The organism is Pantoea latae (genome assembly GCF_002077695.1).
In the GTDB taxonomy this organism is placed as follows: domain Bacteria; phylum Pseudomonadota; class Gammaproteobacteria; order Enterobacterales; family Enterobacteriaceae; genus Pantoea; species Pantoea latae.
This window is the reverse complement of sequence record NZ_MWUE01000025.1, coordinates 1-57,098: the sequence shown is the minus strand read 5'-3', so window position 1 is coordinate 57,098 and position 57,098 is coordinate 1. Positions and strand designations below refer to the sequence as shown.

Genomic DNA, 57,098 nt, shown 5'->3' with positions numbered 1-57,098 from the left:
CCGGCTTGCGGTTACTGTAGATGATAAACCAGAGTCGAAACCAGAGTGTGTTTTTTTCAGCCGAACGGTGATGTGAACGCGCGAAGGGATGAGAAGCGGAGAAAAAGAGGCCGGAGCGTCTCCGGCCTGTGCAGGATTATGCGTCGAACGGATCGCGCAGAATCATGGTTTCGCTACGGTCTGGACCGGTAGAGATAATATCAACCGGCACGCCGGTGACTTCTTCAACGCGCTTAATGTAGTCGCGCGCGGTCTGCGGCAGCCCTTCCAGCGTTTTCACGCCGAAGGTGGTTTCGCTCCAGCCTGGCAGGGTTTCGTAGATCGGCTCGATGCCTTCCCAGTTTTCCGCCGCCAGCGGCGTGGTGGTCACTTCGCGGCCGTCCGGCAGGCGATAGCCCACGCAGATTTTCACTTCTTTCAGGCCGTCCAGCACGTCCAGCTTGGTCATGCAGAAGCCCGACAGGGAGTTGATCTGCACCGCGCGACGCACCGCGACCGCATCCAGCCAGCCGGTGCGACGACGACGCCCGGTGGTGGCGCCAAATTCATTGCCTTTCGCGCACAGGAACTCGCCGATGTCGTCAAACAGTTCGGTCGGGAACGGACCCGCGCCAACGCGCGTCGAGTAGGCTTTGACGATGCCCAGCACGTAATCAACGCAGCGCGGACCAATGCCCGAACCGGTCGCCACGCCGCCGGCGGTGGTGTTAGACGAGGTCACATAGGGATAGGTGCCGTGGTCGATGTCCAGCAGCGTGCCCTGCGCGCCTTCGAACATGATCAGGTCGCCGCGCTTCTGCGCTTTGTCCAGCAGATCGGAAACGTCGACCACCATGCTGGTCAGCACGTCGGCTACCGCCATGACGTCGCTCAGCACTTTATCGTAGTCGACCGCGTCTTCTTTGTAGTAGTTGACCAGCTGGAAGTTGTAGTAATCGACAATCTCTTTCAGCTTGATGGCGAAGGTCTCTTTATTAAAGAGATCGCCGACGCGCAGGCCGCGACGCGCCACTTTATCTTCATAGGCGGGACCGATGCCGCGACCGGTGGTGCCGATGGCTTTGGCGCCGCGCGCTTTCTCGCGCGCCAGATCCATCGCCACATGGTATTGCAGGATCAGCGGACAGGCTTCGGAAATCAGCAGACGTTCGCGTACCGGTATGCCGCGTTCTTCCAGGCCTTTCATCTCTTTCATCAGAGCTTCAGGCGACAGCACCACGCCGTTACCGATAATGCTGGTGACGTTTTCGCGCAGGATGCCAGATGGAATTAAATGGAGGACGGTTTTTTCACCGTTGATGACAAGCGTATGGCCTGCATTGTGGCCACCCTGGTAGCGCACGACATAATTCGCGCGTTCAGTCAGAAGGTCTACAATCTTACCTTTGCCTTCGTCACCCCATTGGGTGCCCAGTACGACGACGTTCTTACCCATTTTCAAAATCACCGATTGCTTAAAAATGGATTCTACCATCTGATCTTGCGGCTTTCAGCACTTTTAGCATACGTTTGCGCGCATTTTTCGCCTGGCTTTTGCACACTACAACATCCTGGGGAACGCGCGCGCAAAAGACACAATTTAGCTGCTGTGCGCGGCAATCATGTAGTAGATCACCACGCCCGCCACCACCAGGCCGCCGCCGAAACGGTGCAGCAGACGATCCGGCAGCTGCGCCATACTGAGGATCATACGTCGCCAGACGCGCGGCAGAAACATCGGTCCCAGCCCCTCCAGCACTAACACCAGCGCCAGCGCCATCCATATGGTTGTGTTCATGGATCATCCCAAAAAAAAGGCCGACATCATTGTCGGCCCGTAGGTTATAGCAGTTCTTATCGCGTCGCGTTAGAGGGCGCTTTCATATATCGGAAGAAATCGCTGTCCGGACTCAGCACCATCACATCCTGATTGTCGCTGAAGCTATTTTCATAGGCGCGCAGGCTGCGGATAAAGGCGTAGAAATCAGGATCCTGGCTGAAAGCGTCAGCAAAGAGCTTCGCCGCTTCGGCATCGCCGTCACCGCGTGTAATCAATGCGGTGCGCTGCGCTTCCGCCAGCGTGCGGGTTACCTGATAGTCCGCCTGAGCGCGCAGTTTTTCCGCTTCTTCCTGACCCTGCGAGCGCTGGCTACGCGCTACCGCTTCACGCTCGGCGCGCATACGGTTGTAGATCGCGTCCGACACTTCGGTCGGCAGGTTGATCTGCTTGATGCGCACATCCACCACCTGAATGCCCAGCGCCGCCATGCTGTTTGGATTGATCGCCGGCTCTTTGCTGTTGGTTTCACGCTCGACGCGCGCCGCGGCGCTGGCGATGGCGTCATCCGCCGCCGGCGTCTGCACCTCGTCGTCGCTGCCGGCGCTGCCGGTGTTCAGCGCATCGCGCACGTCGGTGGTCAGACGCCCGCGCGAATCCGTCACAATATCCTTCACGTCAAGACGACCCATCTCGGAACGCAGGCGGTCGCTGAACTTACGTTTCAGCAGCACTTCCGCCTGAGAGACATCGCCGCCGCCCGTCGCCAGGTAGTAGCGGCTGAAGTCGCTGATGCGCCACTTGATGTAGGAGTCGACGATCAGATCTTTCTTCTCTTTGGTGACGAAGCGATCCGCCTGGTTGTCCATGGTCTGAATGCGCGCATCGAGGGTTTTCACCGTCTCGATAAACGGCACTTTCATGTGCAGACCCGGCGCGAATACCTGCGGTTTGTTTTCGTCGTCGCGCAGCACTTTACCAAAGCGCAGCACGATGCCGCGCTCGCCTTCCTGAACCACGAACAGTGAAGCGTAGAGCGCCACCAGTACAACAATAATGACTACAATTATGGGCTTACGCATCGATTACTCTCTCCCTTCGCGCTGGGTATCGTTGCGCAGAGCGTTGGCCCGACGCTGATCCATGATGCTGTCTGGATTATAGGCTGAGGTGTCGCTGCGGCTGGCGGTGCTGCCAGGCGAAGCGGGCAGCGTGGACAGACTGGCACCTTTCTGGCCACTCTGCGCCGCGCCGCTGGCGCCACGCATCAGCTGATCGAGCGGCAGCACCATCAGGTTGTTGCCGCGATCGTTAACCAGCACCTTGCGGGTATGGCTCAGCACACGTTCCATGGTTTCGATATAGAGACGCTCTTTGGTGATATCCGGCGCCGCTTTATATTCCGGCAGCAGTTTGGCGAAGCGCGCCACTTCACCCTGCGCTTCCAGCACGGTGCGCTCTTTATAGGCGCGCGCCTCTTCGAGAATGCGCTGCGCCTGACCGTTGGCGCGCGGCTGCACTTCGTTGGCGTAGGCTTCCGCCTCGCGGACGTATTGCTCGCGGTTTTCACGCGCGGCAATGGCGTCGTCGAACGCGGCTTTCACCTCTTCCGGCGGACGCGCCGCCTGGAAGTTGACGTCCAGCAGCGTGATGCCCATGTTGTAAGGACGAATGGTTTCGTCGATTTCGCGCTGGGTATCGCTACGCACCACGGTACGGCCTTCGGTCAGGATGCGATCCATGGTCGAGCGGCCGATAACGCCGCGCAGCGCGCTGTCGGTTGCCTGGCGCAGGCTGTCGTCCGCGCTGGTAACGGCGAACAGGTAGCGTTCAGGATCGGTCACGCGGTACTGCACGTTCATTTCCACGCGCACCACGTTCTCGTCCGAGGTCAGCATCACGCCTGAGGCGGCAAGCTCGCGCACCGCTTCGACGTTGACCGCGCGCACCTGATCGATAAAGGTGGGTTTCCAGTTCAGGCCTGGCTCAACCAGATGACTGAATTTGCCGAAGCGCGTCACGACGCCGCGCTCCGCTTCTTTGATGGTGTAGAATCCGCTGGCGGCCCAGATAACCACCGCCGCAACCGCGACGATACCGACCAGTTTGCCTCCGCTGCCGCCGCTGCGCTGGCCATTTTCACTCTGTTTGCCACCGCCCAGTCCGCCAAGCTTTTTGCTTAACTTACGGAAGATATCATCCAGATCCGGAGGTCCCTGCTCACGACCGCCTTTGTTTCCCCCAGAGTTGCCGCCTTTATTATTGCTGCTTCCCCACGGGTCGCGGTCCTGTCCGTTATTACCGGGCTGATTCCACGCCATGTTCTACTCCATTTATTGTAAGTGCGCTGTTTACCCTGCAGCTTTCAGGCTGTAGCGGTGTTGGCTGCCTTCGTTCGCCCTAAGGAGAAAACATCCCAGAAAAGCGGCAGCCGCCTGCTACACCATATCAGCTATTGCGTAAGGACGTTTGGGCAACGTGTCAAACTATGTAATCGAGCAGCGCCGGCTCCTGCTTGCACAGGCGTCGCCAGTCGACCATCGGCAGGCGCACGCGCAGCCCAACGCCGCCATCTTCTTCATTCCATTCATCTTCAATGGCCTGCAGCTGGTAGAAGTGGCTGCGTAAACGCCCCGCTTCCGGCGGCAGACGCAGCGCGAACTGCGCGATTTCGCCCGCCAGCCGCTCAGAGAGCGCCTGCCATAACAGCGGAATGCCTTCGCCGCTCTGCGCGGAAAGCCAGACGCGGATCGGCAGGTTTTCTTCATTGCGGTCGATACGCGGCGCGAACCCGTCCAGCATATCGATTTTATTCATCACCAGCAGCGTCGGGATCTCATCCGCTTCGATCTCTTCCAGCACCGTGTCGACCGCTTCAATGTTCTCATTGACGCGCACGTCGGCGGCATCGATGACGTGCAGCAGCAGCGTCGCCTGGCGCGTTTCCTGCAGCGTCGCTTTAAATGCGGCCACCAGGTCATGGGGCAGATGGCGGATAAAGCCGACGGTGTCCGCCAGCACCACGTCACCGACGTCGGCGACGCTCAGACGACGCAGCGTGGGATCGAGCGTGGCGAACAGCTGATCCGCCGCATAGACGTTAGCGGAGGTAATGGTGTTAAACAGGGTGGATTTGCCGGCGTTGGTGTAGCCCACCAGCGACACGGTCGGCACGTCCGCTTTCGCGCGCGCCTGACGTCCCTGCTCGCGCTGTTTTTCCACGCGTTCGAGCCGGGATAAAATTTGGCTAATTCGGTTGCGCAGCAGGCGACGGTCGGTTTCCAACTGGGTTTCACCCGGGCCGCGTAGGCCGATACCGCCTTTCTGACGCTCAAGGTGCGTCCAGCCGCGAACCAGTCGCGTGGCAAGATGGCGCAGCTGGGCCAGCTCGACCTGAAGCTTACCTTCATGGGTACGGGCGCGTTGGGCAAAAATATCCAGGATCAGACCGGTGCGGTCGATGACTCGGCATTCGCACAGGCGCTCCAGATTGCGTTCCTGCGCTGGGGTTAAGGCATGATCGAATAATACGACCGATGCTCCACTTGATTTTACCGCATCGGCAATTTCAGCTGCCTTTCCTTCACCGACAAAATATTTGGGATGTGGCGCTTTACGACTGCCGGTAATAACCTGCAGCGCGTCGACGCCCGCAGAAGAAACCAGGGTTTCGAATTCCTGGAGATCTTCCATCTCTTTGTCTTGGGAGAACCAGATGTGTACCAGTACGGCCTGCTCACCGGCATCATAACGGTCAAACAAGCTATAACCTCGCTTAGAAAATAGAAGACCAGGACGGAAAACGGCCTGCGTTCTCCCGCCCTGGCTTGTACGGGTAGCGCGTTATTCCGCGTTATCGCCGTCTTGTTGTGGCTGCGACTGTGCAGAAGCGTTGCTACCGCCGTGGTGGTAGTTATTGCTGCCGCCACCAGCATTGTTGCTGTGGTGAGAAACCGGGCGTGATGGAACCACGGTAGAAATGGCGTGTTTGTAAACCATCTGGCTTACCGTGTTCTTCAACAAAATCACGAATTGATCGAAAGACTCAATTTGTCCCTGCAGCTTGATACCGTTGACCAAATAAATCGAAACCGGAACACGTTCACGACGCAGTGCGTTCAAAAACGGGTCTTGTAATGATTGCCCCTTAGCCATTCTATCTTTTCCTTATATGCTTGTTGTTTATTACTTGTAGAACCGAAGTCCTGAAAAAAACTGCGTAAAAATTTGCGCACGATAACCAGCCAATTGTACACAATCACCCATGCTTCGCACTAAGAACCTGAAGCACCTCATTACGCGCGGATTCTGGGCTGTCGCTGTCAAGCCAGCGGACATTTTCCCAGCCGCGTAACCAGGTCATCTGGCGTTTAGCGAGCTGCCGGGTTGCGCAAATTCCCCGATAAACCATCTCGTCATAATCGATCTCGCCAGCCAGGTAAGACCACATCTGGCGATAACCGACACAGCGAATGGAAGGCATATCCGTATGCAAATCACCTCGTGCAAACAGGGCCCGAGCCTCCGCTTCAAATCCTGACGCCAGCATCTGTTCGAAGCGCAATGCGATACGCTGATGCAGCAGTTCACGGCTCGCGGGGGCGATTGCGAACTGATACACATCGTAGGGTAACGCTTCGCCGGATGTTTTTGTCAGTTCCGTTAAAGTTTTACCCGAAATAAAAAAAACTTCCAGTGCTCGCGAAAGTCTCTGCGGATCATTCGGATGAATACGACTCCCGGCGACCGGATCGATGGCGCACAGCTGACGATGCAGTTCGTCCCATCCTTTCTCGCGCGCCATTTCCTCTATCCGCTGACGCACCTCGGGATCGGCCGAGGGCAGCGGCGACAATCCTTCCAGCAACGCTTTGAAATAGAGCATGGTTCCGCCGACCAGCAGCGGGATCCGGCCAGCCTGAACGATCTCCGCCATCGCCGCCAGCGCATCGCGGCGAAAGTCGGCGGCCGAATAGGCCTGCGACGGATCGCGGATGTCCAGCAGGCGATGCGGCGCCTGCGCTAACTCGTCGGCGGATGGCTTCGCCGTGCCGATATCCATCCCGCGATAGATTAAGGCAGAATCAACGCTAATAAGTTCCACCGGCAGCTGCTTTCTTAACGCAATCGCCAGCGCGGTTTTGCCCGAGGCGGTCGGCCCCATCAAAAAAATAGCCTTAGGTCGGCCAGACTGGTTTTGTTCACTCATGCTTTAGTGCGGTCAGCGCGCTCTCAATCTCAATGGCCTGAATCAGGCCTGAAGGCGGCGATTTCAGCAGCTGCGGACAGAGCCGCTCCAGCTCCGCCAGCAGCGCAATCGCCTGGGTGTGATTCCAGTGGGACGCCTCGCTATCGCAGCGTCGCGCCAGCCACTGCGCCAGCTGAGAAGCGTCGCACGCCGGCTGCTGGGCGAGATAGCCTAACAGCTCTGGAATCAAGATTTGTAAATTTTGCGTGCGCAAGGGTAAAGGCACCGCGCGCAGCGTCACGTGGTCGCCCTCCGGCTGCAGATCGATGCCCATTTCGCTCAGCAGGCTCTGCCTGTCGGCGGCGATCTGGCGCTCCGGTCGGGCGATCTTCATCCGCACCGGGATCAGCAGCGGCTGCGATTTCAGCCCGGTTTCGCCCGGCTGCAGCTGCGCGTGACGCACCCAACGCGCGGCCACCGGCAGCGACAGCAGCAGCAAACGCTGCTCCTGCTCCAGCAGCGCATAGCATTCGCGCACCACCGTCAGCACGCGACCGAAGCTTTGCGCATGGGAAGTCAGCGGCGCCTCGGCGGGCCGCGCGCGCGGCGGCGTCACGGGCGCGGCGACCGGCTCGGCCGGCGTCGCCCGATCCGCCGTCGGCGTTTTCAGCAGCTGCTGATAGACCGCGCCTTCGCGCTTGCTGTAGCCGTTCTCTTTATTCTGCCAGGCCGGCTGCGCCGACGCGGCGGCGGCGCCTTCGCTGCGGCGCGGCGCGGAAGGCTGGGAAAAGTGGTTGCCGCCCGCCGCCTGGCGGTTCTCCGGCTGCCAGCGCGGCGCCGGCTCTTCCGCCGGGCCGACAGGCAGAGCCGGCGCGCGACTCTCCTGCAGCACGCTCATCACGCCCTGGAAAATAAAGTCGTGCACCAGCCGCGACTGATGAAAGCGCACCTCGTGCTTGGCAGGATGGACGTTGACGTCCACCTGATGCGGATCGATCTCCAGATAGAGCACGTAGGCCGGCTGCTGTTCCGCCTGCAGCTGCGTCTGAAACGCCTGGCGTATCGCATGGTTAATCAGCTTGTCGCGCATCATGCGGCCGTTGACGTAGCAGTACTGGATGTCGGTCAGCTGGCGCGAGCCAGCCGGATCGGCCACCCAGCCGCGCAGCAGCAGATCGTCATGCTGCCAGTCGATGCGCAGCGCATGCTGCATAAAGGTGGCGCCGCAAATCGCGCCCAGCCGCCGCTCGCGCTGCGCCTCATCGCTGACCGCGCGATACTGGCGCATCAGCTTGCCGTTGTGGCTGAGCGAGATGGCGACATCGAAACGCGCCAGCGCGATGCGGCGGATCACCTCGTCGATATGGCCGAACTCGGTTTTCTCGGTGCGCATAAATTTACGGCGCGCGGGCGTGTTGTAAAAGAGGTCGAGCACCTCCAGCGTGGTGCCGCACGGGTGCGCCGCTGGCTTCACCGTCACCTCCATATCGCGCCCTTCGGCGTACGCCTGCCAGGCTTCGCTCTGCGCCTGGGTGCGTGAGGTTAAGGTGAGGCGCGACACCGAACTGATGCTGGCGAGCGCTTCGCCGCGAAAGCCCAGGCTCATAATGGCTTCGAGATCGTCGAGCGAGGCGATTTTGCTGGTGGCGTGCCGCGCCAGCGCCATCGCCAGCTCCTCTTTGCTGATGCCACAGCCGTTATCGCGGATGCGGATCAGCTTCGCGCCGCCCTTCTCGATATCGATATCGATGCGCGTCGCGCCGGCGTCAAGGCTGTTTTCCACCAGCTCTTTCACCACCGACGCGGGGCGCTCGACGACCTCGCCCGCCGCAATCTGGTTGGCCAGCTGCGGCGGTAAAATTTGAATGGGCATGGTTTATCCTTTTAGAGCCTGGCCCGGCGCCTGGCCGGGCAGTCCGTCAGGAAGCGGGAATTTTCAGGGTTTGCCCCAACATTACGTTTGAGGACTTCATGTTGTTCGCCTGGATGATCGCCTGCGGGCTGACGCCGTAATGGGCGGCGATCGCCGTCAGCGAGTCGCCGCGCACCACTTTATGACGCGCCGGCGCGCGCGCGGCCACCGTACTGCCGGCCGGCACCTTCAGACGCTGCCCGACCCAGACAACGTCGCGCTTGAGCCGGTTCAGCTCGCGCAGCGTTCCCATGCTGACGCCATATTTCGCCGCAATGCCGGAGAGCGTTTCGCCGCGCGTTACCGTATGGCGCTGCACCGCGCCGGTATACTGCGTGACGCCGGTCGCCGGATTACTGGCGACGCTCACCGTCGGCGATGAGCCGAGCGGACGATTTTCCTCCTTTGGGAGCGATTGTAGCGGGTGCGCCAGGAAATAGTTGCGCAGGCCTTTGTAGATGGCCATCGCAATCTTATCCTGGTAAGCGCTACTGCCGAGCAGTCGCTCCTCCGAGGTATTACTGATAAAGCCGGTTTCCACTAACAGCGAGGGAATATCCGGCGAACGCAGCACGCCCAGGCTGGCGTGCTCTGGCAAACGCTTATGCAGCGGCGACACGCCGCGCAGCTGTTGCAGCACCTTCACCGCCACATCGTAACCAACGCGCTGCGAATGGCCGAACTGCAGATCCAGCACCGCCTGGCTCAGGTAGGGGTCAGCCTGGCTGTTCGCCAGCAGATCCCCTGCGCCGCCCAGCAGTTCGGACTGTTTCTCGCGCTGTTCCAGCCAGTTCGCCATTTCGCTGTTGGCACGGCGGTTTGACAGCACCCATACCGAAGCGCCGGTGGCGCTGTGGCTCGGCGCCGAGTCGGCGTGAATCGAAACCAGCAGGTTGGCGTTCTCTTTACGCGCCACCTCGGAGCGGCCCATCACTGAGATAAAGTAGTCGCCGTCGCGCGTCAGCACCCCTTTGAACATCGGGTCTTTGTTGAGCAGCACCTTCAGCTTGCGCGCGATAGCGATAGTTACGTTCTTTTCATGCAGGCCGCGCTGGCCGGTAGCGCCCGGATCCTGGCCGCCGTGACCGGCGTCGATCGCCACAATCACCGTGTCGTTGCTGGTGGGCACCGCATTGCCCGGACGCGTTGTGGTGTTGGTGTTACTGACCGCCGTCACCTGATTAGCGTTAAACGGGTTAGCCGCCGGGCGGCTCGGCGCGGCCGACGCCGTCGACACAGGCGCAGCATGCGCGGCGGGCTGCCGGCCCTGAATAGTGAACACCACGTTATAGCTGCTGCCGTTACGCTGCGTCACCGCGCGGGTTTTGGCCGACTGCGTCAGCTCCAGCACCAGACGAATGCTCTGTTTATCTTTCGGCGTGCTGGTGCGGATGCGCCTGACGATATTTTCGCCGCTGAAGTTAAGCGGCAGCCCCTGAATGACGCCGCTCTGCCGGATATCCAGCACCACGCGATCCGGATTGCGCAGCGGGAAAAAGCCATATACCGGCTGACCGGCGAAGCTCAGCGTTACCGTCGCCTGGCTGTCGCCGTTTTCTACTTTGATATCGGAAAGGCTGGCCGCCAGCGCCGGGGCCGTTATCAGGCAGAGCGCCAGCAGCAGCGCGCTTTTCATCCTTGCGATCATGCCTGCGCCACCTGCTCTGTCAGGGTTTCGCCCAGCGCGGAGCGCGCCTCGAGCCGCGCCTCGCGCGCGGTGCCGACGTAGCTCAGCGTCAGCGCCAGATCGGGCGGCGGCAGCACGCCAGCGCCCTGCTGCGGCCATTCCACCAGGCAGATGGCGTCGCCGGTGAAGTAGTCGCGGATGCCCATAAACTCCAGCTCTTCCGGATCGGCCAGGCGATAGAGATCGAAGTGATAGAGCGCGCGCTCGCCAAGCTGGTAAGGCTCGACCAGCGTGTAGGTCGGGCTTTTTACGTTGCCCTGATGGCCAAGCGCCTGCAAAAATCCGCGGCTGAAGGTGGTTTTACCCGCGCCCAGATCGCCATAGAGATAGATTACCGCCGCGCCGGTACAGGCGCGGGCCAGCTGAGCGCCCAGATCGAGGGTCGCCGCCTCATCGGGCAAGGAAATAACACAGGTCTTCATGCTTTATTATTGGGTCATCTCTGGATTAACAAACTGCCACAGCAGCTCGAATAAATCTGTTGCCAACATGCCGCGCGTGCCGCGCCGCGCCGCCACTGCGTCCGCCGCTGCGCCGTGTGCCACGCAGCCTGCGCAGGCCGCGTCAAACAGCGCCAGCTGCTGCCCCATCATCGAGGCGATAATACCACTTAATACGTCGCCCATGCCGCCGGACGCCATACCGGCGTTGCCGACGTCGGCAAAGGCCATCGCGCCCTGCTCGCTGGCGATCAGCGTGCCGGCGCCTTTCAACACCGCCACGCCGCCGTAGCGCGCCGCTAGCTTCTGCGCGGCGAGCAGGCGATCGCTCTCGACCTCGCTGGTCTTAATACCCAGCAGTCGCGCCGCCTCGCCGGGATGCGGCGTAATGATGCGATTCTGACGTTTCTGCGCATTGATTGCCAGCAGGTTAAGCGCATCCGCGTCCCAAAGCATCGGCTTTTCGCTGGTGGCAACCGCTTTCAGTGCATTCTGTCCCCACTCGCGCTGGCCCAGGCCAGGGCCAATGGCGATCACATCCGCCCACGCCAGACCGCTCTGCAGCGCGTCGTCCGTCAGCTCGTCCACCATAATTTCCGGGCGCGCCGTCAGAACTGGCGCGATATTATCGCGATGCGTCAGGACGCGCACCAGCCCCGACCCGCTGCGCAGCGCTGCCTCCGCCGTCATGCGTATCGCGCCCGCGGTGCCGGTATCGCCGCCTACCACCAGCAGACGGCCGTGATTGCCTTTGTGCGAGGTCGGCTTGCGCGGCTTCAGCCAGTGCGACAGAAAGGTAGCGTCGAAGCGCGCCATCGGCGCCGCTTCGACGGCGAGAAAAGCGCCTAAGCCGAGATCGGCATAGCGCAGTTCGCCGATCAGATCGCGCGCTTTGCCGGTGATCTGGCCGGGCTTGAGGGCAATAAAGCTCAGCGTCTGCGTCGCGGCGATCGCCTCGCCCGGCGCGCAGCCGGTGGCCGCCGAGAGTCCCGATGGCATATCAAGCGCCAGCACCGGCGCGTGATGGGCGTTCGCCTGCGCAATCAGCGTGAGGTAGGGTTCGGCGGGCGCGCGGTTGATGCCGGTGCCGAGCAGCGCGTCAATGATAAGGTCGACCCGCTCCGGCCAGGCGGCGTCAGGCGCATGGATTTCGCCTCCCGCTTCCAGCCAGGCGTCGCGCGCGCGCTGCGCCTCGTCCGGCAGCGGCTTTTCGCCTGTGCACGCCAGCAGCGTCACCGTGCAGCCCGCCGCCTGCGCCAGCCGCGCCGTAACGTAGCCATCGCCGCCGTTGTTGCCATGGCCGCAAAGGATCAGCCAGTTTTGCGCCTGCGGCCACTGCGCGCGCGCCCGTTCGAACGCCGCCTGCCCGGCGCGCTGCATCAGCTCATACAGCGTAACGCCCAGCGCATCGGCACCGTCGCGCTCCAGCTGGCGCAAGGCCTGCGCAGGCCAGACGGAATATGGTAAACTGCGGCCGTTTGCTTCTGATTCCTGGTTACTCATGTCATACCCTCTCGATCTTCATCAGCTTGCTCAACAGATTAAACAGTGGGGCAAGGATCTCGGCTTTCAGCAGGTCGGCATCACCGACACCGATCTCAGCGCGGAAGAGCCGCGTCTACAGGCGTGGCTGGACAAACAGTATCACGGCGAAATGGAGTGGATGGCGCGTCACGGCATGATGCGCGCGCGTCCGCATGAACTGCTGCCCGGCACGCTGCGCGTCATCAGCGTACGGATGAATTACCTGCCGGCGAAAGCCGCCTTTGCCAGCACGCTGAAAAACCCGCAGCTCGGCTATGTCAGCCGCTACGCGCTGGGACGTGATTACCACAAAGTATTGCGCAATCGCCTGAAAAAGCTCGGAGAAATGATTCAGGAGGCGTGCGGCGAGCTGAATTTCCGCCCCTTCGTCGACTCCGCGCCGCTGCTGGAGCGGCCGCTGGCGGCCAAAGCGGGCCTCGGCTGGACCGGCAAACATTCGCTGATCCTCAATCGCGAAGCGGGCTCCTGGTTTTTCCTCGGCGAGCTGCTGATCGATCTGCCGCTGCCGATCGACGCGCCGCAGGAAGAGCAGTGCGGCCGCTGCGTCGCCTGCATGACGATCTGCCCCACCAGCGCCATTGTCGAGCCCTATGTGGTCGATGCGCGCCGCTGCATCTCCTATCTCACCATCGAGCTGGAAGGCGCGATTCCGGAAGCGCTGCGTCCGCTGATGGGCAACCGCATCTACGGCTGCGACGACTGCCAGCTGATCTGCCCGTGGAACCGCTACGGCCAGCTCAGCGACGAGGCGGATTTCTCACCACGCGCCGCGCTGCATGCGCCAGAGCTGATGACGCTGTTCCAGTGGGACGAAAAAACCTTTTTACGCGTGACGGAGGGATCGGCGATACGGCGTATCGGCCATCTGCGCTGGCTGCGCAATATCGCCGTGGCGCTGGGCAATGCACCCTGGACGGGGGAAATCGTGGAGGTGCTGGCGAAGCGGCTGGGCGAGAACCCGCTGCTTGACGAACATATCGAATGGGCGCTGCGTCAGCAGCATGCTAAGCGGCAGGCGCTGGCGATAGAGGTGCAGCCGGCGCAGCAGAAACGGCTGGTGCGCGCCGTCGAGAAGGGTTTGCCGCGTGATGCATGATTGACCACCGCCCGCTGCGTCTGAGTTTTCCACAAGCTGTGCATAAAAATAAAAAGCCGTTGTCATTCAACTGACCCAGAGCGCACTGCACCCCTGTTTAACAAAATGAAATATTGTCATTACAATAATAATCAATGAGTTAAATCAAGAATGTGTACAAATAAGAATGTGGATAGCGTCAGGCGTAGCCAACAAAGTTGTGGATAACTCTGTTTAAAATAGTTTTACAGATCGCGGGAAGCGGCAGCAAACGCGGCTGGCGCGCTGTGGATAACCTGATAAGCGCAGCGTCAGGCAGTGACCGGTATCGGCTTGTTCTAAACGTATGATTTTTAGTGATGTAAAATTTGGAGCGGGAAACGAGACTCGAACTCGCGACCCCGACCTTGGCAAGGTCGTGCTCTACCAACTGAGCTATTCCCGCTTAGAGAAGGTACTGCTAACTACATTTTGGAGCGGGAAACGAGACTCGAACTCGCGACCCCGACCTTGGCAAGGTCGTGCTCTACCAACTGAGCTATTCCCGCTTAGAGAAGGTGCTGCTGACTAAATTTTGGAGCGGGAAACGAGACTCGAACTCGCGACCCCGACCTTGGCAAGGTCGTGCTCTACCAACTGAGCTATTCCCGCGCCCTGTACCGCTGCATAAATTCTTCATCGGTACGGGGTGCGCATTATACGAGAAATTATTGCTGCTGCAAGAGTCTGAAAGCAAAATTTTGCGCTTTCGATTCGTTTGCCGATTAAAGCAGCAACCTGCTGTTTTCCTGCGCACCTTTTAGAACTAGAGCTGCAAAAAGTGCTCGCGATAGTATGCCAGCTCGGCGACCGATTCGCGAATATCATCCAGCGCCTGATGCGTGCCCGCCTTTTTAAAGCCTGGCAGAATCGCCGGCTTCCAGCGACGCGCCAGCTCTTTTAACGTGCTGACGTCGAGATAGCGGTAGTGGAAATAGGCCTCCAGCTCTGGCATGTATTTGAAAAGGAAGCGGCGATCCTGGCCGATGCTGTTGCCACAAATCGGCGAGCTGTTGGCCGGCACCCACTGTTTTAAAAACTCAATCGTCGCCAGTTCGGCGCGGCGATCGTCGAACGCGCTGGCTTTCACGCGCTCCACCAGCCCGCTCGCAGTATGGGTGCGCACGTTCCACTCATCCATCAGCGCCAGCTGCGCGTCGGACTGATGCACCGCCATCACCGGCCCTTCCGCCAGGATATTGAGGTTCGCGTCGGTCACCAGCGTGGCGATCTCGATAATGCGGTCGCGCTCTGGATCTAGTCCGGTCATCTCCAGATCGATCCAGATTAAATTATTTTCATTTCCTGTTGCCATGCTGTTTCCCGCCGTAGCCGTAGTCGTCATCGATAGTCATTAGGGTGTATCATAGACGTTTTGCCCAGCGGGGCGAAATCTGGCAACAGCCTGAGAGGATGCGTGAGCAAAAATAAACTGTCGAAAGGTCAACAACGTCGCGTCAGCGCTAACCACCAGCGTCGTCTCAACCAGCGTGAAGCGCCGGAAGCGGACGACAACCTGTTTGGTGAAGCGGCGGAAGGCGTAGTGATCAGCCGCTTCGGCATGCACGCAGACGTCGAGGATGCCGTGGGTGAGGTGCATCGCTGCAACCTGCGCCGCACCATCCGCTCGCTGGTGACTGGCGATCGCGTGGTATGGCGTCCGGCGCTCGGCGGCGGTAAAGGCATTGTCGAAGCGGTGCACGAGCGCACCAGCGTGCTGACGCGCCCTGACTATTACGATGGCCTGAAGCCTATTGCCGCCAATATCGACCAGATCATTATCGTCTCGGCGATTTTGCCCGAGCTGTCGCTCAATATTATCGACCGCTATCTGGTGGCGAGCGAAACCCTCGGCATCGAGCCGCTGCTGGTATTGAATAAAACCGATCTGCTGGATAACGAGGCGCGCGCGTTTGTCGACCAGCAGATGGCGATCTATCGCCGCATCGGCTACCGCGTGCTGATGGTCTCCAGTCATGCCAAAGCGGGCCTGGCGGAGCTGGAAGCCGCCCTGACCGATCGCATCAGCATCTTCGCCGGGCAGTCCGGCGTCGGCAAATCGAGCCTGCTGAACGCCCTGCTCGGCCTTGATGCGGCGGCGGAGACCGCGATTGTCACCAACGACGTCTCTGACGTCTCCGGGCTGGGTCAGCACACCACCACCGCGTCTCGCCTGTATCACTTTCCCCACGGCGGCGATGTGATCGACTCGCCTGGCGTACGCGAGTTCGGTTTATGGCATCTCGAACCGGAACAAATTACCCGCGGCTTTGTCGAATTCCGTGAGTTTATTGGCAGTTGTAAGTTTCGCGACTGCAAGCATGGCAACGATCCCGGCTGCGCCATTCGCGCCGCCGTCGAGGCGGGCCAGATCGATCGGTCGCGCTTCGACAACTATCACCGCATTCTGGAGAGCATGGCGCAGGTAAAAACGCGCAAAAATTTCTCCTCCAGCGAGTAACCCTCGCTGCTGATTAACGGCATTGACCCTGCATCGCCGCCGTAACGCGCGCGATCATGGGGAAATTCGCCATCTGACCGGGGCGCTGATATCATTCGCCCCCTTTTTGACTGACGCGAAACAAAGCCAGGAGGCTACGGTGTTTGATCGTGTAAAACTCGGCCTGAATCATGTACTGCCGAAAAAATGGTTAACGGAACTTGCGGGTTGGGGCGCCAGCCGGCGTGGCGGCTGGTTGACCAAACTGGTGATTGATATCTTCGTCTGGTTCTACAAGGTAGATATGTCGGAAGCGCGTAAGCCCGACACCGGCAGCTATCGCACCTTCAACGACTTCTTCGTCCGTCCGCTGAAGGACGACGCGCGTCCGGTCGATCCCGACGCCAGCCTGATCGTGCTGCCCGCCGACGGCGCCATCAGCCAGCTGGGCCCCATCGAAGGCGACCAGATTTTCCAGGCAAAGGGTCATCACTATACGCTGGACGCGCTGCTGGCCGGTCAGGAAGCGATGGCGGCGCAGTTCCGCGACGGTCATTTCGTCACCACCTATCTGGCGCCGCGCGACTACCATCGCGTGCATATGCCGTGCAACGGTATCCTGCGCGAGATGATTTACGTGCCGGGCGATCTCTACTCGGTCAATCCGCTGACGGCGCGCAATATCCCTAACCTGTTCGCGCGCAACGAACGCGTGATCTGCTATTTCGATACCGATATCGGCCCGATGGTGCAGATCCTCGTGGGCGCGACCATCGTCGGCAGTATCGAAACCAGCTGGGCCGGCACTATTACGCCGCCGCGCGAAGGGGTGATCAAACGCTGGCACTATCCGGCCGCCGATGATGAAGGCGCGATCGTGCTGCTGAAAGGCCAGGAGATGGGGCGCTTCAAGCTGGGCTCTACCGTGATCAATCTGTTCGCGCCGGGACGCGTCAAGCTGGCGGAGAGTCTGGAAGCCGAAAGCAAAACCCGCCTGGGTCAGCCGCTGGCCATCGTGCTGCCGCAGACCGTCCCCGTCGACGTTATCGCCGACTAACCGCTGAGAGTGTTTTTGCTGTGCGATCGTTTCTCATCCTGCTGCTGAGCCTCTGGCTCAGCACCTCCGCGCTGGCGGCCACCGTGCCGGACGTCAGCCAACTTAAACAGGCGCTGGACGAGGCGAAAGCGGCAAAAAGCTCTCCCGCGCAGGCGGAGCAGGTGCAGTCCCTTGAGGCTGCCCTCAATACCCTTTCCGAACGCGATGCGTCGCTGGAGCGCGCAAAGCAGTACCAGCAGGTTATCGACGACTTCCCCCGTCTGGCGCGCGAGCTGCGCCAGCAAATCGCCTCGCTGGACGACAGCAGCAAAAGCGTGCGCAGCACGCTGAGCAGCGCCCAGCTCGATCAGGAGATCCTGCAGGTCAGCAGCCAGCTGCTGGAAGAGGGACGTCAGGCGCAGCAGGAGCAGGATCGCGCCCGCGAGATCAGCGATTCGCTGTCGCAGCTGCCGCAGCAGCAGACCGACGCGCGGCGGGCGATGAACGAAAGCGACCGCCGGCTGCAGGGCGGATCCGCCGCCTCGCCGCAGGCGCAGACGCAGCTGTGGGCGGCCCAGGCGGAAAACGCGCTGAACAAAGCGCGCGTGGACGAGCTGGAGCTGGCGCAGCTCTCCGCCAATAACCGCCAGGAGCTGGCGCGCATGCGCGCCGACCTCCATCAGCGCAAAGCGGCGCAGCTCGACAACTATCTGCAGGCGCTGCGCAACCAGCTTAACGAACAGCGTCAGCGCGAGGCGGAGCTGGCGCTGGCGCGCACCGAACAGCTGGCGGAAAACAGTGGCGATCTGCCGCCCGCCATCAGCGATCAGTTTCGCGTCAACCGCGACCTTTCCGGCGCGCTGAACCAGCAGGCGCAGCGTATGGATCTGGTGGCGTCTCAGCAGCGGCTGGCGACCAATCAGATTATCCAGGTGCGTCAGGCGCTGGGCACGCTGCGCGAACAGTCGCAGTGGCTCGGCGCGTCGAATCTGCTGGGCGAAGCGCTGCGCGCGCAGGTGGCGCGGCTGCCCGATATGCCTAAATCGCAGCAGATCGACAACGAGATGGCGCAGCTGCGCGTGCAGCGCCTGCGCTACGAAGATTTATTGCAGCAGCAGGAGTCGCTGCGCAAGGCGCATCAGGCCGACGGGCAGCCCTTTACCGCCGAGCAGCGCCGTATTCTGGATGCGCAGCTGAAAACCCAGCGCGAGCTGCTCAACTCGCTGATTTCCGGCTGCGACACGCTGATTCTGGAGATCACCAAGCTCAAGGTCGCCAATACCCAGCTGCAGGATGCGCTGACCGACGTCAAGGACGCGACCCACCGCTACCTGTTCTGGACCGCGGATATCAGCCCCATCGGCCTGAACTATCCGGTTGAAGTGGCGCGCGATCTGACGCGCCTGCTGTCGCTCGACACCCTGGGCCAGCTGGGCAAAGCGCTGGCGATGATGGTCACCAGCCGCGAAACCGTTTTGCCGCTGATCGGCGCGGTGCTGCTGGTCGGCTTCAGCATCAGAACGCGTCGCCACTTTAACGCCTTCCTCGCGCGTTCGGCGAGCAAGGTCGGCAAAGTGACTCAGGATCGCTTCCGCCTGACGCTGCGCACCGTTTTCTGGTCGATTCTGGTGGCGCTGCCGCTGCCGGTGCTGTGGGCCGCGCTCGGCTACGGCCTGCAGCACGCCTGGCCCTACCCTGTCGCGGTAGCGTTCGGCGACGGCATCACGGCGACGCTGCCGCTGCTGTGGGCCTTTATGATCAGCGCCGCCTTCGCGCGCCCTAATGGCCTGTTCGTGGTCCATTTTCGCTGGCCGCAAACCCGCGTCGCGCGCGCAACCCGCTATTACTCGCTGACCATCGGCTTGATTGTGCCGCTGATTATGCTGCTGATCGCCTTCGCCAATATGGAAGATCGCCAGTTTTCCGCTTCGCTCGGCCGGCTCTGCTTTATCCTGATCTGCGGCGCGCTGTCGATCGTCACGGTGAGCCTGAAGCGTGCCGGCATTCCGCTCTATCTGGATAAAGAGGGCAACGGCGACAATCTGGTGAACCGCGTGCTGTGGAACCTGATGATCGCTATTCCGCTGGCGGCCGCCCTCGCCTCGATGATCGGCTATCTGGCCACCGCGCAGGCGCTGCTGGCGCGTCTGGAAACTTCCGTCGCCATCTGGTTCCTGCTGCTGGTGATTTACCACATTATCCGCCGCTGGATGCTGATCCAGCGCCGTCGCATCGCCTTCGACCGCGCGCGTCAGCGCCGCGCCGATATGCTGGCGAACCGCGCGCGTCATGAAGAGGAGAAAGACGCCGCGGCGCAAAACGGCGATGTGGTGGATGTCGATGAGCCGATTATCGATCTCGACGCCATCAGCGCCCAGTCTCTGCGGCTGGTGCGCTCTATTCTGACGCTGATCGCGCTGGTGTCAGTGATTGTGCTCTGGTCAGAGATCCACTCCGCGTTCGGCTTTCTGGAAAACATTCGCCTGTGGGACGTCAGCACCACGGTGCAGGGCGTCGAAAGCATCCAGCCGATTACGCTGGGCTCGGTGTTGATTGCGATTCTGGTGCTGATTATCACCACGCAGCTGGTGCGCAATATGCCCGCTCTGCTGGAGCTGGCGCTGCTGCAGCATCTTAATCTGACGCCCGGCACCGGCTACGCCATCACCACCCTGACCAAGTATGTGCTGATGCTGATCGGCGGTTTGATCGGCTTCTCGATGATCGGCATCGAGTGGTCAAAACTGCAGTGGCTGGTCGCCGCGCTCGGTGTGGGACTCGGTTTCGGCCTGCAGGAGATTTTCGCTAACTTTATCTCCGGCCTGATTATCCTGTTTGAAAAACCGATCCGCATCGGCGATACCGTGACCATTCGCGATCTTACCGGCAGCATCACCCGCATCAACACGCGTGCCACCACCATTATCGACTGGGATCGCAAAGAGATTATCGTGCCCAACAAGGCCTTTATCACCGAGCAGTTCGTTAACTGGTCGCTCTCCGATTCGGTGACGCGCGTGGTGCTGACCATTCCTGCGCCCGCCCATGTAGACAGCGAACAGGTGACCACGGTGCTGAAGCAGGCGTGCGACCGCTGCAGCTACGTGCTGGAGGTGCCGGCGCCGGATGTCTTCCTCGTCGATCTGCAGCAGGGAATTCAGCTGTTTGAGCTGCGTATTCACGCGGCAGAGATGGGGCATCGCATGCCGCTGCGTCACGAGCTGCACCAGCTGATCCTGAAAGGCTTCGCCGAGCACGGCATTGAAATGCCCTTCCCGCCGTTCCAGGTGCGCATGGAGACGCTGGGCAAAAAGACGCCTGCCAGCAACGGCACGCCGCCAACGCGCACTTTTAAGTCTGGCGGCCTTTAGACCAGGCAGCCGTGATACGAAGCGAGGCCCGTCAAGACGGGCCTCGTTAATATAGGGAACAGGCTGCACTCGCGCGCTTACTGCTTCACAAATTCCTCGCCCTGGGCGATATCTTTTTTCAGCGTTTCCAGCATAGCGTTTAGCGCCTGCTGCTCAAAAGCGCTGAGCGTGCCGACAGGACGACGCTCCACAACGCCACCTTTACCCAGCAGCAGCGGCTGCGAGAAGAAGCGCGCATATTCGCCGTCGCCTTCCACATAGGCGCACTCTACGACGTTCGCCTCGCCCTTCAGGGCGCGCACCAGCGACAGGCCGAAACGCGCCGCCGCCTGACCCATCGATAAGGTTGCCGAGCCGCCGCCCGCTTTGGCTTCCACTACTTCGGTGCCCGCGTTCTGAATGCGTTTTGTCAGGCTGGCGACCTCTTCGTCGCTAAAGCTCACCCCTTTCACCTGCGACAGCAGAGGCAGAATGGTGACGCCGGAGTGGCCGCCGATGACCGGCACTTCGACCTCATTCGGCTGCTTGCCTTTCAGTTCGGCGACAAAGGTATTGGCACGAATGATATCCAGCGTGGTGACGCCGAACAGACGATTCTTGTCATAGACGCCATGCTTTTTCAGCACCTCGGCGGCAATCGCCACGGTGGTGTTGACCGGATTGGTGATGACGCCGATAAGCGCTTTGGGCGCGGTTTGCGCCACCTGCTCAATAAGATTGCGCACAATCCCGGCGTTGACGTTAAACAGATCGGCGCGATCCATTCCCGGTTTGCGCGCCACGCCCGCCGAGATCAGGATCACTTCCGCGCCCTGCAGCGCAGGCGTCGCGTCTTCGCCGCTAAAGCCCTGGATCTTGACCGCCGTGGGAATATGGCTGAGATCGACCGCCACGCCAGGCGTCACCGGCGCGATATCATAGAGTGAGAGTTCGGAACCCGCAGGAAGCTGGGTTTTTAACAGAAGGGCGAGCGCCTGACCAATTCCGCCAGCGGCGCCAAGAACGGCAACTTTCATTCTGTACTCCTTATTAAGGTGGGGCAGAGTAGAGCCGAATTTCCATCTGTGTCCAGACCTGAATCAACTTCTCAGACGATGACAAACCCACTGTCTATTATGCGTGCAGCAGCACTTAATCTTATGGGTTGCTACTTTGTCAGCACAACGCGCCTGAATGACCGACAACGATGCCAATGGCAGATAGAGCACGGCCGCGATAGCTATCCATTGTGACACCTCAATTGTATAACAATTCTGCAACCTTCGCGTAGCCAGCCGCGCGCCGTTTTTGGTCTGTGCAGAAAACTTTGTTATCATTGGCGCCCGCACCGCGCGGCGCCTGCCTGTTTTACCAGCGAATTGCATAAAAATTCATTCATATGCATAATAATGTATCTGCCGTCGGCGGGCGTTCGGCATTTTTTCTCTACTGGTAGCTTATGCGAAACCCATCTAAACAAGACGAATTGATCAAAGCGTTTAAAGCCTTATTAAAACAAGAGAAATTTAGTTCTCAGGGCGAGATTGTGCAGGCGCTGCAGGATGAAGGCTTCGAGAATATCAACCAGTCAAAGGTTTCTCGTATGCTGACCAAGTTCGGTGCCGTCCGCACGCGCAACGCCAAAATGGAGATGGTCTACTGTCTGCCTGCGGAACTGGGCGTGCCGACCACCACCAGTCCGCTGAAAAACCTGGTGCTGGATATCGACTACAACGACGCGCTGGTGGTGATCCATACCAGCCCCGGCGCCGCGCAGCTGATCGCCCGCCTGCTCGACTCGCTGGGTAAAGCGGAAGGCATCCTCGGCACTATCGCCGGCGACGATACTATTTTTATTACCCCTGCCCGCGCCTTTACCGTGCGACAACTGCATGACGCTATCCTGATGCTGTTCGAACAAGAGCTGTAAACCACTCGTCGGCCGGCAACGTCTTTGCCGGTCGCGTTTCTGCCCGGCCCATTCTTTCTCTCCCCAGCTTTTTCAACCCGTTAGCTTATGCGCTTTACCGCTTAGCGCCTGCGCTGTTTTGGTCATACCTTTTGGCCCGCTTAACCTTTTGCGCTATTTTACGCTGCTTTACACTACGCAATTAGTGGCAATACCCAGATCTAAATCAATAACCAGCCACATTCACCATGATGTTTCGCACAAAAAGATAAAGTAAAATATCCCCTTGTTTTTGCAAGCGTTTAAACGGGAAAGGCCGTTTTTTATCCAATTTTTATAACTATAAAGAATAAAAATGAAGCATAAGGATAAAGAATAACAACAAAACATTATTAGGCAGGTATTAATTTCACACGTTATTAGTTCTATACTTCTTTTCGTGATGCAAATCACACCAAACAAAAAGACAAAAACAGACGACGAGGAAATAAACATGAAAGTTAAAACTACTATCGCAACCCTGAGCATTCTATCTGCCCTGTCATTCGGTGCTTTTGCAGCAGAATCCATTAATGCTCAGCAGGCGCAAAATCTGCAGTCTATCGGCTCAGTAAGCGTAAGCGGCGTGGCGGGTTCTCCGATGCAAATTAAAGAAGAACTGAACGCAAAAGCAGAGCAGCAAGGCGCCAGCGCCTATCGAGTGATCGAGGCCTACAACAACGGTAACTACCACGCCACTGCCGAGCTTTATAAATAAGTTCGCACCAACCGATATCGTCCCGGCGACCTTTTTGAAGCGCTACTTGCGCATCGGGTTGCCCGACTTATGAATTCAGGAGAGTAGACCATGAAAACCAAATCACTTATCGCTATCGCCGCGCTGACTTCCGCCCTGTCCTTTGGCGCCAGCGCAGCCAGCCTGGTATCAAATCAGCAGGCTGAAACTCTGCAGCCGCTGAACCAGACCATCAGCATCAGCGGTCATGACGGCGACCAGACCAATATTCGTCAGGCGCTTTCTCAAAAAGCCGACGCGCAGGGCGCTAGCCACTATCGCATCATTGAGAACAACCAGGACGATACCTTCCACGTCACGGCTGAGCTGTATAAATAATTAACCGATTGGGCGCCCGTGCGACGCCTGAAAATATCGACGACCCGCATCGATTATCGCTAACCGCAGGTTGTTGATTGTAATGAGGAGACGAACAATGAAAATCAAAGCAACCATCGCAACCGTTAGCCTGCTTTCCGTAATCGCATTTGGCGCTCAGGCAGCGCAGCTGGTTACCGGCGATCAGGCGCAAAACATGCAACCTGCAGGTACAGTCACCATTAGTGGTACGGCGGGCGCGCCGATGGACTATCGCGCGCAGCTTTCTCAAAAAGCGGATGAGCAAGGCGCCAGCGCCTATAAAGTGATCGAAGCGCGCACCGGCGACAACTATCACTTCACGGCTGAACTCTACAAGTAATTCCTCGTCAACTACTGACGAACCCCTTGGCCCCGCTTGTCGGGGCCCTTTTTGCGGGGGTTACCTGATATTAAAGCGGAGCTGGCCCTCCAGCTCCTCTTCCGCTTCATCAAACAGCAGGATCAGCGCGCCGTAGCGCCGCTTCTGACCCTTACCCAGATTGATAAATTCAACCTCCAGCGGCATCGGCAGCTCCTCGCCCAGGATCGCCTCCCATAACGCATCCAGATCGCAAATCCGGCCCGGTGCCAGATCGAAACGTTCGCTGAACTGGCGAAAAAAATGGGCCTGGTCAACGATCTCATTGAAGTCGAAACGCTCGCTTTTCATCCTCAGGGCTCCTGTTCTTCTTCACAGGACAGCAGAGTGCCGTCCGCGTGTTAATTCTCGCTCAGGCCGCCGATATGCAGCGCTTTGACTTCCAGATACTCCTCCAGACCGAGCACAGAGCCCTCGCGACCCAGCCCTGACTCTTTCACGCCGCCAAACGGCGCCAGCTCGGTCGATACCGCGCACTCGTTGATGCCGATCATGCCGCTTTCCAGCGCGGCGGAGACGCGAAACACGCGCTGCAGGTTTTGCGTGTAGAAATAGGCCGCCAGCCCGAATTCCGTCTGGTTGGCGCGGCGAATGACGTCAGCCTCCTCGCTGAAGCGAAAACAGGCGGCGACCGGGCCAAAGGTCTCTTCCTGCGCCAGCTTCATCTCTTCATGCGCCTCGGCGATCACCGTCGGCTGCCAGAAGTTGCCACCCAGCGCATGTCGCTCGCCGCCCGTGACGATGCGTCCGCCTTTGGCCTGCGCGTCTTTCACATGCTCTTCGACTTTATCCACCGCAGCGGCCTCAATCAGCGGCCCGACCACCACGCCCTCGTCGACGCCGTTGCCGACCTTGAGCTTTTTCACCTCTTCAGCCAGCTGACTGACGAAGCGATCGTAGACGGCGTCGTGGATATAGAAACGGTTGACGCTGACGCAGACCTGGCCGGCGTTGCGGAACTTATTGGCGATAGCGCCTTTCACCGCCGCATCGATATCCGCATCCTCAAACACGATATAGGGCGCGTTGCCGCCCAGCTCCATCGACACCTTTTTCAGGGTGTCGGCGGCGTTGCGCACCAGGGTTTTGCCCACCTGCGTCGATCCGGTAAAGGAAATTTTACGCACTGCCTTGCTGGCCATAATCGCATCGCTGATGGCGTGCGTATCGCCCGCCACTGCGTTAAGCACGCCATCCGGCACGCCCGCTTTTTTCGCCAGCGCCAGCAGCGCAAAGGCGCTGAGCGGCGTGTTGTTCGCCGGTTTGATAATACCGGTGCAGCCCGCCGCCAGCGCCGGGCCCAGCTTGCGCGTCAGCATCGCCATCGGGAAGTTCCACGGCGTGATGGCCGCCACCACGCCGATCGGCTCGCGCGTCGCCAGAATGCGCGAACCGGGTTTGGCCGGCGGAATAATTTCGCCGTTGGCCCGCTTCGCCTGTTCCGCAAACCACTGAATAAAGCTGGCGGCATATTCCACCTCGCCTTCCGCTTCCTTCACGGGTTTGCCCTGCTCGGCGGTCATCAGCTGTGCCAGCCAGGCTTTGTGTTCGATGATGAGCTGATACCAGCGATAAAGGATTTCCGAGCGCGCTTTGGCGGTCTGCGCGCGCCAGGCGGGAAAGGCGCGTTCGGCGGCGGCGATCGCCTGCTCGGTTTCCGCCTTGCCGGCTTTCGCCACGGCGGCCAGCACCTCGCCCGTTGCCGGGTTCAGCACATCAAAAGTTGCGGCGGCGCGGCGCCACTCGCCGTTGACCAGATAGCCGGTCTGAAACAGTTCGCTGTCGTGTAGGGGGGTCGTCATAGCTTCGCTCCTGTCATTTTCTTTTCCTGTGAGAAAAGTATAGATGGCAAAAGCGAGCCACTCAGGGAAGGCGTGGCATTGAGCAGGCCGCTGCGCAAGGCAGCGGCGAGATTCAGATTTGGATCAGGGTGTTCTGATATTTACTCAGCATATCGGCCAGCCGTTTTACCGGCTCGGTCACGCTGAGCGGCGCCTCGTACTGCACCAGCTTCTGCTGATAGATCTCGAACTCCGCCAGCAGCTGTTCAAAGTAGCGGCGGCGCTTTTCATCGCTGCGCGCGGAGATAATATGATCAGCCGTGGCGCGCAGCTGGCGGTGAAAGGCGGAGAGATCGGCATTCACCGGCACGTCCGCATTGCGCAGCCGCTGATGGCCGATAATCAGGGTCAGCGCGATGCGGTATTTGTCGAGATCGCCGGGAAACAGGTTCAGCAGCATAAACAGCTGCTGATAGAGCGCCGGAAGATGATTCTCGCGACGGCGCGCCTGGTTGGTGGTCATGGCGGAAACGGCCGCATACATAAAGCGGTTCAGCAGCTTACGTCCGGTGCGCGCCTTCGATTTGTCGCGGATCAGCAGGATCACCATCATCGCCACGAAACAGCCGATCACCTGCCCCAGTACGTTGTCGAGGAAGACGTTGAACTCGAACTTCATCGGGTTATCCAGCACCAGCACGTTAATGGTGCCGATAAGTGCGCCGAGCGTGCCGAGCTGACGCCGCTGCACAAAGATGCCGCCGACAAAGCCGAGCAGGCCGATGGCGATGCAGAGCAGCAGCGCGCTCTGCTGCGTGTTGGGCAGCACATACATAAAGTAGAGCGCGCCGAGCGGCACCGCGACGGTCATGCCGTAGAGGAAATCTTTTGCCATCAGCAGCGGATTCGGCACGCGCATCGCCAGCGCGGTGATCACCGCCAGCATCACCATGCAGCCGCTGCCGGAAGTCCAGCCGGTATAGAGCCAGAACAGCGAGCCGAGCGCGGTGGCGGCAAAGGTGCGAATGCCGTTAATCATCGCGTGGTGCGTTTCCGCAGAGCGCGCCTGAATAACCACTTCGCGCTCAAGGATGCCCTCTTCCAGCGTGGTAATGCGGCTGTTGCTTTTAATGCCTTTCAGCAGCAGCAAATATTCGGTCGCCGCGCCCACCCAGCTGGCGAGCGTCACCGGCGCTTTGCCGTCGCTGCTGGCGCCAATCACCCGGCGCATCACCTTCATGCGGCGATGCACGTCGGCGACGGTTTCTACCTCTTTTTCCACCAGCAGACGATACTGCGGCGCGATATATTCCGGGCGCGAGTTCTGGATTAAGAAGGTTTCCGCCGCCTGAGTGATCATGGTCAGCGACAGGGTGTTGAGCATCTGCAGACGACGGTTGGCGTTTTGCCAGCGCGACGACTCCATCATCAGCTGGCCGCGCATGGTGCCGAGCGCTGTGGTGCGGCGCACCAGCGCACTCCAGGCTTTGTCCACTTCCTCTTTATCTTCATGCGCCACGCAGAGCTGCAGCAGCCGATAGTGCGCCACCAGCAGCGCATCAACCTCGCTGTCGATCACTTTTTTAATCGAGCGCGGCGAGAAGATCATATCCGCCAGAATGGCGCAGAGAATACCGAGCACGATTTCGCTGCAGCGCTCTACCGCAAACTGCGGCGCCAGCGTCAGCCCGCCGCTGGCGTCGGCGGTTACCACGATAATCAGCGCGGTATAGCCCGCCAGGCCGAGCGCGTAGGAGTTTTCGACTTTGATCAGCGACGAGAGCCAGACGCAGACGCCGGCCCAGATGCAGCAGAGCAGCAGCATCACCACCGGCGCGCGCACCGTGGCGATCATAATGGTCAGCGCGGCGATACAGCCGATAAAAGTGCCGATAATGCGCAGAATGCCGCGATAGCGCAGCGCTCCGGAGTAGGGATCGCCGCCGGCGACGAAGGCGGTGCCGCCAGCGACGATGCCGGCGGTCATCACCGCCCAGCGCGGCGTTTCAAGGTTGAGGTGAAAGCCGATCATCAGCGCCACCACCAGCGCGAAAGTCAGCTTGACCGGGAAACGCAGGAACTCGATCATATCGCCCCGCTTAACCAAACTCACGCAGGCGATTAAAGAGACGCGTCATCGGCGACACCTGAGTGTCGGCGCGATCGTTCTGGCCGGTGATCACCACGGTTGCGGTGGTGCCCGCCGGGAAGCGATTGCCAGGCTGCTGATCGAGGCGAATGCGCACCGGCACGCGCTGCGCCAGACGCACCCACTCCAGGTTCGAGTCCACGGTGGCCATGCCTTTGCTGTCAACCGAACTACTGCTGTTGGTGACGCCCGCCGCAACGCTGTCGACGGTGCCGCGCAGCACCACATTGCTGCCGAGCGGCGTCACTTCCGCGCGGAAGCCCGGCTCGACGCCGTGCAGCTTGGTCTCTTCCAGATAGGCCAGCACGTAGAAAGAGTGCTGCTGCACCAGCGCCACTGCCACCGAGCCGCGGGTGATGAACTCGCCCTGATAGACGTTGAGGTTGGTGACCCAGCCGTCGGACGGCGCGGTAATAGCGGTGCGATCCAGGTCGATCTTCGCCAGATCGCGGGTGGCGATCGATTTCGCCAGCTGATGTTCGCTGGTTTGCAGATCGTTATTCGCCTGATCGATCGCCTCGCGCGACATCGCCGAGGTGCCCAGCTGATTGCGACGCGCCGCCTCGCGGCGTTTTTCGCTCACCAGCGCCTGATAGTACTCGACGTCCGCCTGCGCCTGATCCAGCGCTTTCTGGTAGCGCGGGCGATCGACAACAAACAGCGTGTCGCCTTTTTTCACCAGCTGGTTGTCATGCACCGGCACCTCGGTAATCAGCCCCGTCACATCTGGCGAAATCGCCACGACATCCGCCGCGAATTTGGCGTCGCGCGTCCACGGCGACTCGGTGTAAAACACCCAGGCGCGAAAGATAATAACTACAGCGATGATGACCAGCAGGATAGTAATCGCGTATCGCGCGATTTTTCTTATTAGCGATTTCACTTAAACCTCAGACGAATAGACGGGATACCAGGTAAAACACACAGCAGTAAAGCGCCGTGTTAAAAAGCGCCGGATGCCAGACGAGATCGTATATCCCGCTCGGCGTCAGCAGACGTTTCACCAACCAGAACAGCATTAGCGAGACGATTAATTCAACGAAGATGGGCGGGAAAGAGAGCCCAAACACGACAAAAACCGGAAGCACACTCATCAGGGATCCTTAGTTCGACCTTGCCGGGATGATCCTTAGCCTGCCCGGCCGCAAGCCGCGACGGGTTGATGAGGACGGATGACAACATCCGAACCATTGCTGAGTAAATAATAGCGTATCATCGGGCAGCAGCAGGCGTTTTGCCGCAGGTCGGTTTGACCTTTCGTGGACAAAAGCGGATCACCGGGAGATACCCCGGCGCGCATATAGTAACGCGCCTGACTATACGTTTTCTACAGATTGTGAACTAAATCACTTTTTAGCCAGAGTAAACAATGGAACGACTGAAAGGCATGTCCATTTTCGCCAAAGTGGTTGAATTAGGCTCTTTTACCGCCGCTGCGCGCCAGCTCCACCTTAGCGTTTCGTCTATCAGTCAGATTGTGGCGAAACTGGAAGATGAGCTACAGGTGAAGCTGCTGAACCGCAGCACCCGTAGCCTCGGCCTGACCGAGGCGGGAAAAATTTACTATCAGGGCTGTCGTCGCATGCTGGCGGAAGCCACCCAGGTGCACGAACAGCTCTATGCGTTTAACAACACGCCGATCGGCACGCTGCGCATCGGCAGCTCCTCCACCATGGCGCAAAACGTTCTCGCCGAGATGACCAGCAATATGCTGCGCGAATATCCCGGTCTGAGCGTTAATCTGGTGGCGGGCATCCCGGCGCCCGATTTGATCGCTGACGGGCTGGATCTGGTGATCCGCGTCGGCGCGCTGAAAGATTCCAGCCTTTTTTCGCGTCGCCTCGGCGCGATGCCGATGGTGGTGTGCGCGGCGAAAAGCTATCTGCAGCAGCACGGCGCGCCGGAAAAACCGGCTGACGTCGATAATTTCGCCTGGCTGGAATATAGCGTGCGTCCTGATAACAACTTCGAGCTGATCGCGCCTGAAGGGCTGGTGTCGCGGCTGTCGCCGCAGGGACGCTTCGTCACCAACGACTCGCTGACGCTGATCCGCTGGCTGAAGGCGGGCAACGGCATCGCCTATGTGCCGATGATGTGGGTGATAGAGGAGATTAACGCAGGCGAGATCGATATTCTTTTTCCGCAGTATCAGTCCGATCCGCGCCCGGTCTATGCGCTCTATACCGAGAAAGATAAGCTGCCGCTAAAGGTGCAGGTCTGTATCGACTACCTGACGGAATATTTTCAGCAGGTGGCGGCGCAGTATCAGCAGCACCGCGCCAGCTAACAGCCCGCCAGAAGGCGGGCTGTTAGTGATATCAGGCGGTGCCGCCGATGGTGAGCTTATCCAGCTTCAGCGTCGGCTGGCCGACGCCGACCGGCACGCTCTGCCCCTCTTTGCCGCACACGCCGACGCCTTTATCCAGCGCCAGATCGTTGCCGACCATCGAGATCTGCTGCATCGCCTCGATGCCGGAGCCGATCAGCGTGGCGCCTTTCACCGGCTTCGTTACCTTGCCGTTTTCAATCAGATAGGCTTCTGAGGTAGAGAAGACAAATTTGCCGGAGGTGATATCCACCTGGCCGCCGCCGAAGTTTGGCGCGTAGAGGCCATATTCGACGCTTTCGATAATTTCCTGCGGCGTCGATTTGCCGGCCAGCATATAGGTGTTGGTCATACGCGGCATCGGCAGATGCGCATAGGACTCGCGGCGGCCGTTGCCGGTCGGCGCCACGCCCATCAGGCGCGCGTTAAGCTTGTCCTGCATATAGTTTTTCAGCACGCCGTTTTCAATCAGCACGTTGTACTGACCCGGCACGCCTTCGTCATCCACCGCCAGCGAGCCGCGCAGCCCTTCGATAGTGCCGTCATCCACCACGGTACAGAGTTCCGACGCTACCAGCTGACCCATTTTGCCGCTGAACACCGAGGTTTCGCGACGATTGAAGTCACCTTCCAGACCATGACCGACCGCTTCATGCAGCAGCACGCCCGGCCAGCCTGCGCCCAGCACCACCGGCAGCGTGCCGGCCGGCGCGGCGACGGCGGAGAGATTAACCAGCGCCATGCGCACCGCCTCTTTCGCCCAGGCGTCGGCGCGTACTTCGCCGTTTTCATCGGCGAGGAAGAATTCGTAGCCGACGCGCGCGCCGCCGCCGCTGGCGCCGCGCTCGCGTTTGCCCTGATCTTCAACCAGCACGCTGACGGAGAGGCGCACCAGCGGACGGATGTCCGCCGCCAGCGTGCCGTCGGTGGCGGCCACCAGCACCTGCTCATAGACGCCGCTCAGGCTGGCGTTCACCTCCTGCACGCGCGCGTCGGCGGCGCGCGCCACTTTGTCTACGCGCTGCAGCAGGGCGATTTTATCTTCGCGCGTCAGGCTGTCGAGCGGGTTAATCGGCTGATAGAGCGCGCGATGCATCACGTTTGAAAGCGTATGCGCCTTGCCGTTGCCCTGTTCGCGCACGATGCTGCGCGCCGCTTCCGCCGACTGACGCAGCGCGTTCAGGGTGATCTGGTCGGCATAGGCGAAGCCGGTTTTCTCGCCGCTGACGGCGCGCACGCCGACGCCCTGGTCGATATGCCAGGAGCCGTCTTTAATAATCTTGTCCTCCAGCACCCAGGATTCATGGAAGCTGGACTGAAAATAGAGATCGGCATAATCCAGACGACGTTCTGAAAGCTGCCCTAACAGGGAAAACAGGTCCTGCTGATTAATATTGTTAGCAGTTAGCAACTGCTCACTTACCAGGTTCAGAGTCATCGTATCTCGCTCGTTTTATGCTCGGATAATGAGGGTGTGACACTCATTCTGCGCCAGCGCCGTCTGGCGCTGCGCGGATAAAGTCAGATTTTACTAGCCTGCGGCAATTCCCCGACGGCGTCAAATTCACTTCTTCTCTTCTTCGCGCGGTTTGCGCAGCACTTCGTTGATTTGCGGCTTATCCAGCGGGCCGTCGATGTGATAACGCAGCAGCGAGATTTTATTCCATAGCGGGCCCAGCACCTTGCTGGCGGCGAAAACCGCCGCGCCGACCACCGGGTTGATGACAAAGGCAGTCGCGACGCCGACAGAGGCGGAGATCTCCGGCGCCACCACCGCTTCCATATCGATATTGCGCTTCACTAAATCGACTTTCCCCTGCATGGCGATATCCGCTTCCAGCCCGTCCACCAGCAGGTTATCGGTGCGCATCACGCCGTTTTCAATCCACGCAGTGCCGTTGATCGAGTCAAAATAGAAACCGTCGTTGTTAAAGGTATCGCTAAAATCGAAACGCAGCTTGCGCAGCAGCGCGTCAAAGCTCATCAGACGCAGCAGCTGTCCCGCCGCGCCCGTATTCACGTCGGCGATTTGCCCCTTGCCGAAATGGGTTTTAAGCGTGCCGCTCAGCGTCTCTTCCGAGGGCTGCCACGGCGCCGAACGCCAGTGCAGATCGTAATCGACCTTAAAAGAGGCGTCGCGCAGCGGCGTATTGACGCCAAACCAGTTGGTGGCGTTATTGATATTGCTGCCGCTCAGCGTGCCCTTCAGCGAGGTGCGCGGCGCGTCAGCGCGATTGACCCATTCGCCGGAGACGTTAAGACGCGAGCTGCCGGTATCCACCAGGCCGTTAGTGAGTGCTAACGTATCGCCTTTCGGCACCACCTGCGCCTGAATGCGGCCGAACTTCTGCCCGCGCAGCCAGCACTCGGCGCAGCTCAGCTGCAGCGCCGGCCAGCGGCTGAAGTCGATGTGACTCGCCTGCTGCTGTTGCGCCGCGCTATCGCCGCCGCCGCTCTGCCATTCCGGGTTGTAGTAAAGATAGTCGAGCGCCACGCGCCATGCCGCGCTTTGCGCCGTCTCCAGCGTGCCGCGAATTTCGCGTCCCGTGACGCTGACGCGGCTTTTGCCGTTAACGCCCTGCTCCAGCGTGGCGTCAACGTCGTGCCACTGCTGGCCCGCCAGCGTCACCGCCGGGCTGCGCAGGGTCACATCGCCGGGCAGCGCGACGCCACTCAACTCGCCTCCGCCGCGCGCGTCAGAGGCGCCGCCCGCCGCCATCAGTCCGGCCCAGGCTTCGCCGTCCAGCGGAGGCAGATTAAGCACCATGCCGGCGCGATCCGGCAAGGCAGGTTTGCTGTGCGCCTCGTTCAGCCAGATGCCGCGCTCGACGCGCAGCTGCGGCTCCAGCAGCCAGCGGCTGTTAAAGCGATGGCGGTTCGCCACGCTGCCGCTCAGTTCGAACTGCTGCAGGTCGCCGCTGGCGTTCACCGCGATGGGCATCGCGTCGCCGCTCGCCTTATCGAGCGGGGCCGGTAAGCGACTGCTTACTTCTTTCGCATCCCCTTTCAGGCTGACGTCGTAGCGCGCCCCGCCCTGATGCGGCAGCGTAATGTTCACGTCCCCCTGCCACGGCAGATGCCCGCCTAGCTGGCTGGCGATCGGCGCCGGCAGCGGCGACAGTTTCGCCGGCTGCCAGTCGCCGTCGAGTTTGACGTTGACGCCAAACTCCTGCGGATTCTCTTTGGTGCTAAAGCTGACGTTAACCGGCTGGCCGAACCAGTTCGCCTGCAGCCTGTCGCTGTCGAGATTGCCGTTGTTAAAGCGGAAACGGCCGCTCAGGTGATCTAAGGTGGTGTTGAGCGGCTTGATGTGCAGCGCGTTGTTGTGCAGATCGACGTTGCCGCTGGCGTGCACCAGCTCGCCGTCGAGGGGAATATCGAGCTTCAGATGCCCCTGGGTTTTCCCCTTGATCTCCAGCTGCTCCAGCGCCGCGCCCAGCGAGGCCTTCAGCGGCGTATCCTGAAAATAGCGTGCGATTTGATCGCCTTCGCCGCTGATATCGCCGTCGATCAGCAGTTTCTCTTTCAGGTAGTCCGGAATGGCCGCGCTGAAATGGCCGACGTCTACCTCGCCCAGCCTGAAGCGCGGCGCCGTCATCCACAGCCCGTCGTTGATGAAGTTGAGATCGATATCGAGCTGAGAAACGTCGGGCCAGTTGGGCTGGAAGGCATAGGTCGCCTGCCGCAGCGGCACCCAGACCTGAAACATGCCGTCGTTATGACGGAACGGGAACAGCGTCGGATTGCCCGCGAACAGCAGCGTCGCGTTATCGACCTGACCGCCCTTGATCGCCCCGCTGAGGTAGCGCGTAAGCGCCTTGCCCATCAGCGGCTGCGGGAAGTAGCGCCAGGCGTCGCCCGCGTCGGTGACGCGAATGCCGGCGAGAATATCGAGACGCGGCTCGCGGCCGAGGTTCTGCTGATAGCGAAAATCGCCGCGCGCCCAGAGTGAGCGAGCCTGTACGTCGAGATCGCGACCATCCAGCGTCAGGCCGTTTTGATCGCGCAGCCAGCTCAGCGAGCCGCGCAGCTGATGGATCTCCAGCGGCGCGTTGAACATGGCGCTGTAGGGCACGTCGGTGCGGCCCATCTCGATCTTCACCTGGCCATTGCTGAGGCTGCCGCGCGCTTCGCCGTTCAGGTTGCTGATGCCTGGCAGCAGCTGCCACGGCTGCCAGCGAAAATCGCGCCATTTTACCTGCATGCGCGTCTGGTCCGGCTGCTGCAGAGGAATGTCCAGCGCCAGCCCCTCTACCGTGCCCTGCGGCTGCAGCGCGCGCCAGTTTTCGAACAGCGAGGGCGACAGCGGCGCAAACAAAGGCACCAGCGGCGCGATGCGGTTGAGCGCCAGCTGTGTCGCCCTCACCCGCACCTCGCCCTGATGATCGGGGCCGAGCAGCTGCTTATCCTGCGGCCGCCACAGCAGCGCAAAGTGGCCTGCAGGCCAGGCTTCGCCGTCGGTGCTGAGACGCGTCTGCGGCACGTTGACCATCCAGCCGTTTTGATAGCGCGAAAGATGCGCGGTCAGGCCGTCAACCTGCAAATGATGGGCGCCATCTTCGCCCTGCCAGTTCGCGCCGCCCTGGCGCAGCAGCAGGTCGCCCGCGTAGAGATCGCCGTCGCGCAGGCTAACCCAGGCCGCCAGGCTGAAACGCGCGCTGTCGAGCCGCGTGTTGTCACGCATCCAGCGCCCCAGCCACGGCCGCACGTCAACGTCGTCCGCCTGCATCCAGATGCGTCCGTCGTTGAGCAGGCCTTCGCTATCGTTCAGGTCGAGCCGCACCTGCACTACGCCGTGCTGGCCGGTAAAGCTGGAGAGGCTCACCTCGCCCTCTGCGCGATGGCGGTTCGCCTCATTCAGCCAGGTAAGTTTGGGGATCGCCAGCTCGGCGCGCTGGCCGGAAGGCGTGCGGAAAAAGATTGAGCTGTCGCGCAGGTCGAAGTGGTCGAACTGACGCAGAAAGAGTTCGTTAATGCGGCCAGGCTTGAAGCTGTTTTTCTCTTCATCGCTGGAAAAGAGCGGACGATTGTTGTCGAGGCGCAGCTGCCAGAAGGTGAGATCGCGAAACTGCCAGCGCCAGTGCAGCAGTGACTGCCAGACATCCAGCGCCAGGCTGACGCGCGCGATGTCGAGGGTACCGTTCTCTTTCATATCGACGCGCAGGCCGCGGATCTGCATCGTCGGGCCGAACGTTTCCCAGCGGCCGCGCAGTTGGTCAGCGGTGACGCTGACGCCGCTGGCGCGCGACACCGTCGCCAGGATGTCGCTGCGGTAGCTGTCGAGGTGCGGCATCACCAGACGCAGCCCGCTGACCAGCAGCGCGACAATGACGATCGCCGTCGCAACCAGCAGTAACAAAATCCTCGGCAGCTGCCTCACACACCTCTCCTTGTCTTCCGCATTTGACGGATGGTTATCTCTCATACTCAACCGTCGCCAGACAATTATCGGTATGAATGCGCATGTTAACCTAAGCAAGGCCGCTTTTTTAGCCCGCAGCAGGCGATTTTGCCTGATGCTACGGGGATTACATCATTACCACGTCGAACTGCTCCTGGGTGTAGAGCGGTTCGATATGCACTTTGACCTGTTTGCCGACGAAAATTTCGACCTCGGCCAGCGCGTGCGACTCGTCGCTTTTCAGCGCCTCGCCGACGGCCGGCGAAACATAGACCAGAAAGCGATCGGCATCATAGGCGTGATGGACGCGGACGATTTCACGCATGATTTCGTAGCAGACCGTCTCCACCGTTTTCATCGTGCCGCGCCCTTTGCAGACCGGGCAATCTTCGCACAGCACATGCTCGATGCTTTCCCGCGTGCGTTTGCGCGTCATCTCCACCAGCCCCAGCGCCGAGAAGCCGTGAATGCCGGTTTTGACCCGATCCTTGGCGAGCGCCGACTCCAGCGAGTGCAGCACGCGGCGACGGTGGTCGTCATTGCTCATATCGATAAAGTCGATAATGATAATGCCGCCCAGATTGCGCAGCCGCAGCTGGCGCGCAATCGCCTGCGTCGCCTCGACGTTGGTGTTGAAGATGGTTTCATCGAGATTGCGATGGCCGACAAAGGCGCCGGTGTTGATGTCGATAGTGGTCATCGCTTCGGTCTGATCGATGATCAGATAGCCGCCTGACTTCAGCTCGACTTTGCGATCCAGCGAACGCTGGATTTCATTCTCAACGTCGAAGAGATCGAAAATTGGCTGTTTACCGGCGTAAAGCTCCAGCTTGTCGGCCATTTCCGGAATGTATTCGCGCGTGAATTCCACCAGCAGCTCGCAGGTCAGGCGAGAGTCGACGCGAATACGATCCAGCGCCGCGCCGGCGAAATCGCGCAGGATGCGCTGCGCCAGCGCCAGCTCGCCGTAGAGCAGGCAGCGGGTCTGGTTGCGCTTTTTCCGCTCGGTGACTTTGGTCCAGAGCCGCTTCAGAAAGGCGGCGTCCTGCGCCAGCTCCTCTTCGCCAATGCCTTCCGCCGCGGTGCGGATAATAAAACCGCCCAGATCGTCGCAGTAGTCCGCGACCACCGCCTTCAGGCGCTCGCGCTCGCGCTCGCTTTCGATGCGCTGGGAGACGCCGACGTGCGACGCACCGGGCATAAACACCAGATAACGCGACGGCAGCGTAATGTCGGTGGTGAGGCGCGCCCCTTTGGTGCCGAGCGGATCTTTTACTACCTGCACCATCAGGTCCTGGCCCTGCCGCACCAGTTCGGCGATATCGCGCACGATAAAGTTTTTCTTCTCATCGCCCGCCACGCACTCGGTGTGCGGCATGATATCGGAGGCGTGCAAGAAGGCGGCTTTATCCAGGCCGATATCAACAAAGGCCGCCTGCATGCCCGGCAGTACGCGGCTGACGCGCCCTTTGTAGATATTGCCGACGATGCCGCGCCGCGCCTCGCGCTCAATATGAATTTCCTGCAGAATGCCGCCGTCGATATAGGCCACGCGCGTCTCGGAAGGCGTGACGTTGACCAGTAATTCAGCCGTCATGTTATCCCCTTACGGCACGCAGTGACTGAAAATGGCTGAGTAACTCGCCTGTCTCAACCAACGGCAATCCGACCACCGCGTGATAGCTTCCATTAATTTTGCGGACAAAGTTTCCACCGATGCCCTGAATGCCGTACGCGCCGGCTTTATCCATCGGCTCGCCGGTGGCGATATAGTCGGCGATCTCCGCCGCGCTTAACAGGCGAAAGGTCACGTCCGTCACCACCAGGCAGTCGAGCGCGCGCGCGCGATCGGCCAGCGCAACGGCGGTCATCACCTGATGCGTCTGGCCCGAAAGACGCGCCAGCATCCCGGCGGCGTCCGCGGCGTCGCGCGGCTTTTCCAGCACCTCGCCGTTAAGCACCACGATGGTGTCCGCGCCCAGCACCGGCAGATCCTGCTGCGCGACCGCGACGCCGGCGCGCGCTTTGTCATTCGCCAGGCGACGCACGTAACTTTCCGCTGCCTCATCCGGGCGGCGTTGCTCTTCAACATCGGTATGGAGACGCTCAAACTGCAGGCCAAGCTGCGTCAGCAGCTCGCGACGACGCGGAGAACCGGAAGCCAGATAGAGGGATAACATAAAATTCCTTACTGAACAGCGAACTGACGACGAATCTTTCTCATTAATAAGAATAGCCAGGGCCAGAGAATCCCGTCGATAACGCTGCTCCAGAAAATTTCAGGGCGGAATGATACGTTGATCACTAAAAACTCCGCCCAGAAAACAATCACGTCCACCGCCAGCGACAGCACCATCACCATTAACGCCTGCTGCCACAACGCCAGGTTGCGGAACAGCTGGAATTTAAAGGCGACCAGGTAGGCGATGATGCTGAGCGCCAGCGCGCGCACGCCGAGGGTGGATCCGGCGATCAGATCCATCACCCCGCCCAGCACGAAGCCGGTGCCGACGTTGACGCGGTGCGGCAGCGCCAGCACCCAGTAAATCAGGATAAGCAGGATCCACGATGGCCGGAACATATAGAACTGTTCCGGCCACGGCATGATCTGCAGCACAAGGGCGACAAGAAAGGACAGCCAGATAACCCAACGACCCTGGCTGCGGTATCGACTCAAGGCTGGCCTCCGCGCGCGTTAGCCGGCGCGCTTTGCGTTCCGCTGCTGGCTGGCGCAGGCGGGCCCATCTGCGCGGACGGCGCCGGCGGTCCCATCTCGCCCGCTGGCGGCAGCACCTGCGGCATCATCTGCATCAGGCGCTCGTTGGCAACGCGGTGCACGTCATCCGGCGCCATCGGCATATCGCCGTTCTTATCCGCGCCCCACAGCAGCAGCAGATAGCGCAGACGCTGCAGTCCCGCGGTCGGACGCGCCTGAATCACGGTATAGGCGCGCTGCGTGTCGACTTTCACCGACGAAACCACCGCCACCGGATAGCCTTCCGGGAAACGTCCGCCCAGGCCAGAGGTCACCAGCATATCGCCGACGCGAATATCGGTGTTGCCCGGCAGATGCTCCAGCTGCAGATCTTCGGTGCAGCCGTTGCCGGCCGCAATCACGCGGATGTCGTTGCGCAGCACCTGAATCGGCAGCGCGTGCGACGCGTCGCAAATCAGCAGCACGCGGCTGGTCACCTGACCGACAGCGATAACCTGGCCGACCACCCCTTTGTCGCTGATGACCGGCTGGCCTTCATAGACGCCGTTGACGCTGCCTTTGTCGATCACCACCTGATCGGTGTAGGGATCGGTGCCGGTGGAGATCACCTGCGTCACCATCTTGTGCTCATCCTGACGCAGCGGCGAACCTAACAGTTCGCGCAGACGCGCGTTTTCCTGCTTATATTGCCCCAGCATCAGCAGGTCGCTGTTTTTCAGGAAAAGCTCGCGGCGCAGGGCTTTATTCTCCAGCTCAAGCTGCTGGCGCGACGCCAGCGAACCGGAAATACCGTCAAGGATCTGGCGCGGGCCGTTGGCCAGGAAATAAAACGGACTGACCGATGTGTCCAGATAGTTGCGAATTTGGGTAAACGAACCCAGCCGGCTATCGGCGACGATAATCGCGATGGCAACGATCACCGCCAAAAACAGGCGCAACTGCAGGGAAGGCCCCCTGCTAAAAATCGGCTTCATATATTCTGCGTGTTCCTCGACAACAGGTAAGGAAGTACGGCCAACGCCGCACTTCCCTGGGCTGGACGTCTGACGCCGACGCCTGTAGCGTCAGCTTCCACGCGATTCCCTGCGCATTTCGATTCAGGTCACAGCCGATTGAGGCGATTATTCTTCGCTGAACAAATCGCCGCCATGCATGTCGATCATTTCCAGCGCTTTACCGCCACCGCGCGCCACGCAGGTCAGCGGATCTTCTGCCACCACCACCGGAATGCCGGTCTCTTCCATCAGCAGACGGTCCAGGTTGCGCAGCAGCGCGCCGCCGCCGGTCAGCACCATGCCGCGTTCGGAGATATCGGACGCCAGCTCCGGCGGGCACTGCTCCAGCGCCACCATTACCGCGCTCACGATGCCGGTCAGCGGCTCCTGCAGCGCTTCCAGGATTTCATTTGAGTTCAGCGTAAAGCCGCGCGGCACCCCTTCCGCCAGGTTACGGCCGCGCACTTCGATTTCGCGCACTTCGTCGCCCGGATAGGCGGAGCCGATCTCATGCTTGATGCGTTCTGCGGTCGCTTCGCCAATCAGCGAGCCGTAGTTACGGCGCACATAATTAATAATCGCTTCGTCGAAGCGGTCGCCGCCGATGCGCACCGACGAGGAGTAGACCACGCCGTTCAGCGAGATCACCGCCACTTCGGTGGTGCCGCCGCCGATATCAACCACCATCGAGCCGGTCGCTTCAGAAACCGGTAGGCCAGCGCCGATAGCGGCCGCCATCGGTTCTTCGATCAGGAAAACTTCACGCGCGCCTGCGCCCTGCGCGGATTCGCGGATAGCGCGACGCTCAACCTGGGTCGCGCCGACCGGCACGCACACCAGCACGCGCGGGCTTGGACGCATAAAGCTGTTGCTGTGCACCTGCTTGATGAAGTGCTGCAGCATTTTTTCAGTAACGAAAAAGTCCGCGATCACGCCATCTTTCATCGGGCGAATGGCGGCAATATTACCTGGCGTACGGCCGAGCATCTGTTTGGCATCATGGCCAACGGCCGCCACGCTCTTTGGGGAACCGGCACGGTCCTGGCGGATGGCAACCACGGAAGGCTCGTTCAGCACGATGCCCTGTCCTTTTACATAAATCAGGGTATTCGCGGTACCCAGGTCAATGGACAAGTCATTGGAAAACATGCCACGAAATTTTTTAAACATATCTAAAGGATAATCCTGCAAGCTGGGGGCGGAAAATAAAATCCGCTTACTTTACCAACCACGCGAAGCCGCCACAAGGCGCAAAAACGTTCTGCTTCGGTGAAAAAATAGACCAATTTGGCTTTATACGATCGTCAACGAGAACTGACGGGTGCAAAACAGCGCTATTCCCCTGTTTTCACCCCTTCCGGCGTCTATTTTGACGTTCTCGTTCGACATAAAATTTAACATTTCCGCTTAGGATTTTGGCTATGTCGCCGCCGCTATCCCTACTGGCTAAATATGATAGCGTTGTGAATACTTTTTCACATTACTGTTTACCGGCAGCGACGGCGCGAAAAGATCGCCCTGCCCGCCGGAGACACCCAGGCTGACCAGCGTCTGCCACTCCGCATGCGTTCGCACGGCGGTGGCAAAAACCTGCGTCTGAGTCGACTTGCACACCTCCAGCAGGCTCTGCACGAACAGCTGATTTTCGGTGCGCCGGTCGATATTGCGCACCAGGCCGGGATCGAGCTTGATTAAATTGATGGGGAATTGCTTGATATACGCGCTACTCACCACGGTTAAACCAGCCTGAGCGACGGCGATGCGACAGCCAAACGCCTGCAGCGCGCGGAACACCGGCGCTAAACGGTTGATGTGTTGACAAACGTCAGCCTCAGCAAGTTCAAATAAAAATCGTTTTCTTTGCGCTTTGGTGCACTGCAGCAGCATATTTTGCAGCCAGTTGACGAAGGGGCGCTGCAGCAGCGAGTCGATATTGATCGGCATCGCCAGGGTTTCGTCCGGCCAGACTTCGGAGAGCGCGGCGATGCGCAGCACCAGCTGGCGATCCCAGCCGTCCGCCATGCCGAACTGCAGCACCAGCGGCATAAACTCCGCCGCCAGCACCTCTTTGTCGCCGTCGAAAATGCGCATCAGTAGCTCGCGATGGTGCACGCTGCCGTCGAGCAGCACCGCCGGTTTCTGGTAGAGGCGCGGACCGCCGCGGCTCAGGGTATTTTCCAGCAGGGTGCGCCAGCGCACGCTGCCGCGGCCGGCGTCGAGCGGGTTGCCTTCGCCGTTTGACCAGTTATTGCCGCCCAGCAGCGTCGCCCGTCGCGTCGCCATTTCGACGTTGTCCATCACCTGCGGCACGCTCTGTCCGCTGTGCCACGCGCTGATGCCGATATGGATCAGATCGTCGCGGTTCACCATACGCATCGGCGGCAGCGAGTCGACCGCGTTGATCAGCTGATCCGCAATGCTGTTGGCCTCTTTCAGGCTGCGATGCGGCAGCAGCACCGCGAAGTCGCTGCGAAAGTAGCGCGCCAGCAGCGCGCCCGGATAGCGCAGCACAAAGGTAGAGAGCATGTTCACCAGATCGTAGAGATACTCATCTACCAGCGTCGTACCCAGGGTTTCGTTGAGCATATCGAGATCGGGCAGGCGCACCATCATCACCACGCCGTGCATACCGACATCTTCTTGATCCTCCAGCAGCGTCGCCAGCTGGTTGTCGAAGAAGAGCCGATTGCTCAGGCCGGTGCGGCTGTCCTGCGCGGCGAAGGCGCGGATCAGCGTGTCGATGCGCAGCCGCTGTTCGCCCGCTTCCTGCAGATCGCCTAGCAGCATATCGATGGCGCTGCTGGCGCGCGGCGGCCACTCATCGACGTCGCCCTTGCGCAGCAGCGTGCGCTCGCCCGCCAGGATCGCCTCGGCGCGCTTTTCCAGCTGCTCCATGCCGCGCCACTGGCGATTGAGCCAGCAGTGCATCATAAACAGCAGCAGGCTCATCACCAGCACCACAAAGAGGATCGCCGTCAGGGTATAGACGCCGGTAAAAGACTGAAACCAGGTTTTGGCGGGATCGAGCACCACGACGCGCATCGTCACGCCCGGCTGATGCACCAGCGGCACGTCAACCTGGATAAAGCGGTTGGTCTCATCTTCCAGCATCGGGTTTTCATGCCGGCTAAGCCGAAACAGGATCTTGTCGCCGTTGCGCAGCTCGATGCGCTCGGTATTGATCACCGTCATGGTGTGCTGCAGCCAGCCGCGCAGTTCGTCGGGCGACTGCTCGAGCAGCGCTTGATCCACTTCGGTCGCCAGCGTCTGCACCCGTCCCTCGGCGCGCTGGTGCGTCAGCCAGTAAACGCTAAAAGCGCAGCCTACCAGCATCAAAAACATCGCCAGTAAGCTTAAAAATGTAATGAACGCAGAAAGTTTCGTGGTTAATCGCATCCCTGTGCCTGTTCGCTGCGGTGATGACCCGTTTATGACCGCCCTGCGTCGCGCCTGACGCAAGCGCGAGCAAAATAGCATAAATTCCGCTACGCGGCAGCGCTGCTGCGTATGAAGGGCCAGTATATCCGTACCAGACAACAGGGAAGCGCGGTCGTTCTGTTTTTCAGCGCATTCTCATCGGCGAGGCGCGCCAGGAAATTTCATATTTTCGCAGCGAAAGTCGCGGCGATCGGCAATAGTCATCATGCTGGGAGAGTGATTCCAGCCGGGAGGTAAGTGATGAAATCGACAAAATATCTGACGGAAGCCGACGTAACGCCGGAAAGCGTCTTTAATATGCAGCGCCGTCAGGTGCTGAAAACCCTCGGCCTGAGCGCCGCTGCGCTGGGCATGCCGGGCGCGGCGCAGGCGGACGTGCTGAGCTGGTTCAAGGGCAACGACCGCCCCGCCGCGCCAGCCGGCCGCGCGCTGACCTTCAGCAAGCCGGAAAAATATCAGGCCAGCCTGACGCTGACGCCGGAGGATAAGGTCGCCGGCTACAATAATTTCTATGAATTCGGCCTCGACAAGGCCGATCCGGCCGCCAACGCCGGCACGCTGAAAACCGATCCCTGGCAGCTGACCATCGACGGCGAAGTGGCGAAGCCGATCACCCTGAATATGGACGACATCTTCAAAAAGTTCGCCATGGAGCAGCGTATCTACCGTATGCGCTGCGTGGAAGCCTGGTCAATGGTGGTGCCCTGGGTCGGTTTCGAGCTGAATAAGCTGCTCAAGCTGGCGGAGCCCACCAGCAATGCGCGCTTCGTCGCGTTTCAGACGCTCTATGCGCCCGATCAGATGCCCGGGCAGAAGGATCGCTTTATCGGCGGCGGACTCAACTATCCCTATGTGGAAGGATTGCGCCTCGACGAGGCGATGCATCCGCTGACGCTACTGAGCACCGGCGTTTACGGCAAGGCGCTGCCGCCGCAGAACGGCGCGCCGATCCGCCTGACCGTGCCGTGGAAGTATGGTTTTAAGGGCATTAAATCGATCGTTAAAATCACCCTGACGCGCGATCGGCCGCCGACTACCTGGAATCAGATCGCGTCAAATGAGTATGGCTTTTACGCCAACGTTAACCCGCACGTCGACCATCCGCGCTGGTCGCAGGCCAGCGAGCGCTTTATCGGCCCAGGCGGCACGCTGAGCGTGAAGCGTCAGCCGACGCTGCTGTTTAACGGCTACGCCGACGAGGTGGCGTCGCTCTATCGCGGGCTCGATTTACGGGAGAACTACTGAGTGCGACTGACGCTGAAACAGATTGTCTGGCTGAAAGTGGTGCTTCATCTGGCGGCGTTTTTGCCGCTGGTCTATCTCTTTATGGCGGCGAGTCAAGGATGGCTGAGCGCCGATCCGGCGAAAGATATTCAGCACTTCACCGGCCGCATGGCGCTGAAGCTGCTGCTGGGCACGCTGCTGGTTTCGCCGCTGACGCGCTATGCGAAACAGCCGCTGCTGATCCGCACCCGACGCCTGCTTGGCGTCTGGACCTTTGTCTGGGCCTCGCTGCATCTGCTGAGTTACTACCTGCTGGAGCTGGGCGTCGATAATTTACGTCTGCTCGGCAGCGAGCTGGTTTCGCGCCCCTACCTTATGCTCGGCATCCTGACCTGGCTGATCCTGCTGGCGCTGACGGCGACCTCGTTCCAGCGCGCGCAGCGCAGGCTCGGCCGCCGCTGGCAAATTCTGCATAACTTCATCTATCTGGCGGCGATCCTCGCGCCGATTCACTATCTCTGGTCAGTAAAAGTGCTGTCGCCGCAGCCGCTGCTTTACGCAGTCGCCGCGCTGGCGTTGTTAGCGTGGCGTTACAAAAAGTTTCGTCACTGGTTGCCGCGCTAAGTTGTCTTCCCCCCGCGATTTCTGATAAAACGTGTGGCCTTCGGGCCACGCTGGATCAACTTCGCAGATAAGACCAGTATTTTGCTGCGAATTGCCCCGAAACGGATATAATGCCCGGCTTTGTTGCGCGCGGCGTCGCCTTTTTTGGCGCGGCGGGTGACAAATGGAAGATAGCAAGGTATTTTACGCGATGCCTCAATGATTGCGGGAGATGGCAGCACGATGGCGCATAAATTTCACATTCTGCTTTTGAACGGTCCCAACCTTAATTTGCTGGGAACCCGCGAGCCGGAAAAGTATGGTCGCACTACGCTACAGCAGATCGTCAGCGATTTAGCGGCGCAGGCGAGCCAGCTTGATGTGGAACTGAGTCACCTGCAGTCCAATGCGGAGTTTCAGCTCATCGATCGCATTCATGAGGCCAGAGGCAATGTGGATTACATCATCATTAATCCCGCTGCGTTTACGCACACCAGCGTAGCATTGCGCGATGCCCTTCTGGCGGTAAGCATTCCCTTTATCGAGGTGCACCTCTCCAACGTGCATGCTCGCGAACCTTTCCGCCATCACTCCTATCTTTCTGACGTATCCGCCGGCGTGATTTGCGGTTTAGGCGCCGACGGCTACTCATGGGCTTTACAAACGGCAGTAAAACGCCTGTCTCACTCCAATTAAACAGAGTACGGAACCACACTCATGGATATTCGTAAAATTAAAAAACTGATCGAACTGGTTGAAGAATCCGGCATCGCTGAGCTGGAAATTTCAGAGGGCGAAGAGTCCGTTCGTATCAGTCGTTCACCTGCCAATGTGGGTTATCCAGTCATGCAGCAGGCTTACGCCGCGCCGGCTCCGCAGCCTGCGCTGGCCACTGCCGTCGCGCCGATCGCTGCGCCGGTGGTAGAAAACGCCAAGCCTGCTGAAATCAGCGGCCATATCGTGCGTTCGCCGATGGTCGGCACCTTCTATCGCACCCCAAGCCCGGATGCGAAAGCCTTTATTGAAATCGGACAGAAAGTGAACGCTGGCGACACCCTCTGCATCGTTGAAGCGATGAAGATGATGAACCAGATCGAAGCCGATAAATCTGGCGTCGTGAAAGCCATTCTGGTCGAAAGCGGCCAGCCGGTTGAATTTGACGAGCCGCTGGTCGTCATCGAATAACGAGGCGAACCATGCTGGATAAAATTGTCATTGCTAACCGTGGTGAAATCGCGCTGCGTATTCTCCGCGCCTGTAAAGAGCTGGGCATCAAGACCGTGGCGGTGCACTCCACCGCGGACCGCGATCTGAAGCACGTGCTGCTGGCGGATGAAACCGTCTGCATCGGCCCGGCGCAGTCAGTTAAAAGCTACCTCAACATCCCGGCGCTGATTTCCGCCGCCGAGATCACCGGCGCGGTCGCTATCCACCCCGGCTACGGCTTTCTCTCCGAGAACGCTGACTTCGCCGAGCAGGTTGAGCGCTCCGGCTTTATCTTTATCGGCCCGAAAGCGGACACCATTCGCCTGATGGGCGACAAAGTCTCCGCCATTACCGCGATGAAAAAAGCGGGCGTGCCGACCGTGCCAGGTTCAGACGGCTCGCTGGGCGAAGACATGGAGAAAAACCGTGCCATCGCTAAGCGCATCGGTTATCCGGTCATCATCAAGGCGTCCGGCGGCGGCGGCGGTCGCGGCATGCGCGTGGTGCGCAGCGATAAAGAACTCGAGCAGTCCATTAACATGACGAAAGCGGAAGCCAAAGCGGCTTTCAACAACGACATGGTTTACATGGAGAAGTATCTCGAGAACCCGCGCCATATCGAGATTCAGGTGCTGGCCGACGGCCAGGGCAACGCCATCTATCTGGCCGAACGCGACTGCTCGATGCAGCGTCGTCACCAGAAAGTGGTCGAAGAAGCGCCAGCGCCAGGCATTACGCCGGAACTGCGTCGCTATATCGGCGAGCGCTGCTCTAACGCCTGTATCGAAATCGGCTACCGCGGCGCAGGCACCTTCGAGTTCCTGTATGAAAACGGCGAGTTCTACTTTATCGAGATGAACACCCGTATTCAGGTTGAGCATCCGGTTACCGAGATGATCACCGGCGTGGATCTGATCAAAGAGCAGCTGCGTATCGCTGCCGGTCAGCCGCTCTCTATCAGGCAGGAAGACGTGGTGATCCGCGGTCATGCGGTCGAGTGCCGTATCAACGCGGAAGACCCGAACACCTTCCTGCCGAGCCCGGGCAAAATCACCCGCTTCCACGCGCCGGGCGGCTTCGGCGTGCGCTGGGAATCGCACATTTACGCCGGCTACAGCGTGCCGCCGTACTACGATTCCATGATCGGCAAGCTGATCTGCTACGGCGAAACCCGCGACGTGGCGATTGCGCGCATGAAAAACGCGCTGGCGGAGCTGATCATCGACGGCATCAAGACCAATATTGAGCTGCAGATGCGCATCATGTCCGACGAAAACTTCCAGCAGGGTGGCACCAACATCCACTATCTGGAAAAGAAACTCGGCCTGTACGATAAATAAGCACAGCGCTGAATAAGAGCAAGGCCGGTGATACCGGCCTTTTTCATTTTTGTCGCCGATGAGGTTGCATAATGGACTGGCGTTTTCTGCAAGCGAATAAAGAGGCGCGCTGGGCGCTCTACCTGACGCTGGCTTATCTGGCCGTCTGGGGCCTTTCCGCCTGGCTGGGCGGCGATGAAACCGGCGTGACCGGTCTGCCGCGCTGGTTTGAACTCTCCTGCGTGTTTGCTCCGCTGCTGTTTATCGTGCTGTGCTGGCTGATGGTGCGCCTGGTGTTTCGCGATATGCCGCTAGAGGATAACGATGGAAACTGAAATCATTCTTCCGCTGCTGGCTTACCTGGCGCTTATCGCCGGGCTGTCGGTGTTCGCCATGCGCAAACAGCAGCAGGGCAATTTTCTGACGGAATATTTTCTCGGCAGCCGCTCGATGGGCGGCTTTGTGCTGGCGATGACCATCACCACCACCTATATCAGCGCCAGCTCCTTTATCGGCGGCCCCGGCGCGGCCTATAAATATGGCCTCGGCTGGGTGCTGCTGGCGATGATCCAGGTGCCGGCGGTCTGGCTGTCGCTCGGCGTGCTGGGGAAAAAATTCGCCATTCTGGCGCGCCGCTACAACGCGGTGACGCTGAACGATATGCTCTACGCGCGCTACCGCAGCACGCTGCTGATCTGGCTGGCGAGCCTGAGCCTGCTGGTGGCCTTTATCGGCGCGATGACGGTGCAGTTTATCGGCGGCGCCCGCCTGCTGGAGACCGCGGCGGGTATCCCTTACGACACCGGCCTGCTGATTTTCGGCGGCACCATCGCGCTCTACACCGCCTTCGGCGGCTTTCGCGCCAGCGTGCTCAACGATGCCATGCAGGGGCTGGTAATGCTGATTGGCACCTTTCTGCTGCTGTTCGCCGTGATCCACCAGGCTGGCGGACTCGGCACCGCGGTGACCAAACTGCGCGCTATCGATCCGCAGCTGGTGTCACCGGAAGGTGTCGGCAACGTCATCAACCCGACCTTCCTTAGCTCGTTCGCGGTGCTGGTCTGTTTCGGCGTGATCGGCCTGCCGCATACCGCCGTGCGCTGTATCTCCTATAAAGACAGCAAAGCGCTGCATCGCGGCATTATCCTCGGCACCATCGTGGTGGTGGTGCTGATGTTCGGCATGCATCTGGCGGGCGCGCTGGGCCGGACGATCCTGCCGGATCTCACCATACCCGATCGCGTGATCCCGACCCTGATGATCACCGTGCTGCCGCCGATGGCCGCTGGCGTGTTTCTCGCTGCGCCGATGGCGGCGATCATGTCGACCATCAACGCGCAGCTGCTGCAATCCTCCGCTACCCTGATCAAAGATCTCTATCTGCGCATCGCGCCGCAGCAGAGTGAAAACGAAGCGCGCCTGCGCCTGCTCTCCGGCACCATTACCTTTGTGCTGGGGCTGCTGCTGCTGCTGGCGGCGTGGAATCCGCCGGATATGATTATCTGGCTCAACCTGCTGGCGTTCGGCGGGCTGGAGGCGGTTTTCCTCTGGCCGCTGGTGCTCGGCCTCTACTGGTCGCGCGCCAACGCCGCCGGCGCGATTTCCGGTATGCTGGCAGGCGCCGGGAGCTACACGCTGCTTGCCAGCCTGAATATTGAATGGGGTGGCTTCCACCCCATCGTTCCGTCATTGACCATAAGCCTGCTGGCTTTTCTGGTCGGTAATCTGTTTGGCCGCGCGCCTGATGCTGCGCTGGAATAAAGAGAAACGCTATGCCATGGATTCAAATCAAAATTAACAGCACCGGCGAGCACGCCGAAACCCTCAGCGATGCGCTGATAGAGAGCGGCGCGGTCTCGGTGACCTTTCAGGATACCCACGACAATCCGGTCTATGAGCCGTTGCCGGGCGAAACCCGCCTGTGGGGCGATACCGACGTCATCGGCCTGTTCGACGCGGAAACCGAGATGGACGAGGTGGTGGCGGTGCTGAGCCAGCATCCGCTGCTGGGATCCGACTTCCACCACAAGATCGAACAGATCGAAGATAAAGACTGGGAGCGCGAATGGATGGATAACTTCCACCCGATGCGCTTCGGCGAGCGGCTGTGGATCTGTCCGAGCTGGCGCGACGTGCCGGATCCCAACGCCGTTAACGTCATGCTCGACCCTGGACTGGCGTTCGGCACCGGCACCCACCCGACCACCTCGCTCTGCCTCAGCTGGCTGGACGGGCTGGATCTGGTGGGCAAAACGGTAATCGATTTCGGCTGCGGATCCGGCATCCTGGCGATTGCGGCGCTCAAGCTGGGCGCGGCGCAGGCGATCGGCATCGATATCGATCCGCAGGCGATCCAGGCCAGCCGCGACAACGCGGAGCGCAACGGCGTCGCCGATCGCCTGTCGCTCTATCTGCCGCATCAGCAGCCGGCGGATCTGCAGGCTGACGTGGTGGTCGCCAATATTCTCGCCGGCCCGCTGCGCGAGCTGGCGCCGCTGATCGGCGTGCTGCCAAAAGCTGGCGGCCATCTGGGACTTTCCGGCGTGCTGGCCAGCCAGGCGGAAGGCGTGTGCGAGGCCTATGCCGATCGCTTCGAGCTGGATGCGGTGGCGGAAAAAGAGGAGTGGTGCCGCATTACCGGCGTACGCCGCTAACGCTCTCCGCTGTTTGACGATAAATGCGGGCGCAGTACAATTCTGCGCCCGCTTTGTCCAGCCGCAAACTTTCTCTGTCTGACCGATGCTTATTATCTGATCCCCTTCACTTTTTTGAGTCAGATAATGAGAAGATCGCTGCTGTTAAGCTGCCTGGCCGCGTTCGCGCCTCTCTCTCCCGTCTGCGCCTCTGCGCCGCACTGGAGTTATGAAGGCCAGGCGGGCCCTGAACACTGGGGTGAACTGGCCGCTGAGTATCACACCTGCCATAACGGACAGTTTCAGTCGCCAATAGATATACGCCATCCTGTTGACGGTCATTTGCCGCCGCTCGCTCTGGAATTTCATGCCGCCGCCGAAATGCTGGTTAACAACGGCCATACGCTTCAGGTCACGGTCGATGACGAAGATGACTTCCAGCTCGATGGCGAAACCTACTCTCTCAGGCAATACCATTTTCATACGCCGAGCGAGAACCGCATTGCCGGCCGCGCCTTTCCCCTTGAAGCGCACTTCGTGCATCAAAATGCGGCAGGCGAGCTGGCGGTCGTAGCGGTGATGTTTGAGAGGGGCGCGGAGAACCCGGCGTTGACCGGGTTGCTGGCGGCCCTTCCCGCGCAGCAGAATCGTCCGGTGGTGTTAAACAGGCCGGTCGATTTGCGCCCGCTGTTTCCGCAGGATCGCCACTACTATCGCTTTAGCGGATCGCTGACGACCCCGCCCTGTACCGAAGGATTGCGCTGGCTGGTGATGAAGCAGCCGGTGCAGCTGTCGGCGGCGCAGCTCGCTGTTTTCCAGCAGGCGCTGAAGTCGAGCAACAATCGTCCCTTGCAGCCGCTGCATGGTCGTGTGGTAGTTGAATAGGATTGGTTACCTGCTGGGCGTAATCATATTTGTATAATTAATAGCCAATCTGCCGCCATATCTCTGGCTAATTACCTGATGTGGCGCTTTTTATGTTGTGATTCAGCGCCTGTTTTGAGAAAAATTTTTGCTCACAATTTCAGCGTATTTTTTTAATTAATTGAATTTACAGGATATTTAAAAAATTGCACGCGCTTTGACCGGCTTCATCACGTCTTTAACGGCGGATTGTTCAAAGTTTGGCCTTTCATCTTCCTTAAAAAATGCGTAATATACGCCGCCTTGCGAACAGTTACGGTCACTTCTTCTTCATGCGCATTGGACACCACCAGCTTCGTAATCGACTCATTGCTGCGCCGATGGCCGGGATCACCGATAAGCCATTCCGCACTCTCTGTTTTGAGAACGGCGCCGGCATGGCGGTCTCCGAGATGCTGTCGTCTAACCCAGAAGTCTGGGCCAGCGACAAATCGCGTTTGCGTATGGTGCACAGTGACGAACCCGGCATTCGTGCCGTGCAGATTGCAGGTTGCGATCCTGATGATATGGCGGCCGCCGCGCGCATTAACGTGGCGTCTGGCGCGCAGATCATCGATATCAACATGGGCTGCCCGGCGAAAAAAGTGAATCGTAAGATGGCAGGCTCAGCGCTGCTGCAGTATCCCGACCTGGTGAAGTCTATTCTCAGCGCCGTGGTTAACGCAGTGGATGTGCCCGTTACGCTGAAGATTCGCACCGGCTGGGATCCGGAAAACCGTAACTGTGTAGAGATTGCCCAATTGGCTGAACGCTGTGGCGTTCAGGCCCTGACGATACATGGACGCACTCGTGCCTGCCTGTTCAACGGGGAAGCTGAATACGACAGCATTCGGACAGTTAAGCAGAGTGTCACCATTCCCGTTATCGCGAATGGCGACATAACTGACCCGCATAAAGCCAGAGCCGTGCTTGACTATACGGGGGCAGATGCCCTGATGGTAGGCCGCGCGGCTCAGGGAAGACCGTGGATCTTCCGGGAAATCCAGCATTATCTGGACACTGGGGAGCTGCTTGCGCCGCTGCCGCTGGCAGAGGTGAAGCGTATGCTCGTTGCGCATATACGTGAGCTGCACGACTTTTATGGTCCAGGCAAGGGATACCGTATAGCGCGAAAGCACGTCTCCTGGTATTTGCAGGAACATGCCCCTAATGACCAGTTTCGGCGCACATTCAACGCCATAGAGGATGCCAGCGAACAGCTGGAGGCGTTGGAGGCATACTTCGAAAATCTTGCGTAAACGAAATAAAGAGCTGAAAGAACTATGTTCGAACAACGCGTAAATTCTGACGTACTGACCGTTTCTACCGTTAACTCACAGGATCAGGTGACGCAAAAGCCTCTGCGTGATTCGGTTAAACAGGCACTGAAGAACTATTTTGCTCAACTGAATGGTCAGGATGTGAATGACCTCTATGAGCTGGTACTGGCTGAAGTCGAGCAGCCACTGTTGGACATGGTGATGCAGTATACCCGTGGCAACCAGACCCGTGCTGCGCTGATGATGGGTATCAACCGTGGTACTCTGCGTAAGAAACTGAAAAAATACGGCATGAACTGATTTTTAGTTGATGCGGTAAATGACGCCAGCCTGAGTGCTGGCGTTTTTATTTGTGCAGCGTTTCACAATAACGCATGAATCAATGAAACAACTCGCACGCAAATGGTAACCTTCGTTGCAATCGCGCAGGTGAAAATCGCCTGCGTTTCGACAATTTCGCCTGCCTGATGGCCCGCTCTCTTTTTCGCCCGCTGCTCCACAACCCGCGTGCTGACGCCAGCCAGTGATCTGCGTTGGCGAAAAACGTAACGCCATCCCTGCATACATTCTTTCCTGAGCTTTGGCTCACATTGCTTCCATATAGTGAAACTATTTGCACTAAATGTGATCGGGGCGACTCGCTTTGCTTGCTTTTGGTGCGCGATAGTAACGCTGCTTTCCCAATTCTTCAGAATAATAAGAGATCTTTCCAGCCCACTCGAGTTTCTGCAAACCTGGCATTGGCTTTGCAGAGCTATGCGTGGCTGACCGCCACAGACAGGCCATAGCGCGCGGCAAAGCGCGCATCAAACATAACAATATAGTTACGCCACACAGGATCCTTTATGAAAAAGATGATGCTCTCTACGTTGGTCGCCGCCGCTGCGCTTTTCGCGGTTACCCAGCAGGCGCACGCCGGCACCACGCTGGATGCGATTAAGAAGAAAGGTTTCGTGCAGTGCGGGATCAGCGATGGGCTGCCGGGCTTCTCTTATGCCGACGCCAGCGGCAAGTTCTCCGGCATCGACGTAGATGTCTGCCGCGCGGCCGCCGCCGCCGTTTTCGGCGACGCCAGCAAGGTTAAATACACGCCGCTGACCGCTAAAGAGCGTTTTACCGCCCTGCAGTCAGGCGAAGTGGATATCCTGTCGCGCAACACCACCTGGACCTCTTCGCGCGACGGCGGAATGGGCTTCCTGTTCGCCGGCGTCAACTACTACGACGGCATCGGCTTTTTGACCCATCAGAAAGCGGGCCTGAAGAGCGCGAAAGAGCTGGACGGCGCAACCGTCTGTATCCAGGCGGGTACCGATACCGAGCTGAACGTGGCGGACTTTTTCAAAGCCAACAAAATGCAGTACACCCCGGTGACTTTCGACCGCTCTGACGAGTCCGCTAAAGCGCTCGACAGCGGACGCTGCGATACCCTGGCGTCTGACCAGTCTCAGCTCTATGCGCTGCGCATCAAACTTGGCAAGCCGGATGAGTTTATCGTGCTGCCGGAAGTGATCTCGAAAGAGCCGCTGGGTCCGGTTGTGCGTCGCGGTGACGATGACTGGTTCACCATCGTTAAGTGGTCGCTCTACGCCATGCTGAACGCTGAAGAGATGGGCATTAACTCGAAGAACGTCGATCAGATGACTGCCAAACCCACCACGCCGGATATGGCGCATCTGTTAGGCGCGGAAGGCGACTTCGGCAAAGACCTGAAGCTCGATAATAAGTGGGCTTTCAACATCATTAAGCAGGTTGGTAACTATCAGGAAGTGTTCGACCGCAACGTGGGCAAAGACAGCGCGCTGAAAATCGCGCGCGGCCAGAACGCGCTGTGGAATCAGGGCGGCATTCAGTACGCCCCGCCGGTCCGCTAACTATCCCTGTTCACGGGACGCCGCACCGTGCGGCGTCCTGCCTGCGCTTTGTCTCTGAGGTTTCAACATGTCACAACGCCCAAGCGTGAAAAGGGACATTTCATTCGGTAATCCCGCGGTTCGCGCCTGGCTTTACCAGATTATCGCCGTCGTCGCAGTGTTTATCGTGGTGGGTTATCTGATCCACAACACGGTCATTAACCTTGCCAGCCGCGGCATTACGTCCGGATTTGGTTTTCTTGAGCGCAGCGCTGGTTTCGGCATCGTTCAGCATCTGATCGACTACACCGAAGGCGATACCTATGCGCGCGTGTTTCTGGTCGGCCTGACCAACACGCTGCTGGTCTCTGCGCTCTGTATCGTTTTCGCTTCGCTGCTGGGATTTTTCATCGGCCTGGCGCGTCTGTCGGATAACTGGCTGCTGCGCAAACTCTCGACGATCTACATCGAAACGTTCCGCAATATTCCGCCGCTGCTGCAGATCTTCTTCTGGTACTTCGCGGTGCTGCGTAACCTCCCTGGCCCGCGGCAGGCGCTCAGCGCCTTCGATCTCGCCTTCGTCAGCAACCGCGGCCTCTATGTGCCCTGGCCGCAGTATGCGCCTGGCTCCTGGCCGTTTGTTATCGCGCTGGCGTTGGCCGCCGCAGGCAGCTATGCGCTGTTCCGCTATCATCGCAAATACCAGCTCAAGACCGGCCAGCTGCGTCGGACCTGGCCCGCCGCTCTCGCCATGCTGCTGCTGTTTCCCGCGGTGGCGCATCTTGCTTTCGGCGCCGCCACTCACTGGGATGTGCCGACGCTGCGCGGCTTCAACTTCCGCGGCGGCTTCGTCATGATCCCTGAACTGGCGGCGCTGACGCTGGCGCTTTCGGTCTATACCTCTTCGTTTATCGCCGAGGTGATCCGTGCCGGCATTCAGTCCGTGCCGCACGGCCAGCATGAGGCCGCGCGCTCGCTGGGATTGCCTAATCCGGTGACGCTGCGCCAGGTCATTATTCCGCAGGCGATGCGCGTCATTATCCCGCCGCTGACCAGCCAGTATCTCAACATCGTGAAAAACTCCTCGCTGGCCGCCGCTATCGGCTACCCCGATATGGTATCGCTATTTGCCGGTACGGTGCTGAATCAGACGGGCCAGGCGATCGAAACCATCGCCATCACCATGGGCGTTTACCTGGTGATTAGCCTGGTGATTTCCCTGTTGATGAATATTTATAACCGCAAAATTGCGCTGGTTGAGCGCTAAGAGAACGGGATGACGATGTCTGTGACCACACATGAAACCCCGCCGGTCGCCACCACGCCGCTGAGCCGCGCCTGGGGCTGGGCGCGAAAGAACCTCTTCTCCAGCTGGTTCAACACGCTGCTGACGCTGTTCTGCCTCTGGTTGATGTGGCAGGTGATCCCGCCCGCGCTGGAGTGGCTGGTGTTTCAGGCGAACTGGATTGGTGAGACGCGCGCCGACTGCACCAAAGAGGGCGCCTGCTGGGTGTTTATCCATGCGCGTTTCGGCCAGTTTATGTATGGCCTCTATCCGCATGAGCTGCGCTGGCGCATTAACCTGGCGCTGGTGCTGGGGATAGCCTCTCTTATCCCGATGTTTATTAAATCGCTGCCGTACCGCGGCCGCTATATCGCCTGTTGGGCGCTGATCTATCCCCTCACCGTCTGGCTGCTGATGTATGGCGGCCTTTTTGGGCTGGAGCGGGTCGAGACGCGTCAATGGGGCGGGCTGACCTTAACGCTGATTATTGCCGCGGTCGGCATCGCCGGCGCGCTGCCGCTCGGCATTCTGCTGGCGCTGGGACGCCGCTCGCGTATGCCGGTGGTGCGCACGCTGTCGATAATTTTTATCGAGTTCTGGCGCGGTGTGCCGCTGATTACCGTGCTGTTTATGTCTTCGGTGATGCTGCCGCTGTTTATGTCGGAAGGCACCACTATCGATAAGCTGGTGCGCGCGCTGGTCGGGGTGATTTTGTTCCAGTCGGCCTATGTTGCCGAAGTGGTGCGCGGTGGTTTGCAGGCGCTGCCGAAAGGGCAGTATGAAGCGGCGGAATCGCTGGCGCTCGGCTACTGGAAAACCCAGCTGCTGGTGATTTTGCCGCAGGCGCTGAAGCTCACCATTCCTGGGCTGGTCAATACCATTATCGCGCTGTTTAAAGATACCAGCCTGGTGATCATTATCGGCCTTTTCGATCTGTTCAGCAGCGTGCAGCAGGCCACCGTCGATCCCGCCTGGTTGGGCATGTCGACGGAAGGCTATGTCTTTGCCGCGCTGGTCTACTGGATCTTCTGTTTTAGCATGTCGCGCTATAGCCAGCATCTGGAGAAGCGCTTTCACACCGGGCGTAAATCGCACTGAGGTTTTTCATGACACAACATTCGCATCACGATTCAGCTTTAATGATTTCGCTCGAGAACGTGAACAAATGGTATGGGCAATTCCATGTTCTGAAGGATATCAATCTGCAGGTCAAACCGCGCGAGCGTATCGTACTCTGTGGACCTTCCGGCTCCGGCAAATCCACCACGATCCGCTGTATCAACCATCTGGAAGAGCATCAGCAAGGGCGTATCGTGGTTGACGGCATTCATCTGAATGATGATGTGCGCAATATTGAGCGCGTTCGTACTGAAGTCGGCATGGTGTTTCAGCATTTCAATCTGTTCCCGCATCTGACGGTTTTACAGAACTGCACGCTGGCGCCCATCTGGGTGCGCAAGACCTCTAAAAAAGAGGCGGAGGCGCTGGCGATGCACTATCTGGAACGCGTGCGCATTGCGGAGCATGCGCATAAGTTTCCGGGCCAGCTCTCTGGCGGACAGCAGCAGCGCGTGGCCATTGCCCGTTCGCTCTGTATGAAGCCGAAAATTATGCTGTTTGATGAACCCACCTCGGCGCTGGATCCGGAAATGGTCAAAGAGGTGCTGGATACTATGATTGGACTGGCAGAGGATGGCATGACGATGCTGTGCGTTACGCATGAGATGGGCTTTGCTCGCACCGTGGCTGACCGCGTGATCTTTATGGATCGCGGCGAGATCGTCGAGATGGCGCCGCCGCAAACCTTCTTCTCTAACCCAACGTCAGAGCGCACGCGCGCCTTTCTGTCGCAGGTTATTCACTAACGCTCGCTTCTGGCGCAACGCCCCGGACTGGTTCCGGGGTTTTTTATCGCTCTCAGGGGCGATCGCAGCAAAGAAAAAAGCCCTTTGCTTTCGCAAAGGGCTTTCTCTTGTTTGATGCCTGGCAGTTCCCTACTCTCGCATGGGGAGACCCCACACTACCATCGGCGCTACGGCGTTTCACTTCTGAGTTCGGCATGGGGTCAGGTGGGACCGCCGCGCTAGTGCCGCCAGGC

Annotated in this window: 51 protein-coding genes, 3 tRNA genes and 1 rRNA gene; 24 read left to right on the top strand and 31 right to left on the bottom strand. The window is 59.6% G+C overall.

Features of this window, described 5'->3' with window-relative positions; genetic code table 11:
- Positions 1-136: 136 nt before the first annotated feature.
- The 11 genes from B2J69_RS16600 to nnr all read right to left on the bottom strand — a co-directional run bounded on the left by B2J69_RS16600 (position 137) and on the right by nnr (position 12,486).
- On the bottom strand, positions 137-1,435 hold the full coding sequence (locus B2J69_RS16600; protein WP_081140843.1) for an adenylosuccinate synthase: 1,299 nt from the start codon (positions 1,433-1,435) through the stop codon (positions 137-139).
- A 144-nt stretch (positions 1,436-1,579) separates the two neighbouring features.
- Positions 1,580-1,777, bottom strand: coding sequence for a DUF2065 domain-containing protein (locus tag B2J69_RS16595; protein ID WP_081140750.1), 198 nt, complete (start codon positions 1,775-1,777; stop codon positions 1,580-1,582).
- A 56-nt stretch (positions 1,778-1,833) separates the two neighbouring features.
- On the bottom strand, positions 1,834-2,838 hold the full coding sequence (gene hflC / locus B2J69_RS16590; RefSeq protein ID WP_033792335.1) for a protease modulator HflC: 1,005 nt from the start codon (positions 2,836-2,838) through the stop codon (positions 1,834-1,836).
- A 3-nt stretch (positions 2,839-2,841) separates the two neighbouring features.
- Complete coding sequence (gene hflK, locus B2J69_RS16585; RefSeq protein ID WP_081140749.1) at positions 2,842-4,077, bottom strand: FtsH protease activity modulator HflK; 1,236 nt, start codon at positions 4,075-4,077, stop codon at positions 2,842-2,844.
- 160 nt (positions 4,078-4,237) lie between these two features.
- Complete coding sequence (gene hflX / locus B2J69_RS16580) at positions 4,238-5,518, bottom strand: ribosome rescue GTPase HflX (protein ID WP_081140748.1); 1,281 nt, start codon at positions 5,516-5,518, stop codon at positions 4,238-4,240.
- Between the two features lie 81 nt (positions 5,519-5,599).
- Positions 5,600-5,911 (bottom strand): RNA chaperone Hfq, encoded by a 312-nt coding sequence (gene hfq / locus B2J69_RS16575; RefSeq protein WP_081140747.1) that lies wholly within the window; start codon positions 5,909-5,911, stop codon positions 5,600-5,602.
- A gap of 103 nt (positions 5,912-6,014) precedes the next feature.
- Positions 6,015-6,965, bottom strand: a complete 951-nt coding sequence (gene miaA, locus B2J69_RS16570) for a tRNA (adenosine(37)-N6)-dimethylallyltransferase MiaA (RefSeq protein WP_081140746.1) — start codon at positions 6,963-6,965, stop codon at positions 6,015-6,017.
- On the bottom strand, positions 6,958-8,817 hold the full coding sequence (gene mutL, locus B2J69_RS16565) for a DNA mismatch repair endonuclease MutL (RefSeq protein ID WP_081140745.1): 1,860 nt from the start codon (positions 8,815-8,817) through the stop codon (positions 6,958-6,960). Before mutL ends, miaA begins: the two co-directional genes overlap by 8 nt.
- Positions 8,818-8,863: 46 nt before the next feature.
- Positions 8,864-10,504, bottom strand: coding sequence for an N-acetylmuramoyl-L-alanine amidase AmiB (gene amiB, locus B2J69_RS16560; protein ID WP_081140744.1), 1,641 nt, complete (start codon positions 10,502-10,504; stop codon positions 8,864-8,866).
- Complete coding sequence (gene tsaE, locus B2J69_RS16555) at positions 10,501-10,965, bottom strand: tRNA (adenosine(37)-N6)-threonylcarbamoyltransferase complex ATPase subunit type 1 TsaE (RefSeq protein ID WP_081140743.1); 465 nt, start codon at positions 10,963-10,965, stop codon at positions 10,501-10,503. Before tsaE ends, amiB begins: the two co-directional genes overlap by 4 nt.
- Before the next feature lie 6 nt (positions 10,966-10,971).
- On the bottom strand, positions 10,972-12,486 hold the full coding sequence (gene nnr, locus B2J69_RS16550; RefSeq protein WP_081140742.1) for a bifunctional ADP-dependent NAD(P)H-hydrate dehydratase/NAD(P)H-hydrate epimerase: 1,515 nt from the start codon (positions 12,484-12,486) through the stop codon (positions 10,972-10,974).
- Between nnr and queG the strand changes: the two genes are divergently transcribed.
- Positions 12,485-13,624 carry a tRNA epoxyqueuosine(34) reductase QueG gene (gene queG / locus B2J69_RS16545; protein ID WP_081140741.1) on the top strand — a complete coding sequence of 380 codons (1,140 nt, stop codon included), beginning with the start codon at positions 12,485-12,487 and terminating at the stop codon, positions 13,622-13,624. The genes nnr and queG overlap by 2 nt on opposite strands.
- A gap of 348 nt (positions 13,625-13,972) precedes the next feature.
- Here queG and B2J69_RS16540 read toward each other — a convergent pair.
- The 4 genes from B2J69_RS16540 to orn form a co-directional block, all read right to left on the bottom strand.
- Positions 13,973-14,048 (bottom strand) — tRNA-Gly (locus tag B2J69_RS16540).
- A 27-nt stretch (positions 14,049-14,075) separates the two neighbouring features.
- Positions 14,076-14,151: transfer RNA gene (locus B2J69_RS16535), tRNA-Gly, on the bottom strand.
- Between the two features lie 27 nt (positions 14,152-14,178).
- Positions 14,179-14,254, bottom strand: a tRNA-Gly gene (locus B2J69_RS16530).
- Positions 14,255-14,408: 154 nt separating this feature from the next.
- Entirely contained in the window at positions 14,409-14,957 is a 549-nt protein-coding gene (gene orn / locus B2J69_RS16525; protein ID WP_081140740.1) for an oligoribonuclease, read from the bottom strand.
- 102 nt (positions 14,958-15,059) lie between these two features.
- On the opposite strand from orn, the gene rsgA reads away from it, so the two are divergent.
- The 3 genes from rsgA to mscM all read left to right on the top strand — a co-directional run bounded on the left by rsgA (position 15,060) and on the right by mscM (position 20,489).
- Complete coding sequence (gene rsgA / locus B2J69_RS16520; RefSeq protein WP_081140739.1) at positions 15,060-16,103, top strand: small ribosomal subunit biogenesis GTPase RsgA; 1,044 nt, start codon at positions 15,060-15,062, stop codon at positions 16,101-16,103.
- A 139-nt stretch (positions 16,104-16,242) separates the two neighbouring features.
- The gene (gene asd / locus B2J69_RS16515; RefSeq protein ID WP_081140738.1) at positions 16,243-17,139 is read left to right on the top strand and encodes an archaetidylserine decarboxylase; all 897 of its coding nucleotides are present in this window, start codon (positions 16,243-16,245) and stop codon (positions 17,137-17,139) included.
- 20 nt (positions 17,140-17,159) lie between these two features.
- Complete coding sequence (mscM, locus tag B2J69_RS16510; RefSeq protein ID WP_081140737.1) at positions 17,160-20,489, top strand: miniconductance mechanosensitive channel MscM; 3,330 nt, start codon at positions 17,160-17,162, stop codon at positions 20,487-20,489.
- A 77-nt stretch (positions 20,490-20,566) separates the two neighbouring features.
- On the opposite strand, the gene mdh is transcribed toward mscM, so the two are convergent.
- Entirely contained in the window at positions 20,567-21,505 is a 939-nt protein-coding gene (gene mdh / locus B2J69_RS16505) for a malate dehydrogenase (RefSeq protein ID WP_081140736.1), read from the bottom strand.
- A gap of 422 nt (positions 21,506-21,927) precedes the next feature.
- Between mdh and argR the strand changes: the two genes are divergently transcribed.
- From argR to yhcN (B2J69_RS16485), 4 genes are all read left to right on the top strand, one after another.
- Entirely contained in the window at positions 21,928-22,398 is a 471-nt protein-coding gene (gene argR, locus B2J69_RS16500; protein WP_081140735.1) for a transcriptional regulator ArgR, read from the top strand.
- A 472-nt stretch (positions 22,399-22,870) separates the two neighbouring features.
- A complete protein-coding gene (gene yhcN, locus B2J69_RS16495; RefSeq protein ID WP_081140734.1) occupies positions 22,871-23,134 on the top strand; it encodes a peroxide/acid stress response protein YhcN in 264 nt (87 codons plus the stop codon).
- Between the two features lie 90 nt (positions 23,135-23,224).
- The gene (locus B2J69_RS16490) at positions 23,225-23,491 is read left to right on the top strand and encodes a YdgH/BhsA/McbA-like domain containing protein (protein WP_081140733.1); all 267 of its coding nucleotides are present in this window, start codon (positions 23,225-23,227) and stop codon (positions 23,489-23,491) included.
- Positions 23,492-23,588: 97 nt separating this feature from the next.
- Positions 23,589-23,852 carry a peroxide/acid stress response protein YhcN gene (yhcN, locus tag B2J69_RS16485; RefSeq protein WP_081140732.1) on the top strand — a complete coding sequence of 88 codons (264 nt, stop codon included), beginning with the start codon at positions 23,589-23,591 and terminating at the stop codon, positions 23,850-23,852.
- A 60-nt stretch (positions 23,853-23,912) separates the two neighbouring features.
- On the opposite strand, the gene B2J69_RS16480 is transcribed toward yhcN (B2J69_RS16485), so the two are convergent.
- The 5 genes from B2J69_RS16480 to aaeX form a co-directional block, all read right to left on the bottom strand.
- Positions 23,913-24,182 carry a barstar family protein gene (locus B2J69_RS16480; RefSeq protein ID WP_081140731.1) on the bottom strand — a complete coding sequence of 90 codons (270 nt, stop codon included), beginning with the start codon at positions 24,180-24,182 and terminating at the stop codon, positions 23,913-23,915.
- A gap of 50 nt (positions 24,183-24,232) precedes the next feature.
- The gene (locus tag B2J69_RS16475) at positions 24,233-25,693 is read right to left on the bottom strand and encodes an NAD-dependent succinate-semialdehyde dehydrogenase (protein WP_081140730.1); all 1,461 of its coding nucleotides are present in this window, start codon (positions 25,691-25,693) and stop codon (positions 24,233-24,235) included.
- A 112-nt stretch (positions 25,694-25,805) separates the two neighbouring features.
- Positions 25,806-27,761, bottom strand: coding sequence for a p-hydroxybenzoic acid efflux pump subunit AaeB (aaeB, locus tag B2J69_RS16470; protein ID WP_081140729.1), 1,956 nt, complete (start codon positions 27,759-27,761; stop codon positions 25,806-25,808).
- Between the two features lie 10 nt (positions 27,762-27,771).
- Complete coding sequence (gene aaeA / locus B2J69_RS16465) at positions 27,772-28,704, bottom strand: p-hydroxybenzoic acid efflux pump subunit AaeA (RefSeq protein WP_081140728.1); 933 nt, start codon at positions 28,702-28,704, stop codon at positions 27,772-27,774.
- Between the two features lie 7 nt (positions 28,705-28,711).
- Positions 28,712-28,915 carry a p-hydroxybenzoic acid efflux pump operon protein AaeX gene (gene aaeX, locus B2J69_RS16460; RefSeq protein WP_081140727.1) on the bottom strand — a complete coding sequence of 68 codons (204 nt, stop codon included), beginning with the start codon at positions 28,913-28,915 and terminating at the stop codon, positions 28,712-28,714.
- A gap of 275 nt (positions 28,916-29,190) precedes the next feature.
- Here aaeX and aaeR point away from each other — a divergent pair, with 275 nt between their 5' ends.
- Positions 29,191-30,108 carry an HTH-type transcriptional activator AaeR gene (gene aaeR, locus B2J69_RS16455; protein ID WP_081140726.1) on the top strand — a complete coding sequence of 306 codons (918 nt, stop codon included), beginning with the start codon at positions 29,191-29,193 and terminating at the stop codon, positions 30,106-30,108.
- Between the two features lie 31 nt (positions 30,109-30,139).
- Here the strand turns inward: aaeR and tldD are convergent, their stop codons facing one another.
- From tldD to csrD, 8 genes are all read right to left on the bottom strand, one after another.
- A complete protein-coding gene (tldD, locus tag B2J69_RS16450) occupies positions 30,140-31,585 on the bottom strand; it encodes a metalloprotease TldD (RefSeq protein WP_081140725.1) in 1,446 nt (481 codons plus the stop codon).
- 126 nt (positions 31,586-31,711) lie between these two features.
- On the bottom strand, positions 31,712-35,527 hold the full coding sequence (gene yhdP, locus B2J69_RS16445; protein WP_081140724.1) for an AsmA2 domain-containing protein YhdP: 3,816 nt from the start codon (positions 35,525-35,527) through the stop codon (positions 31,712-31,714).
- 148 nt (positions 35,528-35,675) lie between these two features.
- A complete protein-coding gene (gene rng, locus B2J69_RS16440; RefSeq protein WP_081140723.1) occupies positions 35,676-37,145 on the bottom strand; it encodes a ribonuclease G in 1,470 nt (489 codons plus the stop codon).
- Between the two features lies 1 nt (position 37,146).
- Positions 37,147-37,728, bottom strand: coding sequence for a Maf family protein (locus B2J69_RS16435; RefSeq protein ID WP_081140722.1), 582 nt, complete (start codon positions 37,726-37,728; stop codon positions 37,147-37,149).
- Between the two features lie 8 nt (positions 37,729-37,736).
- Complete coding sequence (mreD, locus tag B2J69_RS16430) at positions 37,737-38,225, bottom strand: rod shape-determining protein MreD (protein WP_081140721.1); 489 nt, start codon at positions 38,223-38,225, stop codon at positions 37,737-37,739.
- Positions 38,222-39,238, bottom strand: coding sequence for a rod shape-determining protein MreC (gene mreC, locus B2J69_RS16425; protein WP_081140720.1), 1,017 nt, complete (start codon positions 39,236-39,238; stop codon positions 38,222-38,224). The genes mreD and mreC overlap by 4 nt, the downstream gene beginning before the upstream one ends.
- Positions 39,239-39,385: 147 nt before the next feature.
- Complete coding sequence (gene mreB / locus B2J69_RS16420; protein WP_003855260.1) at positions 39,386-40,429, bottom strand: rod shape-determining protein MreB; 1,044 nt, start codon at positions 40,427-40,429, stop codon at positions 39,386-39,388.
- A 276-nt stretch (positions 40,430-40,705) separates the two neighbouring features.
- Positions 40,706-42,655 carry an RNase E specificity factor CsrD gene (csrD, locus tag B2J69_RS16415; protein WP_081140719.1) on the bottom strand — a complete coding sequence of 650 codons (1,950 nt, stop codon included), beginning with the start codon at positions 42,653-42,655 and terminating at the stop codon, positions 40,706-40,708.
- 282 nt (positions 42,656-42,937) lie between these two features.
- Here csrD and msrP point away from each other — a divergent pair, with 282 nt between their 5' ends.
- From msrP to fis, 11 genes are all read left to right on the top strand, one after another.
- Positions 42,938-43,942: a protein-methionine-sulfoxide reductase catalytic subunit MsrP gene (msrP, locus tag B2J69_RS16410; RefSeq protein WP_081140718.1), complete on the top strand. Its 1,005-nt coding sequence runs from the start codon at positions 42,938-42,940 to the stop codon at positions 43,940-43,942.
- Positions 43,943-44,545 (top strand): protein-methionine-sulfoxide reductase heme-binding subunit MsrQ, encoded by a 603-nt coding sequence (gene msrQ / locus B2J69_RS16405; RefSeq protein ID WP_081140717.1) that lies wholly within the window; start codon positions 43,943-43,945, stop codon positions 44,543-44,545.
- A 222-nt stretch (positions 44,546-44,767) separates the two neighbouring features.
- Positions 44,768-45,220 carry a type II 3-dehydroquinate dehydratase gene (gene aroQ, locus B2J69_RS16400; RefSeq protein WP_081140842.1) on the top strand — a complete coding sequence of 151 codons (453 nt, stop codon included), beginning with the start codon at positions 44,768-44,770 and terminating at the stop codon, positions 45,218-45,220.
- A 21-nt stretch (positions 45,221-45,241) separates the two neighbouring features.
- Positions 45,242-45,709 carry an acetyl-CoA carboxylase biotin carboxyl carrier protein gene (accB, locus tag B2J69_RS16395; RefSeq protein WP_081140716.1) on the top strand — a complete coding sequence of 156 codons (468 nt, stop codon included), beginning with the start codon at positions 45,242-45,244 and terminating at the stop codon, positions 45,707-45,709.
- An 11-nt stretch (positions 45,710-45,720) separates the two neighbouring features.
- Complete coding sequence (gene accC, locus B2J69_RS16390) at positions 45,721-47,070, top strand: acetyl-CoA carboxylase biotin carboxylase subunit (RefSeq protein ID WP_081140715.1); 1,350 nt, start codon at positions 45,721-45,723, stop codon at positions 47,068-47,070.
- A 71-nt stretch (positions 47,071-47,141) separates the two neighbouring features.
- Positions 47,142-47,384: a YhdT family protein gene (locus B2J69_RS16385; protein WP_081140714.1), complete on the top strand. Its 243-nt coding sequence runs from the start codon at positions 47,142-47,144 to the stop codon at positions 47,382-47,384.
- Positions 47,374-48,810, top strand: a complete 1,437-nt coding sequence (gene panF, locus B2J69_RS16380) for a sodium/pantothenate symporter (protein ID WP_081140713.1) — start codon at positions 47,374-47,376, stop codon at positions 48,808-48,810. Before B2J69_RS16385 ends, panF begins: the two co-directional genes overlap by 11 nt.
- A gap of 11 nt (positions 48,811-48,821) precedes the next feature.
- On the top strand, positions 48,822-49,703 hold the full coding sequence (prmA, locus tag B2J69_RS16375; RefSeq protein WP_081140712.1) for a 50S ribosomal protein L11 methyltransferase: 882 nt from the start codon (positions 48,822-48,824) through the stop codon (positions 49,701-49,703).
- A gap of 126 nt (positions 49,704-49,829) precedes the next feature.
- A complete protein-coding gene (locus tag B2J69_RS16370; RefSeq protein ID WP_081140711.1) occupies positions 49,830-50,567 on the top strand; it encodes a carbonic anhydrase in 738 nt (245 codons plus the stop codon).
- Positions 50,568-50,878: 311 nt separating this feature from the next.
- On the top strand, positions 50,879-51,844 hold the full coding sequence (gene dusB, locus B2J69_RS16365; protein WP_081140841.1) for a tRNA dihydrouridine synthase DusB: 966 nt from the start codon (positions 50,879-50,881) through the stop codon (positions 51,842-51,844).
- Positions 51,845-51,868: 24 nt separating this feature from the next.
- Positions 51,869-52,165 (top strand): DNA-binding transcriptional regulator Fis, encoded by a 297-nt coding sequence (fis, locus tag B2J69_RS16360; RefSeq protein WP_000462905.1) that lies wholly within the window; start codon positions 51,869-51,871, stop codon positions 52,163-52,165.
- Between the two features lie 62 nt (positions 52,166-52,227).
- On the opposite strand, the gene B2J69_RS16355 is transcribed toward fis, so the two are convergent.
- Complete coding sequence (locus tag B2J69_RS16355; RefSeq protein WP_081140710.1) at positions 52,228-52,428, bottom strand: hypothetical protein; 201 nt, start codon at positions 52,426-52,428, stop codon at positions 52,228-52,230.
- A 282-nt stretch (positions 52,429-52,710) separates the two neighbouring features.
- Between B2J69_RS16355 and B2J69_RS16350 the strand changes: the two genes are divergently transcribed.
- The 4 genes from B2J69_RS16350 (at position 52,711) to B2J69_RS16335 (ending at position 56,865) form a co-directional block, all read left to right on the top strand.
- Positions 52,711-53,736: an amino acid ABC transporter substrate-binding protein gene (locus B2J69_RS16350; RefSeq protein ID WP_081140709.1), complete on the top strand. Its 1,026-nt coding sequence runs from the start codon at positions 52,711-52,713 to the stop codon at positions 53,734-53,736.
- 67 nt (positions 53,737-53,803) lie between these two features.
- A complete protein-coding gene (locus B2J69_RS16345; RefSeq protein WP_081140708.1) occupies positions 53,804-54,982 on the top strand; it encodes an amino acid ABC transporter permease in 1,179 nt (392 codons plus the stop codon).
- A gap of 15 nt (positions 54,983-54,997) precedes the next feature.
- Complete coding sequence (locus tag B2J69_RS16340; protein WP_081140840.1) at positions 54,998-56,098, top strand: amino acid ABC transporter permease; 1,101 nt, start codon at positions 54,998-55,000, stop codon at positions 56,096-56,098.
- Positions 56,099-56,106: 8 nt separating this feature from the next.
- Entirely contained in the window at positions 56,107-56,865 is a 759-nt protein-coding gene (locus B2J69_RS16335) for an amino acid ABC transporter ATP-binding protein (protein WP_081140707.1), read from the top strand.
- 116 nt (positions 56,866-56,981) lie between these two features.
- On the opposite strand, the gene rrf is transcribed toward B2J69_RS16335, so the two are convergent.
- A 5S ribosomal RNA gene (gene rrf, locus B2J69_RS16330) occupies positions 56,982-57,097 on the bottom strand.
- Position 57,098 lies beyond the last annotated feature (1 nt).

What these genes read in the sequence shown, in the direction of transcription:
- B2J69_RS16600 (WP_081140843.1), bottom strand. Translation starts at nt 1,435, where the DNA reads ATGGGTAAGAACGTCGTCGTACTGGGCACCCAATGGGGTGACGAAGGC.
- B2J69_RS16595 (WP_081140750.1), bottom strand. Translation starts at nt 1,777, where the DNA reads ATGAACACAACCATATGGATGGCGCTGGCGCTGGTGTTAGTGCTGGAG.
- hflC (WP_033792335.1), bottom strand. Translation starts at nt 2,838, where the DNA reads ATGCGTAAGCCCATAATTGTAGTCATTATTGTTGTACTGGTGGCGCTC.
- hflK (WP_081140749.1), bottom strand. Translation starts at nt 4,077, where the DNA reads ATGGCGTGGAATCAGCCCGGTAATAACGGACAGGACCGCGACCCGTGG.
- hfq (WP_081140747.1), bottom strand. Translation starts at nt 5,911, where the DNA reads ATGGCTAAGGGGCAATCATTACAAGACCCGTTTTTGAACGCACTGCGT.
- miaA (WP_081140746.1), bottom strand. Translation starts at nt 6,965, where the DNA reads ATGAGTGAACAAAACCAGTCTGGCCGACCTAAGGCTATTTTTTTGATG.
- mutL (WP_081140745.1), bottom strand. Translation starts at nt 8,817, where the DNA reads ATGCCCATTCAAATTTTACCGCCGCAGCTGGCCAACCAGATTGCGGCG.
- amiB (WP_081140744.1), bottom strand. Translation starts at nt 10,504, where the DNA reads ATGATCGCAAGGATGAAAAGCGCGCTGCTGCTGGCGCTCTGCCTGATA.
- tsaE (WP_081140743.1), bottom strand. Translation starts at nt 10,965, where the DNA reads ATGAAGACCTGTGTTATTTCCTTGCCCGATGAGGCGGCGACCCTCGAT.
- queG (WP_081140741.1), top strand. Translation starts at nt 12,485, where the DNA reads ATGTCATACCCTCTCGATCTTCATCAGCTTGCTCAACAGATTAAACAG.
- nnr (WP_081140742.1), bottom strand. Translation starts at nt 12,486, where the DNA reads ATGAGTAACCAGGAATCAGAAGCAAACGGCCGCAGTTTACCATATTCC.
- orn (WP_081140740.1), bottom strand. Translation starts at nt 14,957, where the DNA reads ATGGCAACAGGAAATGAAAATAATTTAATCTGGATCGATCTGGAGATG.
- mdh (WP_081140736.1), bottom strand. Translation starts at nt 21,505, where the DNA reads ATGAAAGTTGCCGTTCTTGGCGCCGCTGGCGGAATTGGTCAGGCGCTC.
- argR (WP_081140735.1), top strand. Translation starts at nt 21,928, where the DNA reads ATGCGAAACCCATCTAAACAAGACGAATTGATCAAAGCGTTTAAAGCC.
- yhcN (WP_081140734.1), top strand. Translation starts at nt 22,871, where the DNA reads ATGAAAGTTAAAACTACTATCGCAACCCTGAGCATTCTATCTGCCCTG.
- B2J69_RS16490 (WP_081140733.1), top strand. Translation starts at nt 23,225, where the DNA reads ATGAAAACCAAATCACTTATCGCTATCGCCGCGCTGACTTCCGCCCTG.
- yhcN (WP_081140732.1), top strand. Translation starts at nt 23,589, where the DNA reads ATGAAAATCAAAGCAACCATCGCAACCGTTAGCCTGCTTTCCGTAATC.
- B2J69_RS16480 (WP_081140731.1), bottom strand. Translation starts at nt 24,182, where the DNA reads ATGAAAAGCGAGCGTTTCGACTTCAATGAGATCGTTGACCAGGCCCAT.
- B2J69_RS16475 (WP_081140730.1), bottom strand. Translation starts at nt 25,693, where the DNA reads ATGACGACCCCCCTACACGACAGCGAACTGTTTCAGACCGGCTATCTG.
- aaeB (WP_081140729.1), bottom strand. Translation starts at nt 27,761, where the DNA reads ATGATCGAGTTCCTGCGTTTCCCGGTCAAGCTGACTTTCGCGCTGGTG.
- aaeX (WP_081140727.1), bottom strand. Translation starts at nt 28,915, where the DNA reads ATGAGTGTGCTTCCGGTTTTTGTCGTGTTTGGGCTCTCTTTCCCGCCC.
- aaeR (WP_081140726.1), top strand. Translation starts at nt 29,191, where the DNA reads ATGGAACGACTGAAAGGCATGTCCATTTTCGCCAAAGTGGTTGAATTA.
- tldD (WP_081140725.1), bottom strand. Translation starts at nt 31,585, where the DNA reads ATGACTCTGAACCTGGTAAGTGAGCAGTTGCTAACTGCTAACAATATT.
- rng (WP_081140723.1), bottom strand. Translation starts at nt 37,145, where the DNA reads ATGACGGCTGAATTACTGGTCAACGTCACGCCTTCCGAGACGCGCGTG.
- B2J69_RS16435 (WP_081140722.1), bottom strand. Translation starts at nt 37,728, where the DNA reads ATGTTATCCCTCTATCTGGCTTCCGGTTCTCCGCGTCGTCGCGAGCTG.
- mreC (WP_081140720.1), bottom strand. Translation starts at nt 39,238, where the DNA reads ATGAAGCCGATTTTTAGCAGGGGGCCTTCCCTGCAGTTGCGCCTGTTT.
- mreB (WP_003855260.1), bottom strand. Translation starts at nt 40,429, where the DNA reads ATGTTTAAAAAATTTCGTGGCATGTTTTCCAATGACTTGTCCATTGAC.
- csrD (WP_081140719.1), bottom strand. Translation starts at nt 42,655, where the DNA reads ATGCGATTAACCACGAAACTTTCTGCGTTCATTACATTTTTAAGCTTA.
- msrP (WP_081140718.1), top strand. Translation starts at nt 42,938, where the DNA reads ATGAAATCGACAAAATATCTGACGGAAGCCGACGTAACGCCGGAAAGC.
- aroQ (WP_081140842.1), top strand. Translation starts at nt 44,768, where the DNA reads ATGGCGCATAAATTTCACATTCTGCTTTTGAACGGTCCCAACCTTAAT.
- accB (WP_081140716.1), top strand. Translation starts at nt 45,242, where the DNA reads ATGGATATTCGTAAAATTAAAAAACTGATCGAACTGGTTGAAGAATCC.
- accC (WP_081140715.1), top strand. Translation starts at nt 45,721, where the DNA reads ATGCTGGATAAAATTGTCATTGCTAACCGTGGTGAAATCGCGCTGCGT.
- B2J69_RS16385 (WP_081140714.1), top strand. Translation starts at nt 47,142, where the DNA reads ATGGACTGGCGTTTTCTGCAAGCGAATAAAGAGGCGCGCTGGGCGCTC.
- panF (WP_081140713.1), top strand. Translation starts at nt 47,374, where the DNA reads ATGGAAACTGAAATCATTCTTCCGCTGCTGGCTTACCTGGCGCTTATC.
- prmA (WP_081140712.1), top strand. Translation starts at nt 48,822, where the DNA reads ATGCCATGGATTCAAATCAAAATTAACAGCACCGGCGAGCACGCCGAA.
- B2J69_RS16370 (WP_081140711.1), top strand. Translation starts at nt 49,830, where the DNA reads ATGAGAAGATCGCTGCTGTTAAGCTGCCTGGCCGCGTTCGCGCCTCTC.
- dusB (WP_081140841.1), top strand. Translation starts at nt 50,879, where the DNA reads ATGCGCATTGGACACCACCAGCTTCGTAATCGACTCATTGCTGCGCCG.
- fis (WP_000462905.1), top strand. Translation starts at nt 51,869, where the DNA reads ATGTTCGAACAACGCGTAAATTCTGACGTACTGACCGTTTCTACCGTT.
- B2J69_RS16355 (WP_081140710.1), bottom strand. Translation starts at nt 52,428, where the DNA reads ATGCAGGGATGGCGTTACGTTTTTCGCCAACGCAGATCACTGGCTGGC.
- B2J69_RS16350 (WP_081140709.1), top strand. Translation starts at nt 52,711, where the DNA reads ATGAAAAAGATGATGCTCTCTACGTTGGTCGCCGCCGCTGCGCTTTTC.
- B2J69_RS16345 (WP_081140708.1), top strand. Translation starts at nt 53,804, where the DNA reads ATGTCACAACGCCCAAGCGTGAAAAGGGACATTTCATTCGGTAATCCC.
- B2J69_RS16340 (WP_081140840.1), top strand. Translation starts at nt 54,998, where the DNA reads ATGTCTGTGACCACACATGAAACCCCGCCGGTCGCCACCACGCCGCTG.
- B2J69_RS16335 (WP_081140707.1), top strand. Translation starts at nt 56,107, where the DNA reads ATGACACAACATTCGCATCACGATTCAGCTTTAATGATTTCGCTCGAG.